This window comes from Burkholderia sp. 4NA327C6, from assembly GCF_005502655.1.
Taxonomy (GTDB): domain Bacteria; phylum Pseudomonadota; class Gammaproteobacteria; order Burkholderiales; family Burkholderiaceae; genus Burkholderia; species Burkholderia contaminans.
On the sequence record NZ_SCNZ01000024.1, the window covers coordinates 1 to 56,760 of the forward strand.

Annotated in this window: 52 protein-coding genes and 1 riboswitch (1 of these 53 only partly in view); of the genes, 30 read left to right on the forward strand and 22 right to left on the reverse strand. The window is 67.7% G+C overall.

Annotated elements, in window-relative coordinates; all coding sequences use genetic code 11:
- Together FFS49_RS23235 and FFS49_RS23240 are read right to left on the reverse strand one after the other, a co-directional pair.
- On the reverse strand, positions 1–877 hold an 877-nt coding region (locus FFS49_RS23235), incomplete at its 3' end, for a LysR family transcriptional regulator (RefSeq protein WP_137951020.1).
- A 180-nt stretch (positions 878–1,057) separates the two neighbouring features.
- Positions 1,058–2,029, reverse strand: a complete 972-nt coding sequence (locus tag FFS49_RS23240) for a GlxA family transcriptional regulator (protein ID WP_071335031.1) — start codon at positions 2,027–2,029, stop codon at positions 1,058–1,060.
- 117 nt (positions 2,030–2,146) lie between these two features.
- On the opposite strand from FFS49_RS23240, the gene FFS49_RS23245 reads away from it, so the two are divergent.
- Positions 2,147–2,830, forward strand: a complete 684-nt coding sequence (locus FFS49_RS23245; protein ID WP_105819013.1) for a DJ-1/PfpI family protein — start codon at positions 2,147–2,149, stop codon at positions 2,828–2,830.
- Between the two features lie 76 nt (positions 2,831–2,906).
- Positions 2,907–3,218, forward strand: coding sequence for a cupin domain-containing protein (locus FFS49_RS23250; RefSeq protein WP_046544491.1), 312 nt, complete (start codon positions 2,907–2,909; stop codon positions 3,216–3,218).
- A 58-nt stretch (positions 3,219–3,276) separates the two neighbouring features.
- Here FFS49_RS23250 and FFS49_RS23255 read toward each other — a convergent pair whose 3' ends face one another.
- The 4 genes from FFS49_RS23255 to FFS49_RS23270 form a co-directional block, all read right to left on the reverse strand.
- The gene (locus FFS49_RS23255; protein ID WP_039359956.1) at positions 3,277–3,561 is read right to left on the reverse strand and encodes a PAAR domain-containing protein; all 285 of its coding nucleotides are present in this window, start codon (positions 3,559–3,561) and stop codon (positions 3,277–3,279) included.
- Positions 3,562–3,686: 125 nt separating this feature from the next.
- Positions 3,687–4,889, reverse strand: a complete 1,203-nt coding sequence (locus FFS49_RS23260; protein WP_105819014.1) for a porin — start codon at positions 4,887–4,889, stop codon at positions 3,687–3,689.
- Between the two features lie 117 nt (positions 4,890–5,006).
- Positions 5,007–6,491, reverse strand: a complete 1,485-nt coding sequence (locus FFS49_RS23265; protein ID WP_224755816.1) for an amidase — start codon at positions 6,489–6,491, stop codon at positions 5,007–5,009.
- Positions 6,492–6,542: 51 nt separating this feature from the next.
- On the reverse strand, positions 6,543–7,859 hold the full coding sequence (locus tag FFS49_RS23270; RefSeq protein ID WP_105819015.1) for an MFS transporter: 1,317 nt from the start codon (positions 7,857–7,859) through the stop codon (positions 6,543–6,545).
- 199 nt (positions 7,860–8,058) lie between these two features.
- Here FFS49_RS23270 and FFS49_RS23275 point away from each other — a divergent pair, with 199 nt between their 5' ends.
- Entirely contained in the window at positions 8,059–8,976 is a 918-nt protein-coding gene (locus FFS49_RS23275; RefSeq protein WP_039359964.1) for a LysR substrate-binding domain-containing protein, read from the forward strand.
- A 28-nt stretch (positions 8,977–9,004) separates the two neighbouring features.
- Here FFS49_RS23275 and FFS49_RS23280 read toward each other — a convergent pair whose 3' ends face one another.
- On the reverse strand, positions 9,005–9,397 hold the full coding sequence (locus tag FFS49_RS23280) for an MAPEG family protein (RefSeq protein WP_071335036.1): 393 nt from the start codon (positions 9,395–9,397) through the stop codon (positions 9,005–9,007).
- 420 nt (positions 9,398–9,817) lie between these two features.
- Between FFS49_RS23280 and FFS49_RS23285 the strand changes: the two genes are divergently transcribed.
- Positions 9,818–12,919: a transglycosylase domain-containing protein gene (locus FFS49_RS23285; RefSeq protein WP_105819016.1), complete on the forward strand. Its 3,102-nt coding sequence runs from the start codon at positions 9,818–9,820 to the stop codon at positions 12,917–12,919.
- Between the two features lie 33 nt (positions 12,920–12,952).
- On the opposite strand, the gene FFS49_RS23290 is transcribed toward FFS49_RS23285, so the two are convergent.
- Positions 12,953–13,300 carry a GFA family protein gene (locus FFS49_RS23290; protein ID WP_105819017.1) on the reverse strand — a complete coding sequence of 116 codons (348 nt, stop codon included), beginning with the start codon at positions 13,298–13,300 and terminating at the stop codon, positions 12,953–12,955.
- Positions 13,301–13,455: 155 nt separating this feature from the next.
- Between FFS49_RS23290 and FFS49_RS23295 the strand changes: the two genes are divergently transcribed.
- Complete coding sequence (locus FFS49_RS23295; RefSeq protein ID WP_039359973.1) at positions 13,456–13,701, forward strand: DUF1272 domain-containing protein; 246 nt, start codon at positions 13,456–13,458, stop codon at positions 13,699–13,701.
- A gap of 27 nt (positions 13,702–13,728) precedes the next feature.
- Here FFS49_RS23295 and FFS49_RS23300 read toward each other — a convergent pair whose 3' ends face one another.
- Positions 13,729–14,412, reverse strand: a complete 684-nt coding sequence (locus tag FFS49_RS23300; protein ID WP_083417777.1) for an FCD domain-containing protein — start codon at positions 14,410–14,412, stop codon at positions 13,729–13,731.
- A 163-nt stretch (positions 14,413–14,575) separates the two neighbouring features.
- On the opposite strand from FFS49_RS23300, the gene dgoD reads away from it, so the two are divergent.
- Positions 14,576–15,724: a galactonate dehydratase gene (gene dgoD, locus FFS49_RS23305; RefSeq protein ID WP_039359979.1), complete on the forward strand. Its 1,149-nt coding sequence runs from the start codon at positions 14,576–14,578 to the stop codon at positions 15,722–15,724.
- 154 nt (positions 15,725–15,878) lie between these two features.
- Here the strand turns inward: dgoD and FFS49_RS23310 are convergent, their stop codons facing one another.
- On the reverse strand, positions 15,879–16,811 hold the full coding sequence (locus FFS49_RS23310; RefSeq protein WP_039359982.1) for a CopD family protein: 933 nt from the start codon (positions 16,809–16,811) through the stop codon (positions 15,879–15,881).
- Between the two features lie 379 nt (positions 16,812–17,190).
- On the opposite strand from FFS49_RS23310, the gene FFS49_RS23315 reads away from it, so the two are divergent.
- From FFS49_RS23315 to FFS49_RS23325, 3 genes are all read left to right on the forward strand, one after another.
- Positions 17,191–17,955: a c-type cytochrome gene (locus tag FFS49_RS23315; protein WP_039359984.1), complete on the forward strand. Its 765-nt coding sequence runs from the start codon at positions 17,191–17,193 to the stop codon at positions 17,953–17,955.
- 19 nt (positions 17,956–17,974) lie between these two features.
- Positions 17,975–19,273, forward strand: a complete 1,299-nt coding sequence (locus FFS49_RS23320) for a cytochrome c (protein ID WP_039359987.1) — start codon at positions 17,975–17,977, stop codon at positions 19,271–19,273.
- Between the two features lie 134 nt (positions 19,274–19,407).
- Positions 19,408–20,868 carry a DEAD/DEAH box helicase gene (locus tag FFS49_RS23325; protein WP_105819018.1) on the forward strand — a complete coding sequence of 487 codons (1,461 nt, stop codon included), beginning with the start codon at positions 19,408–19,410 and terminating at the stop codon, positions 20,866–20,868.
- Here FFS49_RS23325 and FFS49_RS23330 read toward each other — a convergent pair.
- From FFS49_RS23330 to FFS49_RS23340, 3 genes are all read right to left on the reverse strand, one after another.
- Positions 20,862–21,368, reverse strand: a complete 507-nt coding sequence (locus tag FFS49_RS23330; RefSeq protein WP_105819019.1) for a hypothetical protein — start codon at positions 21,366–21,368, stop codon at positions 20,862–20,864. The two genes, FFS49_RS23325 and FFS49_RS23330, sit on opposite strands and share 7 nt — an antisense overlap.
- Positions 21,369–21,438: 70 nt before the next feature.
- Positions 21,439–22,266 (reverse strand): ferritin-like domain-containing protein, encoded by an 828-nt coding sequence (locus FFS49_RS23335; RefSeq protein WP_039360322.1) that lies wholly within the window; start codon positions 22,264–22,266, stop codon positions 21,439–21,441.
- Between the two features lie 327 nt (positions 22,267–22,593).
- Positions 22,594–24,234: a gamma-glutamyltransferase family protein gene (locus tag FFS49_RS23340; RefSeq protein WP_105819020.1), complete on the reverse strand. Its 1,641-nt coding sequence runs from the start codon at positions 24,232–24,234 to the stop codon at positions 22,594–22,596.
- Between the two features lie 222 nt (positions 24,235–24,456).
- On the opposite strand from FFS49_RS23340, the gene FFS49_RS23345 reads away from it, so the two are divergent.
- Both FFS49_RS23345 and FFS49_RS23355 read left to right on the forward strand, forming a co-directional pair.
- A complete protein-coding gene (locus tag FFS49_RS23345) occupies positions 24,457–25,236 on the forward strand; it encodes a DeoR/GlpR family DNA-binding transcription regulator (protein WP_006493999.1) in 780 nt (259 codons plus the stop codon).
- A gap of 304 nt (positions 25,237–25,540) precedes the next feature.
- Entirely contained in the window at positions 25,541–25,738 is a 198-nt protein-coding gene (locus tag FFS49_RS23355) for a hypothetical protein (protein WP_006751304.1), read from the forward strand.
- Positions 25,739–25,828: 90 nt separating this feature from the next.
- Here the strand turns inward: FFS49_RS23355 and FFS49_RS23360 are convergent, their stop codons facing one another.
- On the reverse strand, positions 25,829–26,197 hold the full coding sequence (locus tag FFS49_RS23360; RefSeq protein WP_039360001.1) for a hypothetical protein: 369 nt from the start codon (positions 26,195–26,197) through the stop codon (positions 25,829–25,831).
- Positions 26,198–26,359: 162 nt separating this feature from the next.
- Between FFS49_RS23360 and glpD the strand changes: the two genes are divergently transcribed.
- From glpD to FFS49_RS23380, 4 genes are all read left to right on the forward strand, one after another.
- Positions 26,360–27,883, forward strand: a complete 1,524-nt coding sequence (gene glpD / locus FFS49_RS23365) for a glycerol-3-phosphate dehydrogenase (protein WP_105819021.1) — start codon at positions 26,360–26,362, stop codon at positions 27,881–27,883.
- A 106-nt stretch (positions 27,884–27,989) separates the two neighbouring features.
- Positions 27,990–29,492, forward strand: coding sequence for a glycerol kinase GlpK (gene glpK / locus FFS49_RS23370; protein ID WP_039360007.1), 1,503 nt, complete (start codon positions 27,990–27,992; stop codon positions 29,490–29,492).
- A gap of 81 nt (positions 29,493–29,573) precedes the next feature.
- Positions 29,574–30,290 (forward strand): MIP/aquaporin family protein, encoded by a 717-nt coding sequence (locus FFS49_RS23375; RefSeq protein WP_039360010.1) that lies wholly within the window; start codon positions 29,574–29,576, stop codon positions 30,288–30,290.
- A 388-nt stretch (positions 30,291–30,678) separates the two neighbouring features.
- Positions 30,679–31,365 (forward strand): HAD-IA family hydrolase, encoded by a 687-nt coding sequence (locus tag FFS49_RS23380; protein WP_105819022.1) that lies wholly within the window; start codon positions 30,679–30,681, stop codon positions 31,363–31,365.
- A gap of 109 nt (positions 31,366–31,474) precedes the next feature.
- Here FFS49_RS23380 and ribB read toward each other — a convergent pair whose 3' ends face one another.
- From ribB to FFS49_RS23395, 3 genes are all read right to left on the reverse strand, one after another.
- Positions 31,475–32,185, reverse strand: a complete 711-nt coding sequence (gene ribB / locus FFS49_RS23385) for a 3,4-dihydroxy-2-butanone-4-phosphate synthase (RefSeq protein WP_039360016.1) — start codon at positions 32,183–32,185, stop codon at positions 31,475–31,477.
- A gap of 118 nt (positions 32,186–32,303) precedes the next feature.
- Positions 32,304–32,452, reverse strand: a riboswitch (FMN riboswitch).
- A 194-nt stretch (positions 32,453–32,646) separates the two neighbouring features.
- Positions 32,647–33,339, reverse strand: a complete 693-nt coding sequence (locus FFS49_RS23390; protein WP_039360019.1) for an XRE family transcriptional regulator — start codon at positions 33,337–33,339, stop codon at positions 32,647–32,649.
- Between the two features lie 216 nt (positions 33,340–33,555).
- Positions 33,556–34,731, reverse strand: coding sequence for an MFS transporter (locus FFS49_RS23395; RefSeq protein WP_105819023.1), 1,176 nt, complete (start codon positions 34,729–34,731; stop codon positions 33,556–33,558).
- 144 nt (positions 34,732–34,875) lie between these two features.
- Here FFS49_RS23395 and FFS49_RS23400 point away from each other — a divergent pair, with 144 nt between their 5' ends.
- The 8 genes from FFS49_RS23400 (at position 34,876) to lnt (ending at position 43,202) form a co-directional block, all read left to right on the forward strand.
- Positions 34,876–35,808 (forward strand): LysR family transcriptional regulator, encoded by a 933-nt coding sequence (locus FFS49_RS23400; RefSeq protein WP_105819024.1) that lies wholly within the window; start codon positions 34,876–34,878, stop codon positions 35,806–35,808.
- A 216-nt stretch (positions 35,809–36,024) separates the two neighbouring features.
- Positions 36,025–37,398: a tRNA (N6-isopentenyl adenosine(37)-C2)-methylthiotransferase MiaB gene (gene miaB / locus FFS49_RS23405; protein WP_039360028.1), complete on the forward strand. Its 1,374-nt coding sequence runs from the start codon at positions 36,025–36,027 to the stop codon at positions 37,396–37,398.
- A gap of 29 nt (positions 37,399–37,427) precedes the next feature.
- Positions 37,428–38,474: a PhoH family protein gene (locus FFS49_RS23410; RefSeq protein ID WP_039360031.1), complete on the forward strand. Its 1,047-nt coding sequence runs from the start codon at positions 37,428–37,430 to the stop codon at positions 38,472–38,474.
- 148 nt (positions 38,475–38,622) lie between these two features.
- On the forward strand, positions 38,623–39,399 hold the full coding sequence (gene ybeY / locus FFS49_RS23415; RefSeq protein ID WP_039360036.1) for an rRNA maturation RNase YbeY: 777 nt from the start codon (positions 38,623–38,625) through the stop codon (positions 39,397–39,399).
- Between the two features lie 12 nt (positions 39,400–39,411).
- Positions 39,412–40,044 (forward strand): gamma-glutamylcyclotransferase, encoded by a 633-nt coding sequence (locus FFS49_RS23420; RefSeq protein ID WP_039360039.1) that lies wholly within the window; start codon positions 39,412–39,414, stop codon positions 40,042–40,044.
- A 70-nt stretch (positions 40,045–40,114) separates the two neighbouring features.
- Positions 40,115–40,264 (forward strand): hypothetical protein, encoded by a 150-nt coding sequence (locus tag FFS49_RS42085; protein WP_171026821.1) that lies wholly within the window; start codon positions 40,115–40,117, stop codon positions 40,262–40,264.
- Between the two features lie 309 nt (positions 40,265–40,573).
- Positions 40,574–41,461 carry a transporter associated domain-containing protein gene (locus tag FFS49_RS23425; RefSeq protein ID WP_039360042.1) on the forward strand — a complete coding sequence of 296 codons (888 nt, stop codon included), beginning with the start codon at positions 40,574–40,576 and terminating at the stop codon, positions 41,459–41,461.
- 52 nt (positions 41,462–41,513) lie between these two features.
- Complete coding sequence (gene lnt, locus FFS49_RS23430; RefSeq protein WP_105815033.1) at positions 41,514–43,202, forward strand: apolipoprotein N-acyltransferase; 1,689 nt, start codon at positions 41,514–41,516, stop codon at positions 43,200–43,202.
- Positions 43,203–43,339: 137 nt separating this feature from the next.
- Here lnt and FFS49_RS23435 read toward each other — a convergent pair whose 3' ends face one another.
- The gene (locus tag FFS49_RS23435) at positions 43,340–44,968 is read right to left on the reverse strand and encodes a hypothetical protein (protein WP_105815034.1); all 1,629 of its coding nucleotides are present in this window, start codon (positions 44,966–44,968) and stop codon (positions 43,340–43,342) included.
- A gap of 320 nt (positions 44,969–45,288) precedes the next feature.
- On the opposite strand from FFS49_RS23435, the gene glyQ reads away from it, so the two are divergent.
- From glyQ to FFS49_RS23460, 5 genes are read left to right on the forward strand one after another with little or no spacing between them, the layout of a single operon-like run.
- A complete protein-coding gene (gene glyQ / locus FFS49_RS23440; protein ID WP_011885965.1) occupies positions 45,289–46,293 on the forward strand; it encodes a glycine--tRNA ligase subunit alpha in 1,005 nt (334 codons plus the stop codon).
- 22 nt (positions 46,294–46,315) lie between these two features.
- The gene (gene glyS / locus FFS49_RS23445) at positions 46,316–48,415 is read left to right on the forward strand and encodes a glycine--tRNA ligase subunit beta (protein WP_039360049.1); all 2,100 of its coding nucleotides are present in this window, start codon (positions 46,316–46,318) and stop codon (positions 48,413–48,415) included.
- A 10-nt stretch (positions 48,416–48,425) separates the two neighbouring features.
- On the forward strand, positions 48,426–48,989 hold the full coding sequence (gmhB, locus tag FFS49_RS23450; RefSeq protein ID WP_105815035.1) for a D-glycero-beta-D-manno-heptose 1,7-bisphosphate 7-phosphatase: 564 nt from the start codon (positions 48,426–48,428) through the stop codon (positions 48,987–48,989).
- A 43-nt stretch (positions 48,990–49,032) separates the two neighbouring features.
- Positions 49,033–49,797 carry a lysophospholipid acyltransferase family protein gene (locus tag FFS49_RS23455; RefSeq protein ID WP_039360052.1) on the forward strand — a complete coding sequence of 255 codons (765 nt, stop codon included), beginning with the start codon at positions 49,033–49,035 and terminating at the stop codon, positions 49,795–49,797.
- 46 nt (positions 49,798–49,843) lie between these two features.
- A complete protein-coding gene (locus FFS49_RS23460; RefSeq protein WP_039360059.1) occupies positions 49,844–50,731 on the forward strand; it encodes a SprT family zinc-dependent metalloprotease in 888 nt (295 codons plus the stop codon).
- Between the two features lie 116 nt (positions 50,732–50,847).
- Here the strand turns inward: FFS49_RS23460 and FFS49_RS23465 are convergent, their stop codons facing one another.
- On the reverse strand, positions 50,848–51,900 hold the full coding sequence (locus tag FFS49_RS23465) for an RNA-guided endonuclease TnpB family protein (protein ID WP_071335292.1): 1,053 nt from the start codon (positions 51,898–51,900) through the stop codon (positions 50,848–50,850).
- 247 nt (positions 51,901–52,147) lie between these two features.
- On the opposite strand from FFS49_RS23465, the gene gloA reads away from it, so the two are divergent.
- The gene (gene gloA, locus FFS49_RS23470; protein ID WP_071335051.1) at positions 52,148–52,543 is read left to right on the forward strand and encodes a lactoylglutathione lyase; all 396 of its coding nucleotides are present in this window, start codon (positions 52,148–52,150) and stop codon (positions 52,541–52,543) included.
- A 253-nt stretch (positions 52,544–52,796) separates the two neighbouring features.
- Positions 52,797–53,732, forward strand: coding sequence for a DMT family transporter (locus FFS49_RS23475; protein ID WP_105815036.1), 936 nt, complete (start codon positions 52,797–52,799; stop codon positions 53,730–53,732).
- A gap of 89 nt (positions 53,733–53,821) precedes the next feature.
- Here the strand turns inward: FFS49_RS23475 and rsmA are convergent, their stop codons facing one another.
- The 3 genes in view from rsmA to FFS49_RS23490 are tightly spaced (at most 49 nt apart) and all read right to left on the reverse strand, a layout consistent with a single transcriptional unit that may run on beyond the window.
- Positions 53,822–54,649: a 16S rRNA (adenine(1518)-N(6)/adenine(1519)-N(6))-dimethyltransferase RsmA gene (gene rsmA, locus FFS49_RS23480; protein WP_105815037.1), complete on the reverse strand. Its 828-nt coding sequence runs from the start codon at positions 54,647–54,649 to the stop codon at positions 53,822–53,824.
- Between the two features lie 49 nt (positions 54,650–54,698).
- A complete protein-coding gene (pdxA, locus tag FFS49_RS23485) occupies positions 54,699–55,688 on the reverse strand; it encodes a 4-hydroxythreonine-4-phosphate dehydrogenase PdxA (RefSeq protein ID WP_105815038.1) in 990 nt (329 codons plus the stop codon).
- Positions 55,689–55,699: 11 nt separating this feature from the next.
- Positions 55,700–56,760, reverse strand: the 3' portion of a protein-coding gene (locus FFS49_RS23490) for a peptidylprolyl isomerase (RefSeq protein ID WP_039360071.1). The gene runs 298 nt beyond the window's last position; 1,061 of the gene's 1,359 nt are visible here — the last part of the coding sequence; its start codon lies beyond the right edge, outside the window — the gene reads right to left on this strand; the stop codon is at positions 55,700–55,702.

Genomic DNA, 56,760 nt, shown 5'->3' on the forward strand with positions numbered 1-56,760 from the left:
CCTCCGCGATCCAGTCGGCAAACACGCGCACCTTCTGCGACAGATGCCGGTTGTGCGGATATACGATCGAAATCGGCTTCGGCTTCGGATTGCAGTCCGGCAGCATCTCGACCAGCGAGCCGTCGAGCAGGTGCGGCAGCACCATGAACAGCGTCGGCTGGATCATCCCGAACCCTTCGAGCCCGCACGTCACGTAGGCATCCGAATCGTTGACCGTGACGCTCCCGTTCATCCGCACCTCGAACGGCTTGCCGTCGATCATGAACACCCAAGGAATCGCCCGCGCACCGTGGCTCGATCGAAAATTCACCGCGTGGTGTTCGGCGAGATCGGCAATCTCGTGCGGCTCGCCGTAACGCGCGAGGTAATCGGGCGACGCGCAGGTCACGCGCTTCAGCATCCCGATGCGCCGCGCGACCATCGACGAATCCTCCAGCGGCCCGACCCGGATCATGCAGTCGATGCCCTCCTCGACCGGATCCACGTAGCGGTCGGAGAGCCCCAGTTCGAGCGTGATGTCCGGGTAGCGCTGCCGGAAAATCGACAGCGAAGGCAGCACGATGCGCCGCCCGAGCGAACTCGGCATGTGGACGCGCAACACGCCGCTCGGCTTGCGGTTGCCGGTCTGGAAACTCGCGTCGGCCTCCGCGATCTCCGAGATGATCTTCATGCAATGCTCGTAGTACGCCGCACCTTCCGGCGTCAGCGACAGCCTGCGCGTCGTGCGGTGCATCAGGCGCACGCCGAGCAGCGCCTCGAGGTTCTGGATGATGGTCGTCACCGACGCGCGCGGCATCGCGAGCGTGTCGGCGGCGCGCGTAAAGCTGTTCGCGTCGACCACGCGGGTAAAAACTTCCATTGCCTGGATTCGGTCCATGCTGCTCCCCCTTCGAATCGCCAACGGGACAGAATAGTGCGCGCGACCGGCGCGGCACAAGCCCCCACCTATTGTTCTCCGATCCTGAATAGTTTCGGCGTTTCGGACTGGAAAGCGATGGATTTCCGTTCAGTCAAAACGGCAATCGTTCCGGCCCCGATCATGGCCGCACGCGGTGCGTTACCGCACGAATCGTTCGCGATACCCCTGCGGCGACACGCCCAGCACGCGCACGAAGCAGCGCCGCAGCGTCTCCTCCGAGCCGAAGCCGCAGCGCGCGGCGATCCGCTTGACGGGCCATGCCGTTTCGCCGAGCAGGCGCTGCGCGGCCTCGACGCGGATCTGCTCGACCGCGCGCGCGGGCGTGCGGCCGGTTTCGGCGCGGTAGTGGCGCACGAAGCTGCGCTCGCTCATGCGCACACGCTCGGCCAGCGCCGGCACCGACAGGTCGGCCGCCAGGTGCTCGGCCATCCACGCATGCAGTTCGCCGAATCGATCGTCGGTGCGCTGCATCGACAGCATCGTGCTGAACTGCGCCTGTCCGCCCGGACGCTTCAGGAACACGACGAGCTCGCGCGCGACGTCGAGGGCGGTCGCCCGCCCGAGATCCTCCTCGACCAGCGCGAGCGCGAGATCGATGCCGGCCGTCACGCCGGCCGAGGTCCACAATGCGCCTTCACGGATGAAGATCGGATCGGATTCGACGCGCACGTTCGGATAGCGCGCCGCGAATTCGTCGCAGCGCGCCCAGTGCGTGACCGCACGCCGCCCGTCGAGCAGGCCGGCCTCGGCAAGCAGGAACGCGCCGGTGCAGACCGATGCCACGCGCCGTGTGCGTGCCGCCTGCTGCCGCACCCAGCGCACCAGCCGCGCATCCTTCGACGCCGCGTGCACGCCCTTGCCGCCGGCGACGATCAGCGTGTCGGGATGGCGCGCGGCCGAGCGCAGCGATTCCGCCATCACGACCAGGCCCGACGACGTCTCGACGGGGCCCGCCTCGGCCGCGATGACGCGCGGCGCATAGGGCGCAGGCTGGCCGCGCTCCAGCGCGAGTTCGTTGACGGACGCAAACACCTGCAGCGGCCCCGACACGTCGAGCAGTTGGGCACGAGGGAACGCGAGCACCAGGATCGAACGCGGGGCGGCGGGCATGGCGATTGGCTGAAAACGTGGGTGATATGGCAATTTCGCCAAACACTACGCGCCTAGAATCGATCTGTCCATCCCGTGCCGGCAACGGTACGTTCCCCTTCCAACCGGAGTCCTCGCATGTCCCTGCATATCGGCTTTCTCGTGTTTCCGGGCGTCCAGCAACTCGATCTCACCGGCCCGCACGACGTGCTCGCGTCGCTGCCCGACGCAACCGTCCATCTGGCCTGGAAGTCGCGCGACATTGTCGCGTCGAGCAGCGGGCTCGCGCTCGCGCCGACCTGCACGTTCGACGACTGCCCGCCGCTCGACGTGATCTGCATTCCGGGCGGGATCGGGATCAACGCGCTGCTGCTCGATGCGGAAACGATCGCGTTCGTGCAGCAGCGCGCGGCTGCGGCGCGCTACGTGACGTCGGTCTGCACGGGTGCGCTGCTGCTGGGCGTGGCCGGCCTGCTGCGCGGGCGGCGCGCGACGACGCACTGGGCGTTCCACTCGCTGCTCGAACCGCTCGGCGCGGTGCCGGTACGCGAGCGCGTGGTGCGCGACGGCAACCTGATCACGGGCGGCGGCGTCACGGCCGGCATCGACTTCGCACTGACGATCGCCGCGGAACTGGCTGGCGAAGAAGAAGCGCAGGCGATCCAGCTGCAACTCGAATACGCGCCCGCGCCGCCGTTCGACGCCGGTTCGCCCGATACCGCGCCGGCAGCGGTCGTGAAGCGCGTCACCGAACGTTCGGCGGCCGGCTTCGCGACGCGCAAGGCGACGATCGAACAGGCGCTGCGCGCGATGTCGCACTGACCGCGGACGCCGGGATATTCATGTGAAGACTGGAAGACAGGAAGACGGACGCGCATCCGCGCCGGAGAACCCATCGATGAACATCATCCGCAGCGCCACGTTCACCGCGGACCGCGCGTGGGGCGCGCTCGACATCGCGAACCTGAACGGCATCACGGTCCGCCTGCACTGGACCGACCAGCCGTATCGGTGGCACGTGAACGACGGCGAGGAAGTGTTCGCAGTGCTCGACGGTCGCGTCGAGATGCGCTATCGCGAAGCAGGCGTCGAGCGCGCGACGGTGCTTGAAACGGGTGACGTGTTCCACGCATCGGCCGGCACCGAGCACGTCGCGCATCCGCTCGGGGAAGCACGCATCCTCGTGATCGAAACCGAAGGCAGCGCCTGACGGCCGGCGGCCGGGTGTCGATGCCGCGCGGATGGCAGCCGCCTCCGCGCGGCGGGGTTTATCCGGTGATCGTCCCGGTAGCCTGCGACGCGATCAGCTTCGGCTGCGGCGTGCACAGGCACTGGCACAGGTCGTGTTCGAGCGCGACGACCTTTCCCATCACGGTCATCGTCCGCTCGCCGCCGTCGGACACGATCACGCCCGGCGACTTGCAGGCGGCGCAGAACACCGCTGCGCCGAGATACGCGAGTTCGCGTCCGTCGAACGACGAATTGGCGATCCCTTCGAGCACGACGCCGCCGTGGTCGGTCGTGTCGCCCTTCAGAATGAATTTGCGGCTCATGTTGTCGGTTCTTCCCTCGGAGATGCCGCGCAACGCGGCAGCATGGCCGCGCACGGGCAATCGGAATCCGCCCGTCGGTCGCGGGCGTTCCGCGAGCATATCACCGCTCGTCGCGGCCGCCTCCGTCAGAACTTGTGCCGCAGACCCACGCGCGCCTGGAACTGCCGGTCGTTCGCCGATGCGCCGGGGCCGTTGATCGCGGCGACTGCCGGGCGTCCGGTCGAGTCGGTACCCGACGCACGCTGGTAGACGGCGCTCAGGTACACGTCGGTGCGCTTCGACAGGAAGTAGTCGAGCCCCGCCGCGACCTGATGGTACGTCGCGCCGTCGCGGCCGTTCACACCGCCGCCGCGCGTGTAGTCGTACGCGACGCCGCCGAACAGGTAGGGCATGAACGTGTAGCGCAGGCTGGCCTCGACGTTGTTGAACACCGCATTGCCGGACACACCGCCGGGATTCGGCCCGGACGACAGGTCGCCGAGCCGGCGGAACGACGTGTTCGTATACATCGCGCCGAGCGTGACCGCGCCGATCGCATAGGTGCCGCCCGCCGCCGCGACCTGCAGCGTATGCGCAGATGCATAGCCTGAATACACCGGCGACAGCATGTTGTTGCCCGGCACGCCGCCCGTGACCGGTGCCGGGCTGCCCGTCGTGCCGAAGAACGACACGTTCGGGTTGCGCGCGTTCAGGTAGCCGGCCGCGACGACGAGCGGCCCGCGCGTATAGCCGGCCGTCGCCGACCACACCTGGTTGCGCGTCGCCGCGCCCGCGATGCCGCCCACGCCGACCATCGCCGCGAAGCGGAACCCGCCGTAGTCGTTGCTCGTGAACTTGATCGCGTTGTTGGTCGAGTTCGCGTTGTTCACGTTGTCGAGGTCGCCGGGGTGCGCAACCATGTAGCCGCCGAACAGCGCGGCTGCCTCGAGCGGCCCGAGGAAGTCGACGTTGGTGTCGTACTGGCGCCCGAGCGTGACGGTGCCGAACGGCCCGGACAGTCCGACGAACGCCTTCTTGCCGAAGATCAGCCCACCCTGCCCGAGCTTGCCCGTGCTCGGGTCGAAGCCGTTCTCCAGCGTGAAGACGGCCGTCATCCCGCCGCCGAGGTCCTCGACGCCGCGCAGCCCCCAGCGGCTCGCCTGCTGCACGCCGCCCAGCATCCGCCACGCTCGCTTGCCGCTCACCGTGCCGTTCGGGCCGGCCACCGCGAGGTTGCTCGTGTAGGTCAGCCCCTCGTCGATAATGCCGTACAGCGTCACGCTGCTCTGTGCGTGCGCCGCACCCGCGATCAGCGCGACGCCCGCGCCTGCCAACAGCCGTTGTTTCATCGGAAGGTCTCCATTGCGCGGGTCGAATGGCAAAACGCAGGCGTGCGCGTCCCCCGCAGGCGCGCGGCCTGCTCCGGTGCGAACCGGAACCAGTTGGATGTCAGGTGGGAAAGGCGGTCAGCGCATCGCGTCGGCGACGACGGCTGGCGGCACCCAGCGGCGGCCGGCCGCGACTTCGTATGCGTGGCCGAACTGCAGCACGCCCCAGTCGTCGCGGTAGCGGCCGACGATCTGCATGCCGATCGGCAGGCCGGCTGCACCGAAGCCGCACGGCACCGACAGGATCGGCGCCTCGGTCGACGACAGGTACCAGCACACACGCATCCAGTCGATGTACGAGGTGCTGGCGGCACCCGGCACGTGCGCGGGCGAGCGCAGGTCGACGTCGAACGGCATCACCTGCGTGGTCGGCAGCACGTAGAACGCGTAGCGCTGCATGAACGCGCGCATCCGCTCGAACAGGCGCGTCTTTCGCACGAACATGCGGCCGAGATCGGCGGCCGTCAGCGAGCGATGCAGCCGGTATTCGTCGTGAATCTCGGGCTTCAGCACCGCGCGCTGCGCGTCGTCCAGCCCGTCGACCAGCGTGCCGATCATCCACGCACGTTCGATGCGGAACACGTCCTCGGCTTCCGACAGATCGGGATCGTCGAATTCGACTTCGCAGCCGAGCGCCGCGAACACGCGCGCCTGCGCGTCCACCGCACGCGCGATCTCCGGATCGATCGGCACCCCGGGCAGGCCGCGCGACATCGCGATGCGCGTGCCGCGGAAGTCGCGTTCGAGCGGCTGCGCGAAGCGTGCGCCCGGTTCAGCGAGTTCGGTCGCGGTCTCGCCGCTCGGCCCGGCGATCGCGGACAACAGCAGCGCAGTGTCGGCCACGTCGCGCGCCATCGGCCCGTCGACACCGAGTGTCGTCCAGCCATTCAGGTCCGGCGCGCGCGGCACGCGCCCCGGCGACGGCCGCAATCCGACGACGTTGTTCCATGCGGCCGGATTGCGCAGCGAGCCGCCCATGTCGCTGCCGCACGCAAGCGGGTTCATCCCGCACGCGAGCGCGGCGGCCGCACCGCCGCTGCTGCCGCCCGCGGAACGTGTCGGGTCCCACGGGTTGCGCGTCGCGCCGAACACGTCGTTGAACGTATGCGACCCGGCGCCGAACTCGGGCGTGTTCGACTTGCCGATCATCAGCGCACCGGCGCTCGCGCAACGGCGCACGACGAGCGCGTCGTGCTGCGGCACGTGATCGGCGAACGAACGCGAGCCGTACGTGGTGCGCACGCCGCGTGTCGCGGTCAGATCCTTCTGCGACACCGGCAGCCCGTGCAACGGCCCCTGCCATTCACCGCGCATCCAGCGTGCATCGATGTCGCGCGCACGGGCGCGCAGCAGGTCGGGATCGACGACGGTCACGAGCGCGTTCACGCGCGGGTTGACCGTCGCGATCCGCGCGAGATGCGCGTCGAGCAGGTCGCATGCGCCGATCTCCCGCTTCTTCAGCAGGTCAAGCATCGTGCAGGCGGACAAGTCGCACAGGTCGCCGGCCATCACGTCGACGGACTGGGACGAAAACGAACGCGAAAGCGAAGCGGTGGCAGTCATACGGTTCCGGAAGCAAGCAGAAAGAGAGGACGCGGTATCGGGCGCAGTCGGTCACGCATCGCGATCGCTGCGATCCGACGCGAACGCAAGCGCGACGAGCGACAGCACGCCGCAGACGATCACGTACCACGCGGGCGCGGCCGGATTGCCGGTCGCGCCGATCATCCACGTGACGATGAACTGCGCGAAGCCGCCGAAGATCGACACGCCGCCCGCATACGCGATCGACAACGCAGTCGCACGCGTGCTCTTCGGAAACAGCTCGGCGAGGATCACACCGTTCGCGCCGGCGTTGATCGAGTGCAGCGCGGCGAGCAGCATCACGACCGCATACATCGTCGCGATCGATGGCACCGCGCGCATCAGCCAGAAGCCCGGCAGGATCAGCACGGTCAGCGCAATGCGCGACCACAGCGCGACACGCTTGCTGCCGGTGCGGTCCGACAGACGCCCGCCGATCGGCGCGGCGACGAACATCACGGCGCCGGACAGGATCCCGCACCACAGCGCGGTATCCATCGGCAGGTGCAGCACCTTGATCGCATACGTCGACATGTAATACAGCACGATGAAGTGCGCGGCCGTGCCGCCGATCACGAGGCCGAGCGCGGTCAGCACGGCCGCGCCGTCGCGCCGCAGCACGGTGCCGAGTACGGCCGACGAACGCCGCGCGGCCGCGGCCGGCGCGTGCTGTTCGATCCCGTTGAAGCGCGCGCGCAGGTAAAGGCCGACCGGCGCGATCAGCACACCGAGCAGGAACGGTACGCGCCAGCCCCACGATTCGAGCGAGGCCGCGTCGAGGAAATGCGACAGCAGGAAGCCCACGAACGAACCGGCGAGTGCCGCGGCGCCCTGGCTCGCGAATTGCCAGCTCGTGTAGTAGCCGCGCTCGCCGGCCGGCGCGCGCTCGGCGAGCAGCGACGTCGATACGCCCACCTCGCCGCCGGCCGAAAAGCCCTGCAGCAGCCGCGCGACGACCACCAGCACGGGGGCCATCATGCCGATCTGCGCATAGGTCGGCATCACGCCGATCATTCCGGTGCCGATCGCCATCGTGACGAGCGTGAGGTTCATCGCGGGCACGCGACCGAAGCGGTCGGCAACGAGCCCGATCACGACGCCGCCAACCGGCCGCGCGATGAAGCCGACACCGAAGGTCGCGACCGACATCAGCAATTGCTGCTGCGCGGATACCGCCGGAAAGAACAGTTTGCCGAGCAGCACCGCGAAGAAGCTGAACACGGTGAGATCGAAGAATTCAAGACCGTTGCCGATCGTGATCGCGACAATCAACTGACGATTGGACGGGGATGCGGCAACGTTGCCGACATGCCCGCAGACCATGCTGTCCGCTCGGGGCGCCTTCATGAAGGTTTGTCTCCGTACTGGTTGTGCGTATCGTGTGCGCGGCCCGTTCGACGGCCTGCGCATGCAGTCTAGGCATTCAAAAACTGCAGCCCGGAGCGACATTTTTCGATCGTGATAACGCATGGTTATCGCGCGCTTTGAATGCGGCGGCGCGGTGTAGGATGGGAATGTCGCCACTGCCGCCGCGCCCCGCCACGCCGTGAAACACCACCAGCTCCGGGCGCTCGCCGCCATCGCCGAACACGGCAGCCTGCGCGCGGCCGCACGCGCGATCCACCTGTCGCAGCCCGCACTGACGAAGGCGATCCGCGAACTCGAACTCGATCTCGGCGTGCCGCTCGTCACCCGCAATGCACGCGGAGCGCAACTCACGCGTTTCGGGCAGGCCGTCCATGCGCGGGCGCGGCTGATCCTCGCGGAGATGCAGCACGCGCGCGACGACGTGATCCAGTTGTCGGGAGGCAAGGAAGGCGCGCTCGCCTGCGCGCTGACGCCGCTGATGTCGCTCGGTTTCCTGCCGGCCGCGCTCGACGCATTCCGGCAGCGGATGCCGACGATCCGCCTCGACGTACGCGAAGGCTTTCTCGACACCGCGCTGCCGCGCCTGCGCGACGGCTCCCTCGACTTCGTGATCGCGATCGTCGACGCGACGCGGCTATCGCCGGAATTCGCGTTCCGGCCGCTGCTTGAATCGGAATTGATCCTGATGACGCGCGCGAGCAATCCGCTGCGTCACTGCACCTCGCTCGCGCAGTTGCAGGACGCGCAATGGGTGCTCAACACGTCGCCGGAAAGCATCGGCCGGCTGCTGCAGGACGTGTTCGTCGCGCACGGCTATCCGGCGCCGCAGCCGATCGTCGAATGCACGTCGTTCAGCGCGGCGTTTTCGCTGTCGGTGCATACCGACACCGTGTCCTGCGTGCCGCAGAGCTTCCTGGAGGTCGACTGGATTCGCGAGCGGATGGTCGCGATCGACATCGAGGAGACGATTCCGGCCGTGTCGGTCGGTGTGCTCACGCGCCGCGATGCGCTGAACACGCTTGCATGCGATTACCTGATCCACTGTTTCGTCGAGGCCGTACGCCGGCACGATCGCGCGACGCTGCTGTGGCGATAGCGGCGCGGCACGCGAGATGCAGCGCCGCTCAGACGAACAGCGCGATACACAGCGCGGCGCCGCACAGATACGTGCCGAGCGCGCCGACGAAACGCACGGGATTCGGATTGGCCATCGTCGGCCACGCAAGCAGGCCGATCACGATCAGGCAGCGGCACGCAGTCGCCGCGACGATCAGCGCCAGGATCGCGCGCGATGGCGCGTGTGTGCCGAAATAGAGAAACAGCACCGCGAGAAACGGCGCGTATTCCGCCGTGTTGCCGTGCGCGCGCACGATCTTGTGCAACCCGTTCGCCGGATCGGGCGCGCACCCGGAGCTGGTGGTGCACCGGAAGCGCGCGACGGACACGACGAGCCCGAGCCCGAACAGCAACAGCCCGAGAATGGCCGTGCAAACGAGCGCGACGGGATGGATCGGCATGGGACTCCCGGCAAAAGCGGAAATGCGCCGCATAGCCAATGATCGTACCCGTGACCGACACGCGCGACCATCACGGAAACCCGCAGCATCGCCGTGCGCCGGACACAATTTTACGGTCGGGTTCCGATCCCAATTGCCGCTCCGCCGCACCGCACGGAACCGGTGCATTGCCCGCCTGCCCTGCCGCCCGGGCCTGCCCGCCGACACGACGTGCCACGCAGCCTCTCGGCACGAAACCGGCAGACGTTACGCCGCGACGGCATGCACCACCGCAATGCAACGCGGGTGACAGCGCGTCGCAGGCACGCGCGTTGCGCCGACGCATCTCGGTAGTGAACGCCCTTGGCAGCCCGCTGCGGAGGACTACACTAATCCTTAATGGGGTGCGGCCGGAGCCCGCGCCTTCAGGGAGACGCCGCCATGAATCGGCCGCTGAATCGTATCCTGCCGCGCGTGACCGGTCCCGCATCGGTCTGGACGTGGGTCAAGTGGTCTTTGCTGGCCGCGCTGCTGATCGCCGTGGCGATCGTCGCGCGACTCGTGCAAAGCGAGATCGAAACGTCCCGGCTGCAGGCGCACTACCTGTCCGAGCTCACCCGCGATGTCGGCTACACGGTCGAGACGGGCCCGAGCGATCACATCCGCTTCCCCGCGAACGGCCCATACGACCAGCGCCTCGGCTACTCGATGATTCCGGCGTTTCAGGAGCGGCTGCTCGCGCGCGGCTTCGTCGTCAGCAAGCAGGCGCGCGATTCGCAGCGGATGCTGTCGCTCGGCGATCGCGGGCTGTTCCTCCCGTTCGACGAGAAAGACCAGGCGGGCCTGATGCTGTTCGACTCGACCGGCGCGCCGCTGTTCGCGACCGTGTTCCCGCAGCGCGTCTACGCGGACTTCGACCGGGTACCGCGCGTGGTGGTCGATTCGCTGCTGTTCATCGAGGATCGCTACCTGCTCGACGCGAACGAACCGAACCGCAACCCGGCGATCGACTGGGGGCGCTTCAGCCGCGCAGTCGCCGACCAGGCGCTGCACGTCGTCAACCGCCATCAGGCGCGCCCGGGCGGCAGCACGCTCGCGACGCAGATCGAGAAGTTCCGCCACTCGCCCGAGGGCCGCACCGCGACACCGCCCGAGAAGCTGCGGCAGATCGCGTCGGCGTCGGTGCGCGCGTACCTGAACGGCCCGCAGACGATGCTCGCGCGCCGCACCCTCGTCGTGCGCTACCTGAACTCGGTGCCGCTCGCCGCGCGGCCGCACATCGGCGAAATCACCGGTATCGGCGACGGTCTGGCCGCGTGGTACGGCCGCGACTTCAACGACGTGAACCGGATCCTGTCCGCGCCGACGACCGGCGACAACGTCGACGAACAGGGCAAGACGTTCCGCGAAGTGCTGTCGCTGATCATCGCGCAGCGCGCACCGTCGTACTTCCTCAACCGCGGCTACCCGGCGCTGCAGAAGCTGACCGACAGCTACCTGCGGCTGCTGTCGAACGGCGGCGTGATCTCGCCCGCGCTGCGCGACGCCGCGCTGAACGCGCAGATCGAACGCAGCGCGCCGCCGGCCGCGGCGCACGTGCAGTCGTTCGTGTCGCGCAAGGCGGTGACGTCCGCGCGCGCGTCGCTGTTGTCGGCGCTCGGCATCAGCGACCTGTACCAGCTCGACCAGTTCGACCTGCAGGCGACCAGCACGCTCGACAACGGCGTGCAGCAGGCCGTCGCCGAACGGCTCGCCCAGGCGTCGACGCGCGACGGGGCGCAGAAGGCCGGCCTGTACGGTTTCGAGATGCTCGCGCCGAAGGACGACCCGTCGCACCTCACGTACAGCTTCACGCTGTACGAACACCGCAACGGCGCGAACCTGCTGCGCGTGCAGACCGACAGCGTGAACGAGCCGTTCGACGTGAATCGCGGCGGCCGCATCAACCTCGGCTCGACCGCGAAACTGCGTACGCTGATCACCTACCTGCAGATCGTGTCCGACCTGCATGCGCGCTACGCGAACCTGTCGAACGCGGAGCTGGCGCGCGTGAAGCCCGACCCGATCGACGGGCTGTCGCACTGGGCGCTCGACTACCTGTCGCATACGCGCGACCGCTCGCTGCAGGCGATGCTCGACGCGGCCGTCGAACGCAAGTATTCGGCGAGCCCCGACGTGTTCTACACGGGCGGCGGCGCGCAGGTGTTCTCGAACTTCGAGAAGTCGGACAACGGCCGCATCCTGACGCTGCACACGGCGTTCGAGCATTCGGTCAACCTCGTGTTCGTGCGGCTGATGCGCGACATCGTCCACTACGAGACGCTGCAGGCGGCCGGCCCGTCATCGTCATGGCTCGGCGACCCCGAGCAGCGCCGGCATTACCTGCAGCAGTTCGTCGACGGCGAAAGCCAGGTCTACGTGAAGCGCTACTACACGCGCTATGCGGGCAAGGCGCCCGACGACGCGCTCGCGCTGATGCTGAAGGACGTGCGCAAATCGCCGCCGAAAATCGCGACGGTGTTGCGCAGCGTCGCGCCGAACGAATCGCTCGCGTGGTTCGACGCGCAGATGCGCATGCAACTGAAGGGCACGCCGGCCGCAACGCTGTCCGACGACGATCTCGCCAGGCTCTATGCGAAATACGCGATCGACCGCTTCAACCTCAACGATCGCGGCTACATCGCGAGTGTGCATCCGCTCGCGCTGTGGACGCTCAACTACCTGCGCGCGCATCCGGCGGCGTCGCTCGCCGACGTCCAGCGCGACAGCCGCGACGCACGTTTCTACACGTACTCGTGGCTGTACAAGACGCGCTACCACGCGACCCAGGACCGCCGCATCCGCCGCATGGTCGAGCTGCGCGCGTACGCGGAAATCACGAAGTCGTGGCGCGCGCTCGGCTACCCGTTCGCGGAAGTCACGCCGTCGTACGCGGCCGCGATCGGCGCATCGGGCGACCAGCCCGACGCACTCGCGAAGCTGATCGGCCTGATTGCGAACGGCGGCCGGAAGGCGCCGACCGAGACGATCACGCGGCTCGACTTCGCGAAAGGAACGCCGTACGAAACGCACTTCGAGCGCGCGGTCGCCCGGCCGCAGCCGATGCTGTCGCCGGAGATCGTCAACGTGGCGCACACGCTGCTGCGCGACGTCGTGCTCAACGGCACCGCGCGCCGCCTCGCGGGCGGCTTCACGCTGCCCGACGGCAAGACGCTCGACGTGTACGGCAAGACGGGCACGGGCGACCAGCGCTTCAACGTCTATGCGCGCGGCGCGCGGCTGATCGAGTCGCGCAAGGTGAACCGCAGTGGCACCTTCGTGTTCGTGCTCGGCGACCGGTTCTTCGGGGTCCTGACCGCAACGGCGCACGAGCCGTATGCGGCGCGCTACGACTTCACGAGCGCGATGGCCGTGCAGTTGCTGAAGTCGATGGCGCCGGCGCTCGCGCCGCTGATCGAGCGCCCGGCCGGCACGCGCGCCGCAGGCCCCGCCCCGCAGGCGGAAACGCCCGCGCCGGGCGCCGCGATCGCGCAACCGTCCTGACGGCCGCGCGCCGGTTCAGCGCCGGCGCACCGCTCAGTGCGAGCGGCCGTCGTAGTGCGTGACCGGCAGCGCATCGATATCGACATCCTCGAGACAGCGCACGTTGATCGCGGCCATCGCGGTGCCGTTCGGGTGGACGCCCTCGCCGAACGTGTGAATCCCGCAGCGCTTGCAGAAGCGGTGCTGGATCACGTGCTTGTTGAACATGTAGGTGGCGAGATGTTCGTCGGGCGTGAGGAGCGTCATGTGGTCGCGCGGCACGAACCACATCAGCGCGCCCTTGCGCCGGCAGATCGAGCAGTTGCACGCCATCACGCCCTGCAGGTCGCCTTCCGCCTCGAACTTCACGTCGCCGCAGTGACAGCTTCCGCGATAAAGCATGGTCGTCTCCCGGTGCGGCCCGTGCGCATCGACGGCGCCCCGGCGGAACACCGTTGGCCGGGCCGATCCAAGCGGGTACAGTAGCGCCCACATGCGCCGCACGCAATGTCCGTGCGGCGCCCGTCCCGACCCTGTCCAACCCAAGGAAAACCGTCATGCTCGAACTGCGCCCCGGCTGCGAATGCTGCGACAAGGACCTGCCGCCCGATTCGGCCGATGCACGCATCTGTACGTTCGAATGCACGTTCTGCGCGACCTGTGCCGACGACGTGCTGAAGGGCCGCTGCCCGAACTGCGGCGGCGACCTGGTCGCGCGCCCGCGGCGGCCGGCGAGCCTGCTCGCGAAGTACCCGGCGTCCACCGAACGCATCCACAAGCCGGGCGGCTGCGCGAACGCCTGACGGCGCCGCACGGCCCCGCCCCTCCCGTCACGACATCTCGATCCGTGCGCGCGTCACCGCGAGCAGCGCGGCCATCGCGCGGCGCGCACCGTCCTCGTCGCGCACGCGGATCGCATCGCTGACGGCCGTATGCTCGGCGAGCGACGCGTTGTACACGTCCGCACGGCGCGCATTCAGATGCAGTTGCGCTTCGAGCGTCCGATCGATCAACGTGCCGAGCGGCACCAGCAGTTCGTTGCCGCCGGCCTCGAGCACGCTCAGGTGAAAGCGCAGGTCGGCGCGCACCCATTCGTCGACGTTGCGCGCGGCGGCCATCGCGCGCGCCGCGCCGTCGATCGCGTCGAACGTCTCCGGCGTATGCATGCGTGCGGCAAGCGCGGCCGCGTACGGCTCGACCATCTCGCGCATTTCCTGCAGCTTCAGCGCAAACGCGACCGGCGGCGCGACCCGCGCGTACCAGTCGAGCAGGTCGGCGTCGAGCAGGTTCCATACGCCGCGCGGCCGCACGCGCGTGCCGATCTTCGGCCGCGACTCGACGAGCCCCTTCGACGTGAGCGTACGCAGCGCCTCGCGCATCACCGTGCGGCTCACGCCGTACATCACCATCAGGTCGGGCTCCCTCGGCAACAGCGACTCGGGCGGGTAGTCGCCGCGCAGGATCGCCGTGGCGAGCCGGAAGGCCGTCTGTCCATGCAGGTCGCGTCGAATGATCGTTCTCCGTTATGCCGGTACCCGGGCGTGCCGGCTGCCCACTATCTGCACAATAGTGCTATTAATACTATTTTTTATCGGGCTGCGCTAGGATAACCGCGAAAACATGCGACCGCGCGCCGCGCCCGACTGTCCGCGCCGGTCAACCCTGGAGACTCGCACCGTGAAAATCACCCGCCTCGAAACCTTCGTCGTCCCGCCGCGCTGGCTGTTCCTCAAGATCGAAACCGACGAAGGGATCGTCGGCTGGGGCGAACCGGTCGTCGAGGGTCGCGCGCACACGGTCGAGGCGGCCGTGCACGAACTCGCCGACTATCTGGTCGGCCGCGATCCGCTGCTGATCGAGGATCACTGGCAGGTGATGTACCGCGCCGGCTTCTACCGCGGCGGCCCGATCACGATGAGCGCGATCGCGGGCGTCGACCAGGCGTTGTGGGACATCAAGGGCAAGCATCACGGCGTGCCCGTGCACGCGCTGCTCGGCGGCCAGGTGCGCGACCGCATCAAGGTGTATTCGTGGATCGGCGGCGACCGCCCGAGCGACGTCGCGAACAATGCGCGCGCGGTGGTCGAGCGCGGCTTCAAGGCCGTGAAGATGAACGGCTCCGAGGAGCTGCAGATCGTCGACACCTACGACAAGGTCGAGCAGGTGATCGCGAACGTCGCGGCGGTGCGCGACGCGGTCGGCCCGCACGTCGGGATCGGCGTCGACTTCCACGGCCGCGTGCACAAGCCGATGGCGAAGGTGCTCGCGAAGGAGCTCGACCCGTACAAGCTGATGTTCATCGAGGAGCCGGTGCTGTCGGAGAATGCCGAGGCGCTGCGCGACATCGTCAACCAGACCAATACGCCGATCGCGCTCGGCGAGCGGCTCTACTCGCGCTGGGATTTCAAGCACATCCTCGCGGGCGGCTACGTCGACATCATCCAGCCGGACGCGTCGCACGCGGGCGGCATCACCGAGTGCCGCAAGATCGCGACGCTCGCGGAGAGCTACGACGTCGCGCTCGCGCTGCACTGTCCGCTTGGGCCGATCGCGCTCGCCGCGTGCCTGCAGCTCGACGCGGTCAGCTACAACGCGTTCATCCAGGAGCAGAGCCTCGGCATCCACTACAACCAGGGCAACGACCTGCTCGACTACCTGCGCAACCCCGAGGTGTTCCGCTACGAGGACGGCTTCGTCGCAATCCCGCAGGGCCCGGGGCTCGGCATCGACGTGAACGAGGAGAAAGTGCGCGAGATGGCGAAGACGGGGCACCGCTGGCGCAACCCGGTGTGGCGTCACGAGGACGGCAGCGTCGCCGAGTGGTGAGCGCGATGCACGGCGTGCGGCTTCGGCCCGCGCAGTAGGTATCGATTCGAAAACGGCTGCCCGACAGGCAGCCGTTTTTGCATGCGCGGTGCGACACCGGGCATGTGCCGGGTGCGCGACGGCGGCCTTGCACCGCGCCGCGCGAGCGCTGCCGTCAGCCGAGTGCCGCGAACCCCGGCACGCTGAACGACAGCACGGCGGCTGCGACGAACACGCCGATCATCGTCAGCGCTTCGAGATGCAGGATGTTGCGGAACGTGTACGCATCCTCGGTCGATGCGGTGCGGCGCAGGCGCGGCAGCGCCGCGAAGCGGTTCAGGCCGCCGAGCACGAGCGCGAGCGCGACGAGCAGCAGCTTCAGCAGCAACACGCGCCCCCACGTGCTGCCGTCGAGCGGTGCGAGCGAACCGCCGAGCCCGCGGATCGCATTGAGCGCGCCGGTGCCGAGCACGAAGACGAGCGCGATGATCGACGTGCGCGAAAGATGCTGGCCGATGCGGATCAGCGCACCACGCGCGACCGACGAACCAAGCGCCGGCAGCACCGCGAGCCCGCCCGCGAGCACGAGGCCGCCCCACACGGCCGTCGCGAGCAGATGCAGCGTCTGCACGCCGACCGCCGCGGACAGCGCGCCCGTATCGGCCGCATGGCCGAGCGACGCCTTGCCGGCCGCGACCACGATCACCGCGAGCCAAAGCACCGCGTGTGCGACCGGGCCCTCCGGCTTCGCCAGCGCGACGATCGCGAGCACCACGGCGCCGGCGAACGCGACGCTCCATGCGAAGCCCGTATGCGTCTGCGTCAGCATCACCGGAATGGCGGCGAACGCGCCGCCGAGCCCCGCCCCGCTCATCGTCGCGGCCTCGTAGACGAGCCAGCCGAGATCCGCGAGCACCAGCGCCAGCGCCGCCGCGACCAGCGAATGTTGCGCGCGCAGCCACGCGGGATGCGACGGCGCGATGACCGGACGCGCACCGTCCTTGCCGAGCCATGCCTTGAGCAGCGCCGAGCCGACCGCCATCGCGAACGCCGCGTCCATCAGCGCCGCGAGCGCAACCTGACCGATCCACAAGCTGTCGAACTTCATCGCGCACACCCTCCCGAAAGCGGCAGGCCGACGAAGTGGCGGCAACGGGATGGACAGCGTGAGGAAGGCAACGGCACGGTAGAAAACGTCATCGATGAATCCGGAAACGGGAGAAATGACTGGACCTGCGGCGGAGGCGGCGCCGCGCGACCCGCGAGTGTACGGTCTTCGATGGTGAAAACGCACGCCGGTTCACACCGACGCGTCGCAATGCGCGTCAAATTGTCGCAAGTCGCAAACGGACAGGAACCGATGTCGTTCTGTCAAATAGCCGTCATTACCCATCGATGATAGAATGCCGCGTCGCAGCAGCCCGGCTGCCCTGCCGTCATGCGCCGAGCCGATCGTAGCCCGGACAACAGGTCCCCGTCGAATAAACATGGAGTCTCGTGTGTCTTCAAGACGCCTCTTCCGTCCGCTGCTCGCCGTTCTGATGTTCGGCGGCGCGGGCCTTATGAGCGCTGCCCAAGCGCAGACCAAGCCCACGGAGCAAGCGCACGCCCAGCAGGCGCCGCTCAAGGCACCCGATACCATGGCCGAGCGCGTGCGCGGCTGTACGGCTTGCCATGGCGTCCATGGCCAGGGCACGGACAACGACTACTTCCCGCGTCTTGCCGGCAAGCCGGCCGAGTACCTGTACAACCAGCTCGTCAACTTCCGTGACGGCCGGCGCAAGTACCCGCCGATGAACTACCTGCTGACGTACCTGAACGACGACTACCTGCGTGAAATGGCCGAGCACTTCTCGGCCGAACGCCCGCCGTACCCGGCGCCGGCGAAGCCGACGCTGCCGGCCGCGACGCTCGCGCGCGGCAAGCAGCTCGTCACGCAGGGCGACCCGTCCCGCAAGCTGCCGGCCTGCGTGGCCTGCCACGGCGCGACGCTGACCGGCATGCAGCCGGCGATCCCGGGTCTCGTCGGCCTGCACGCCGATTACCTGAGCGCGCAGATCGGTGCATGGCGTTCGGGCAACCGTCACGCGAAGGCGCCTGACTGCATGCATGACGTCGCTTCGAAGCTTTCCGACGAAGACGTGACGGCCGTGACCGCATGGCTTGCCGCGCAACCGGCGCCCGCCAACCCCGTGCCGGCTCCGGCGCGTTCGATGAAGACTCCGCTCGCCTGCGGCAGCGAACCGCAATAAGGCAAGGGAGACAGACACAATGAAACGCAAGTCCCTGTTTGCACTCTCGGCCGTCGCGATCATCGCGGCTGCCGCCCTCGTGCCGGTCCTGTGGCCGGGCAACGACACGCTGCACGGCGCCTCCGCCGTCGCGGCCACGCCGGCCGACCAGGCCGCGCTGATCAAGAAGGGCGAGTACCTCGCGCGCGTCGGCGACTGTATCGCGTGCCACACCGTGCGCGGCGGCAAGTCGTTCGCGGGCGGCCTGCCGATGGCGACGCCGTTCGGCACGATGTACACGCCGAACATCACGCCGGACGACAAGGACGGCATCGGCAAGTGGACGTCGGACGACTTCTACCGCGCGATGCACACCGGTCGTTCGAAGGACGGCAGCCTGCTCTATCCGGGCTTCCCGTTCGCGAGCTACACGAAGGTCACGCGTGCGGATTCGGACGCGATCTACGCGTACCTGCGCTCGGTCGCGCCGGTGTCGGTGCCGAGCCGTCCGCATGAACTGAAGTTCCCGTTCAACAACCGCAACCTGCTGATCGGCTGGCGCACGCTGTTCTTCAAGGAAGGCGAATACAAGCCGGATCCGACCAAGTCGGTCGAATGGAACCGCGGCGCGTACCTCGTCGAAGGCCTCGGCCACTGCTCGATGTGCCACACGTCGATCAACATGATGGGCGGCCCGGTGACCTCGTCGGCGTTCGCAGGCGGCCTGATCCCGCTGCAGAACTGGTATGCGCCGTCGCTGACGAACGACAAGGAACTCGGCCTCGGCGACTGGCACGTGCAGGAGCTGTCCGACCTGCTGCAGGCCGGCGTGTCGCAGAAGGGTGCGGTATTCGGCCCGATGGCGGACGTGGTCCACAACAGCCTGCAGTACATGACCGACGAAGATACGCGCGCGATGTCGACGTACCTGAAGTCGATCCCGCAGAAGGCTGAAGCGCCGAAGAACATGCAGTACGAGCCGTCGAAGCAGTTCGGCAACGCGCTGTTCGAGCAGGGCAAGAAGATCTACGCGGACAACTGCGCGACCTGCCACGCCGAAAACGGCGCAGGCAAGCCGCCGGCGTATCCGCCGCTCGCGGGCAACCACTCGATCATGATGGAATCGGCAGTCAACCCGATCCGCATGGTGCTGAACGGTGGCTATCCGCCGAGCACGTTCAAGAATCCGCGTCCGTACGGGATGCCGCCGTTCGCACAGTCGCTGTCGAACCAGGAGGTTGCGGCGGTCGTCACGTATATCCGGGTGTCGTGGGGTAACAACGGTACGCCGATCTCACCGCAACAGGTGAGCGACCTGCGTTCCGCGCCGCTCGACTAAGAAGCGGCTGACACACACGGGGCGCGGCTGCGGGAAACCGCGGCCGCGCCCTTTTGCATTTTGCATTTTGCGATGTCACCTCCCGCGCGGGCCGCGCGAGACGTCGCTGATCATAAAACTGAAGAGTGGTATCTATGTCTTTCGAATCTCTCGGCTTGGCCGAACCGCTGGTCAAGGCGGTCAACGAACTCGGCTACACGTCGCCGACCCCGATCCAGCAACAGGCGATCCCGGCCGTCCTCGGTGGCGGCGACCTGCTCGCCGGCGCGCAGACGGGCACCGGCAAGACCGCCGGCTTCACGCTGCCGATCCTGCAACGCCTGCATACGTTCTACGCGGAACATCGCGGCGCGAAGCGCGCCGTGCGCGCGCTGATCCTCACGCCGACTCGCGAACTCGCCGCCCAGGTCGAGGAAAGCGTCCGTGCGTACAGCAAGTACGTGAAGCTGCGCTCGACCGTGATGTTCGGCGGCGTCAGCATCAATCCGCAGATCGATGCGCTCAAGCGCGGTGTCGACATCGTCGTCGCGACGCCGGGCCGCCTGCTCGATCACATGCAGCAGAAGACGATCGACCTGTCGGACCTCGACATCCTCGTGCTCGACGAAGCCGACCGGATGCTCGACATGGGTTTCATCCACGACATCAAGCGCGTGCTCGCGAAGCTGCCGCCGCAGCGCCAGAACCTGCTGTTCTCGGCCACGTTCTCCGACGAGATCAAGGCGCTCGCCGACAGCCTGCTCGACTCGCCCGCGCTGATCGAGGTCGCACGCCGCAACACGACCGCCGAAAGCGTCGCGCAGAAGATCCACCCGGTCGACCGCGACCGCAAGCGCGAACTGCTCACGCACCTGATCCGCGAACACAACTGGTTCCAGGTGCTCGTGTTCACGCGCACGAAGCACGGCGCGAACCGGCTCGCCGAGCAACTGACGAAGGACGGCATCAGCGCGATGGCGATCCACGGCAACAAGAGCCAGTCGGCCCGCACGCGCGCGCTGGCGGAGTTCAAGAACAGCACGCTGCAGGTGCTCGTCGCGACCGATATCGCCGCGCGCGGGATCGACATCGACCAGCTGCCGCACGTCGTCAACTTCGACCTGCCGAACGTGCCGGAAGACTACGTGCACCGGATCGGCCGCACGGGCCGCGCGGGTGCGACCGGCGAAGCCGTGTCGCTCGTGTGCGTCGACGAGAAGCAGCTGCTGCGCGACATCGAGCGGCTGATCAAGCGCGAGATTCCGCAGGAAGTGATCGCGGGCTTCGAACCTGATCCGAACGCGAAGCCGGAGCCGATCCAGCAGCGTCGCGGGCAGCAGCAGCCGCGCGGCGGTGGCGGTGGCGGTGGCGGTGGTGGCGGCAATCGCCAGCCGCGCGCAGGCGGCTCAGGCCAGCCGGCCGCGAAACGCGACGGCAATGCGCAACCGAAGGCCTCCCAGCAGAAGGCTGCGAAGCCGCGCACGCAAGGCCAAGGCGGCGCCGGCGGCAACGGCGGGCGTCCGGCCGGTGGCGGCAACAGCGCACGCCCGGCAAACGGCAATGCCGCGCACGCGAACCGCAACCGCTCGTCGCGCAGCGGCCAGCGCGGTCACTGAAGCCGTGCGGCTGCGCGCCGCAGGTGCTCGACCTGGCGTTGCCAGCGCGCGAGCACCTCGGTGCGCTCCCCTTCCAGCGTGAACGTGACGCCTGTCGCGAGACGCGCATAGCCGACCCGCTGCGCATCGCCGTGCGCGATCGTCGCAGCGAATCCGGCCAGTCCGCCGAAGTCTCCCTCGAGCGGCTCCATCCTCAATTGCGCCTGAAAGAACGCGCCGTCCGCGACGAGCGTCAACGCGGCCGACCGCCGTTGCGCGATCGCGCGCGCCGCACGCGATTGCGGCCAGAGCGCCAGCAGCAGCGTGCGCGCATCGTGTGCATAGATTTCGCCGACGCCGAGCAGCGTCGTGCGCAATTGACCATCGTCGGTCGCGACGATCAGCGAGGCGGCGATGTCGGCATGATGCTCGAGCGCGGTACCGTCGAACAACGAGACGACGGCCGGCGGCCACGCGTCGAACGTCCATTGTTCGAGCGCGTGGCGATGGGTGTCGGTCATGATGGCGTGGCCCCGGTAGATGAGCGGATGAAGAGCCGCAGCATACGCGCGTCGGGCCGCGCTGCGGCGATCAGCGCAGGAACACGTGCCGCGTGATCTTCGTGAGCGGATAGTGGACGCCCGGCTGGATCTTCGCGGGCAGGTCGAGCGGCTTGAGCAGCATCTTCACGCACATGTCGGCCGACAGGTTGCGCCGCACGAGCGTGCTGATGCGCGCGGCGCGTTCGCGGTTGTACTGGCTGTCGCCGACTCGATCCGGATAACGCACCGCGAACACATGGCGCAGCGCGATCTCCGAATCCTCGTTCTTGATTTCCATCACGCGGCGCGCCAGTGCGCCCAGTACCGCAAGGCGGCCATTGCCTTCGACCTGGTTGTACTTCTTGAAGAACTTGAAGAAGTGCTTGTAGTGGCGCACTTCGTCGGTGCGGATGTTGTCCGTGATTTCCTTCAGCACGGGCTCGTCCGAGCACTCGTTGATCGCGCGATAGAGCGTGGCCGTGCCCGTCTCGACGACGCAGCGCGCGACCATCTCGAGCGCGCGGGTCTTCTCGAACGCCTCGACCTTGCAGGTCTGCGAATACTCGGCGAAGAAGTTCGCGAACGCGGTATCCCAGTCGAACTCCGGCCACACGTGCGCGATGTACGCCTTCAGCGCGCGCCCGTGCTGCAATTCTTCGTGCTCCCATGCATTGTTGAGCCATGCGGAGACTTCCGGATCGTCGTTGAAGAACTGGCTCAGATTGCTCGTGTAGAGATCCGAGCCGCTTTCGATGAACGACGACGCGCACAGCAGCAGCAGCAGATCCTCGTTCGCGGCGGCACGTTGACGATCGATCCGGTTCAGGTCGATGTCCTCGATTCGCCACGGCATCACATGCGTCGTTTTGGTGTCCATGGTGGTGCGCTCCCAGTCGTCGCGCGGGGGCCGGCCCATGCCTTCGGCACAGGCGCCGACCTTCCCGCAGGCGGCGTTTTACTTGCGTTTATAGTGGATTGGTCCGGCCGAACCATGCTGGCATCTTAGCCGGACTTTGATGTTCGTGCTCCAAAGCACTGACCATGCCCGACAAGCGCAGTTCCACGGCGTCTGTTGCCGTTCGTTAGACGAGTCCTTCAAACCGCTTGCGCCCGCCCGGCGATACGGGCGACCGCAAACGAAACGGGCGGCCGCTCGGCCGCCCGCAAAACGCACGACATGCCGGCGAAAGCCGGCGGCAATCCGTCAGAAACCGGCCGCCAGGCCGTCGCGGCGGCTGTCGCTCGCGGCCACGTAGCCGCGCTCGCGATCGTCACGGTCGAGACGCCAGATGAACTGCCCCGAACCAAAATCCATGTAAGGATCGTCGATCGACTTGATCGTATGGCCGCGTGCGGCCAGCGCGTCGACAGTCGCCCGATTCATCGTTGCCTCGACGTCGAGCGTGAAGTCGCGGTTGACCTTCCAGCGCGGCGCATCGCAGGCCGCCTGCGGTTGCTGCCCATAGCCGAGCATCCGCACGACGGTCTGCAGGTGCCCTTGCGGCTGCATGTCGCCGCCCATCACGCCGAAGCTCATCACGGCCTCGGTTCGACCATCGACCTCCTCGGTGACGAACGCCGGGATGATCGTGTGGAACGGCCGCTTGCCGCCCGCGACGACATTCGGCGAAGCCGGGTCCATCGAGAAGCCGTGCCCGCGATTCTGCAGCGCGATGCCAGTGCCGGGCACGACGAGCCCCGAGCCGAAGCCCATGTAGTTCGACTGGATGAAGCTCACCATCATCCCGCGTTCGTCGGCCGCCGACAGGTAGATCGTGCCGCCCGAATGCGGCCGGCCGGCGGCGAAGTGCGTCGCGCGCGCGGGATCGATCAGCTTCGCGCGTTCGGCGAGATACGCGTCGTCGAGCATCTGTTCGGGTGTGAGCTCCATCGCGCGCGGATCGGCGACGTAGCGATAGACATCGGCGAACGCGAGCTTCATCGCCTCGATCTGCAGATGCTGCGAGTCGGCCGAATCGACTGGCCATTCGGTCACGCCCGCATGCTGGGCGATCCCGAGCGCGATCAGCGCCGCGATGCCCTGCCCGTTCGGCGGAATCTCGTGGATCGTGTGACGGCCGAAGCGCTTGCCGATCGGCTCGACCCATTCGGGCCGGTAAGCCTGCAGGTCGGCTGCGGTCAGCGCGCCGCCGCCTTCGCGGGAGAACGCGGCGATGCGCTCGGCGAGCGCCCCCTCGTAGAACGCGCGCGCACCTTCCTTCTGCAGCGTGCGCAACGTCTGCGCATGGCCCGGCAGGCACACGCGCTCGCCCACTTGCGGTGCGCGGCCGTGCGGCATGAAGGTGCCGGCGAAACCCGGCAGCCCCTTGAGTTCCGGCACCGCGGCCGCCCACTTGTGCGCGACGATCGGCGGCACCGCATAGCCGCGCTCCGCGATCTCGATCGCCGGTTCGAGCAGTTCCGCGAACGGCAGCGAACCGAACTTCGCATGCAGCGCTTCCCAGCCCGCGATCACGCCCGGCACGGTGACGGTATCCCAGCCGCGCGTCGGCTTGTTCGCGATGCCGTTGCCCGCCTCGCCGTGGCGCTTGCGGAAATAGTCGACGTTCCATGCGGCCGGCGCGACGCCCGACGCATTCAGCCCGGACAGCCGCTCGCCGTCCCACACGAGCGCGAACGCGTCGCCGCCGAGCCCGCACGACACGGGCTCGACGACCGTGATCGCGGCCGCGGCGGCGAGCGCCGCGTCGACCGCGTTGCCGCCCTTCCACAGCATCCGCAGCCCGGCCTGCGCGGCAAGCGGGTGCGACGTCGACACGACGTTGCGCGCGAACACCGGGATGCGGGTCGTCGGATACGGGTTGTGCCAGTTGAAGCCAGTCATCGGTTCCACCTCGTCGAAAGCTGAATGATCGCGCCGGACGCGCCCCCGCGGACGCGGGCAATCCGCCATTGCAGCGCGATCCGCGTAATCGCACAAATTCATTTGTCACATGAATCCATGCAATTTCTACATGAATATCGGGCAAGCATGCGGGCCGGGCCGGCCTAACGCCGTTGCCGCCCTTACAATACCCGCTCCGTCTCACGACACGACCACCGAGCCATGACCCGAGATCCCCGCCTCACCCTCAACGCGCGCCAGCAGGAATTGCTCGAATGGGTGCAGCGCGACGGCTTCGTGACCGTCGACGATCTCGCCGCTCACTTCGCGGTGACGCCGCAGACGATTCGCCGCGACGTGAACTGGCTGGCCGACCTGAACCTGCTGCGCCGCTACCACGGCGGCGCGAGCCTGCCGACCAGCTCGGAAAACGTGTCGTACACCGCGCGCCAGCGAATGTTCCACGACGAGAAGCGCCGCATCGCGGCGCTCGCGGCGTCGCACATTCCCGACCAGGCTTCGCTGTTCATCAACCTCGGCACGACCACCGAGGAAGTCGCACGCGCGCTGAACCGCCACCACGGGCTGCACGTGATCACGAACAACCTGAACGTCGCGTCGATGATGAGCGGCTACCCCGATTGCGAGGTGCTGATCACGGGCGGCATCGTGCGGCCGTGGGACAAGGGGATCGTCGGCGAACTCGCAATCGACTTCATCCGCCAGTTCAAGGTCGACTACGCGATCATCGGCACGTCGGCGATCGAGGCCGACGGCACGCTGCGCGACTTCGACACGCGTGAGGTGCGCGTGGCCGAGGCGATCATGCAGCATGCGCGCACCGTCTATCTCGTGACCGACCATTCGAAGGTCGGCCGTCCCGCGCTGGTGCGCCAGGGCCACCTGAGCCAGGTGCACGCACTCTTCACCGACAAGCCGCTGCCGCCCGAGATGGCCGACACCGTGGCGGCCGCCGGCACCCAGGTGTACGTCGCCGAGTGACGGCTCCGATGCTGCACCGCACCCGAAACTTCAAGTGAAATCAAGAAGTTGGCGTCGCGAGCAAACCGCTTGCGCACGGCCCGGCTGTCAAAGGGAAAATTAACGGGGACTGATTTGTCGTTTGCCTGCGCGCTCGACTAGACTCCAGTTCCCCGGCCTATTTCGACCGTTCCGCCTGTGCCAGGGCGCGGACGAATGGCATGGCCGGCGAATACAGCTTTCCCCCCAAGCCATACCCCGATGGGTATCGCGCGTCGGCCCGTGCGCCGGCCGCGCGGGCTGACTGGTCGCCATGGAGAGAACGATGCTGAGTCCGCATGAATTCGCCACGCTATTGCTTGTGAAGGATGCTCCCGATCAAACCAACATGGATCGGGACGAAATCGACGCACTGCTCGAACAGCAGCTCGTCCGTCTGGAAGGACTCGGTTCGGGGCGCAAATACTGCGTGACCGAAACCGGCGATGCCGCGCTGCGATCCATCAAGTACCGCTATTCGTAAAACCACACCATTCCTGACCTGACCGCGCCGCCCGGATGCCGGGCCGCGCGGCCATAGCCGCTTCCATCTCGCCACCCCGCCGCATCTGCTTCAGCCGCCGCGCAGCGTCGGATCGACCGCCGCCCGCCAGCTGATGGCCTGCGCGCGCGCACCGTTGAAATACGCGATCCAGCCGGCACGCGCCGCCGCATCGGGCGCCGCATAGTGCGCCGAAAGTTCGTTTACGAACGCACAATAGTTCGCTTCCGTCAGCCCACGGTACCGTTTCGCCACGTACGCGTCATACAGCGTCGAATAGACCGGCTGCGCGTCCGCGCCCCAGTCCCGTGCCGTGCCGCCGCACGACGTCTGCAGGTCGGCGAACGACGGCGTGCGCCAGTTGCCGACGAGCGGCGGCATCCCCGCAGTGCACCCCGCCAGAAGGACGGCGCACACGCCGGCCCACATCCCAATACGCATGATTCACCTCGTGAAACGGTCGATTCCGCCAGTATCGTCCGGGATCTCGATGCGCGCTACTGGCCCCGCTTTATCGAACTTTACTTTTTCGATTTCGTTCGTTAAATTTCGAATTCGAACATTTTCTGTTCACCCATTTCCCTCAGACGATAAGGACAGCAGGTGACCCAACCGAATCGCTACGATCTGCTCGTTGTCGGCGGCGGCATCAACGGCGCGGGCATCGCGCGCGATGCGGCCGGCCGCGGCCTGTCGGTCATGCTCTGCGAGCAGGACGATCTCGCGTCGCACACGTCGTCGTCCAGCACGAAGCTGATTCACGGCGGCCTGCGCTACCTCGAGTACAACGAGTTCGGGCTCGTGCGCAAGGCGCTGCAGGAACGCGAGACGCTGCTGCGCGCGGCGCCGCACATCATGTGGCCGCTGCGCTTCGTGATGCCGCACATGCCGAACCTGCGTCCGGCCTGGCTGATCCGCATCGGCCTGTTCCTCTACGATCACCTCGCGAAACGCGAGCTGCTGCCCGGCTCGCGCGGCATCGACATGCGCCGCCATGCGGCCGGCGCGCCGCTGATCGATTCGATCAAGCGCGGCTTCGTCTATTCGGACGGCTGGGTCGACGACGCGCGCCTCGTCGTGCTGAACGCGATGGATGCGAAGGAGCGCGGCGCCGACATCCTGACGCGCACGAAGCTGGTGTCCGCCGAACGCCGCGGCGACGAATGGGAAGCGCGGCTGCAGCACGCCGACGGCTCGATCCGCGTCGTGCATGCGCGCGCGATCGCGAACGCGGCGGGCCCGTGGGTCGGCGAAGTGCTGAAAGGCGCGCTCGGCCGCGGCGCGCACCACAGCGTGCGGCTCGTGAAGGGTAGCCACATCATCACGCGCCGCCTGTTCGATCACGACCACGCGTACATCTTCCAGAACCCGGACAAGCGGATCATCTTCGCGATTCCGTACGAACACGATTTCACGCTGATCGGCACGACCGACGTCGAATACACGAACGATCCCGCGAAGGTCGCGATCGATCGCGACGAGACGCAGTACCTGTGCGATTCGATCAACCGCTACTTCAAGCGCAAGATCTCGCCGGCCGACGTGCACTGGACCTACTCGGGCGTGCGCCCGCTGCTGGAAGACGAGAACGCCGCGAACGCGTCGGCCGTCACGCGCGACTACCGCCTCGAGCTGGACGACGGCGCGGGCGCCCCGCTGCTGTCGGTGTTCGGCGGCAAGATCACGACGTTCCGCAAGCTCGCGGAAGAAGCCGGCGACATGCTGTGCAACGCGCTCGGCCGCGACGCGAAGACCTGGACGGCCGGTGTCGCACTGCCGGGCGGCGACATCGCGAACGCAAAGTTCGACGCATTCGCCGATACGTTCGCCAAACGCCATGCGTGGCTGCCCGCCGCGCTCGCCCGCCGCTATGCGCGTGCATACGGCACGCGCGCGGAGCGCCTGATCGACGGCGCGAAGTCGCTCGCCGATCTCGGCACCGAAATCGCACCGGGCATCTACGACGCCGAACTGCGCTACCTGCGCGACGCCGAATGGGCAACCTGCGCGCAGGACGTGCTGTGGCGCCGCTCGAAGCTCGGCCTGCACGTCGCGCCCGGCACGCTCGACGCGGTGACCGCCGCGGTCGACGCGTGGTTCGCCGCCGCGCACGCGCCGCACGCCTGACCGGAATGCAGTTGCAGTTGCCGTACCGACGTTGACTCACCGACGCGCCGCCCCACATGCGGCGCGCATCACAACTAAGCCAAATCCACGGATGGAGATGAGAGACATGCAGGATCAGTACATCCTCGCGCTTGACCAGGGCACCACGAGTTCCCGCGCGATGCTGTTCGATCGCCAGGGCAATATCGTATCGATCGCCCAGAAGGAATTCGAGCAGATCTACCCGCAACCCGGCTGGGTCGAGCACGACCCGCAGGAAATCTGGTCGACGCAAGCCGGCGTCGCCGCCGAAGCCGTCACGCGCACGGGCCTGAACGGCACGTCGATCGCCGCGATCGGCATCACCAACCAGCGTGAAACCACGATCGTCTGGGATCGCGAAACGGGCCAGCCCGTCTACAACGCGATCGTCTGGCAGGATCGCCGCACGGCCGACTTCTGCGATTCGCTGAAGGCACAGGGCTTCGAGGCGAAGGTGCGCGCGAAGACCGGCCTGCCGATCGATTCGTACTTCTCGGGAACCAAGATCCGCTGGATTCTCGACAACGTGCCGGGCGCACGCGAGAAAGCCAAGCAGGGCAAGCTCGCGTTCGGCACCGTCGACAGCTGGCTCGTGTGGAACTTCACGAAGCACGAACTGCACGTGACCGACGTGACGAACGCATCGCGCACGATGCTGTTCAACATCCACACGCGCGAGTGGGACAACGAACTGCTCGACATGCTCGACATCCCGCGCAGCATGCTGCCGGAAGTGAAGGCATCGTCGGAAATCTATGGCCACACGAAAACCACCGTGTTCGCGTCGAAGATCCCGCTCGCGGGTATCGCAGGCGACCAGCAGGCGGCGCTGTTCGGCCAGATGTGCACGCAGTCCGGCATGGTGAAGAACACCTACGGCACCGGCTGCTTCCTGATGATGAACACCGGCGACAAGCCGATCGAATCGAAGAACAACCTCGTCACGACGATCGCCTGGCAGATCGGCGACAACGTGCAGTACGCGCTGGAAGGCAGCATCTTCATCGCGGGCGCGGTGGTGCAGTGGCTGCGCGACGGCGTGGGCATCATCAAGTCGGCCGCTGAAATCGAAGCGCTCGCCGCGAGCGTGCCGCACACCGACGGCGTCTACCTGGTCCCTGCGTTCGCCGGCCTCGGCGCGCCGCACTGGAACGCACGGGCGCGCGGCTCGGTATTCGGCGTCACGCGCGGCACGACCTCCGCGCACCTCGCACGCGCGGCGCTCGATTCGATCGCATACCAGTCGCTCGACGTGCTGGCCGCGATGGAAGCCGACTCGGGCATCAGCATCGGCGAGCTGCGTGTGGACGGCGGCGCGAGCGCGAACAACCTGCTGATGCAGTTCCAGGCGGACCTGCTCGGCGTCGACGCGGTGCGTCCGCAGATCACCGAGACGACCGCCCTCGGCGCGGCCTACCTCGCGGGCCTCGCGATCGGCTACTGGAAGAACCTCGACGAAGTGCGCAGCCAGTGGCAGCTCGATCGCCGCTTCTCGCCGTCGATGCCGAAGGAGCAGGTCGAACGCTGCATGTCGGGCTGGCAGCGCGCGGTGCGTGCCGCCAAGGCATGGGCCGACGACGCGCAGTAACCGTCAGGCATCCAGACGAAATACAACAACACCGGCGGACCGCGCAATGCGCGAGTCCGCCGTGACTCAAGAGAGACAACAATGTCACCTTATATTGCAGAATTCATCGGCACGGCGATCCTCGTGCTGCTCGGCAACGGCGCGGTCGCAAACGTGCTGCTTGCAAAGACCAAGGGCAAAGGCGCGGACCTGATCGTGATCGTGATGGGCTGGGCGATGGCCGTATTCGTCGCCGTCTACGTGACCGCGTCGTTCAGCGGCGCGCACCTGAACCCGATCGTCACCATCAGTCTCGCGCTCGCGGGCAAGTTCGCGTGGTCGAAAGTCGGCGGCTACGTCCTCGCGCAGATGCTCGGCGGGATGGCGGGCGCGCTGCTCGTGTGGCTCGCCTATCGCCAGCACTTCGCGAAGGAAGCCGATGCGGACCTGAAGCTCGCGGTGTTCTGCACGGCGCCCGCGATCCGCAGCGTCACGCACAACGTGCTGACCGAAGCGATCTGCACGTTCGTGCTGATCCTCGGCGTGCTGTACCTCGCATCGCCGCAAGTCGGCCTCGGCGCGCTCGACGCACTGCCCGTCGGCCTGCTCGTGCTCGGCATCGGCATCTCGCTCGGCGGCCCGACCGGCTATGCGATGAGCCCCGCGCGCGACCTGTCGCCGCGCATCATGCACGCGCTGCTGCCGATCCCCGGCAAGCGCGACAGCGACTGGCGCTATGCATGGGTGCCCGTCGTCGGCCCGCTGCTCGGCGGCGCCGCGGCGGCCGGACTGTACCTGCACCTGCACGCGATGGCCTGAACGCGGGCCTGTGAAGAAGCGCGCGGCCATCGACCAACGCGCGCTTCGGGAACCGGCTCGTTCGCCTGACCGCCGGCACGCCGGCATAGCGGCGCGGGTATCGCACCCGTGCCGCTTCTCCCCGCCTTCGTACTCGTTCCCTTGCCGTGGCTCGCGCCGGTTGCGCATTGCGCATCGCTTCGCTACGTGCCGCCGCAATCGCCTCCGGCGCTGTACGCCCGAGCAGGCGCGACGCCGCATCGAGCACCGTCACGCGGCACCCGCGCAGTCGCGCCGACGCCGCGACTTCGAGTCGGGAAAATTTGCCGGAGCGTCGCGCGGCGTGTGCGTGAATGCACGTATGATGGCGAATTGATCCGTGTCGCCGACATCCCGCTTTTTCACCACCATGCTCGATCACCTCATCTGCGACTGCGACGGCGTGCTCGTCGACAGCGAAATCATCGCCGACCGCGTCCTGCTCGACACGCTGTCGGCCACGTTCCCGAATCTCGATTTCGAAGCCGCCGCCAAGTCGGCGTTCGGCCAGCAGACGTCGCGCTTCCTGGCGGGAATCGAATCCCGCTTCGGGATCGAGATGCCGGCCAACTTCATCGAGACCATCGAGCACAACATCGAGAGCGCGCTGGCGCAATCGCTCGCGCCGATCTCCGGCGTGCGCGACGCGCTGCTGAAGGTGAGCCTGCCGGCGGCCGTCGTGTCGAACAGCCGGCTCGCGCGCGTGCGCAGCTCGCTGAAGCGCGCGGCGCTCACCGAGATCTTCGGCGATCGCGTGTTCAGCTCCGAGCAGGTGGCGCGGCCGAAGCCCTACCCCGACGTCTACCTGCATGCGGCGCACACGCTCGGCGTCGCGCCGGAGCGCTGCGTCGTCGTCGAGGACAGCGTGTCGGGGCTGAATGCCGCGCGCGCGGCGGGCATGAAGACGATCGCATTCGTCGGCGCGAGCCACATCCCCGACAACTACGCGGACGCACTGCGCGCGATGGGCATCACGCGGATCATGCGCGAGATGGACGAGCTGCCGGCGTTCGTCGAAGCCGGCGTTCGCGGCGAATTCGGGGACGTACAGTCCTGATGGTCCTGCCAGCCCGATCAGGCTGATCGGGCCGATCCGGCGTGCACCGGTTCACCACGCACGCCGGGCCGCGGGCGCACGAACGCGCCCGCCTTCCCCTTCCCCGCACTCAGGCCGGTTCGCAGCAGCGCTCGCGCGCGGCGGCCAGCGCTTCGCGGAACTCGACGAGTTCGGCGATCGTCAGCATCGGCAGGCCGTGCTGTTGCGCGAAACGCTCGACATCGTCGCCGCGCGTCATCGTGCCGTCCGGATTCATCAGCTCGCACAGCACGCCGGCCGGCTTCAGGCCGGCGAGGATCGACAGGTCGACCGTGCCTTCGGTATGACCGCGGCGCGCCAGCACGCCGCCCGGTTGCGCACGCAGCGGAAACACGTGGCCGGGGCGCACGATGTCGTGCGGCTTCGCCCCTTCCGCGATCGCCGCGCGGATCGTCGTCACGCGATCGGCCGCCGATACGCCCGTATGCACGCCTTCGCGCGCCTCGATCGACACGGTGAACGCGGTGCCGTTGCGGCTCTCGTTGGTCTGCACCATCGGCGGCAGCTCGAGCGCACGCACGGTGTCGTCGGTCAGGCACAGACACACGATGCCGCTGCATTCGCGGATCAGCAGCGCCATCGTCTCGGGCGTGATGCGCTCGGCGGCAACGATCAGGTCGGCTTCGTTCTCGCGGTCGTGGTCGTCCTGCAGCACCACGGCGCGGCCTGCGCGCATCGCTTCGAGCGCGGCGGCGATGCGCGGCGGCACCGGTTCGGAATCCAGCAACGGGAGATCGGCAAAGGCGTCGGCGGGTGCCGACGAAACGGACATCAAGGACATGTGAAACGCTCCTCGCAAATACGATTTGGGCGAAAAACGTTCCAGGGCATTGCAAACAGACAGAACGACAACCCGCTTCGCACACATGGCGAAGCGGCCCTGACGGACATGACTATCTGCACATCTTCTCTCATCCGGACTGTGACCGTCGGCTCTGGCATTCGACCAGATCTGCTGACCCCGCGCGGATGCGCGGGCGCTCGCGGGCTCGCCGGCTTACGCCAGCCTACCGCCGGTGGGGAATTTCACCCCGCCCTGAAGACGCACTGATTGCCGGATGGGCCAACCCCATCGACGGCGGGCCAAGCATACAACAGCTGCGCGCGCGGCGCAGCGAACACTGCCTAAAACCTTACTGACGACCCCGTCTAACGGCATCGTCCAGACGGCCGACGGACGACCCGCGGTCTCGCCGAACGACGAGCACGCGGCCCGCTTCCGTGCAGCCTTGCGTTGCGCGGTCAGCCGGCCGCGTGCGCCGTATGTGCCGCATCGGGCACGAGCCAGCGCGGCGGCACCTCGGGGCTCACCGTCACGCGGAATGCGCGCGCCTCGCTGTCGCCCGGGTTGCGCAGGCTGTATGGCTGGTCGGCATCGAACACGATCGCGTCGCCGGTCGCGAGCAACTGGCGGCGGTCATGCACGCTGACTTCGAGCGTGCCTTCGCTGACGACGAGATTGACCGTCGTGCCGGGCGCGCGGCGGGCGCCGGGCTCCGTATGCAGCGGCGCGATCCGCAGTTCGTGGAACTCGGCCGCGGCCGGCTCGCCTTCCGGGTACAGCGCACGCGCCGAGAAGCGGCCGTTCGAGCTGACGACCCGCGACGCGCGCTCGGCCGCCAGGTGCTCGAAGCCGTTCACGGCATGGCGGCGCAGGAAGGCGGCGACCGATACCTTCAGCGCCGCGGCGATCTTGCAGAGCACCTTGATCGACGGCACGCTGCGCGCCGACTCGATCTGCGCGAGCATCGCGCGCGACACGCCGGACAGCCGCGCGAGCGCATCGAGCGACAGTTGCCGCTCGGCGCGCAACCGCGCGAGGTTCACACCGACGACCTGTTCCAGAACGTCGAGCGACGCGGACGCCCGCGCATCGGCGGCATTGCCGGACTCGAAGGAAGACACGTCGCGCACGAGCGCAAGGGGTGAAGACATAGCATTGCCTCCGGGCCGCTGTGCAGCCCTGCATATGGGGTAAGCCGGGATCGGAATCGGGTTGCGCCAGCAACGGCGCGTATCGAGACGCTATCACCCGGTCTTGCACCGGCAAACGAAGTTATCTTCACACCGTTATCAGCATCGCGGAGGAATGCGTTCGTCGCGAACCTTTTCCCGCCGCTATCGCGTCGCGCAGGCGCCGCGTTGCACGGCTCATTGCGCCGCCGGCGCCGTGCCGCGCGCCGGCCCGCGCGCGTCGAGCCGCATCGCAAACCACGTGACGACGAGCGCCGCGAACGTCACCGCAACGGCCACCCAGGGCAGCGCATCGAGCGCCAGGCCATGTTCCAGCGCAAGGCCGCCGAGCCACGCGCCAAGCGCATTGCCGACGTTGAACGCGCCGATGTTCAGCGTCGATGCGAGATGCGGCGCGCTCGCGGCCTTCTCGACCACGTGCGCCTGGAGCGGCGGCACCGTCGCAAATGCGGCGATCCCCCATACGAACACGGTGACGGCCGCCGCGACCGGATGGTGGCTCGTCTTGGCGAACACGACCATCACGGCCATCAGCGCAACGAGGATCGCGATCAACGACGGCATCAGCGCGCGGTCCGCGAGCTTGCCGCCGAGCGTGTTGCCGATCGTCAGCCCCGCGCCGAACAGGACGAGGATCAGCGCGACCGCGCGCGGCGAATAGCCCGACACGGACTGGAGAATCGGCGCGATGTACGTGAACACGACGAACACGCCGCCGAAGCCGAGCACGGTCATCAGCAGCGCGAGCCACACCTGCGGCTCCTTCAGCACGCGCACTTCGTGGCCGAGGCCGACCGGCCCGCTGTCGTGGCGGTTCGGCACCAGCGCGGCGACGCCGCCGAGCGACAGCACGCCGAGCGCGGCGACGATCCAGAACGACGCGCGCCAGCCGAGCAACTGGCCGACGAAGGTGCCGAACGGCACGCCCAGCACGTTCGACAGCGTGAGCCCCGTGAACATCAGCGCGATCGCGCTCGCACGCTTGTCGGCCGGCACGAGCGACGCGGCGACCACTGCACCGATCCCGAAGAACGACCCGTGCGCGAACGACGTGACGACCCGCGCGACCATCAGCATCGCGTAGCCGGACGCAGTCGCGCACAGCACGTTGCCGACGATGAAGATCGCCATCAGCAACTGCAGCGCGGCCTTGCGCGGCATGCGGCTCGTCAGCACCGCGAGCAGCGGCGCGCCGGCCGCGACACCGAGCGCGTAACCCGTGACCAGCAGGCCGGCAGACGGCAGCGACACGGCCAGGTCGCGCGCGACCTCGGGCAACAGGCCCATGATGATGAACTCGGTGGTACCGATGGCGAAGGCGCTGATCGCAAGCGCCAGTAACGGAATGGGCATGGGGTTCTCCGGAAGGCGGCGGACGCGGCGCCCGGTCGGTGCCGCACCGCACAAAAGGCAGGATGTGCGCATTGTCCCGAAGATGCCGATATTTGATAATTGGCTTGGCGTTTGAACCATTTTCAAATATTTCTGGAAAATCGCATGGATCGACTGGGCGATATCCGGCTGTTCGTCGAGGCGGCCGAGCTGGGTAGCCTGTCCGCCGCGGGGCGCAAGCTGAACCTCACGCCGGCCGCCGCGAGCGCGCGCCTCGCGAAGCTCGAGGCGGCGGTCGCCACCCGGCTGTTCGACCGCTCGACCCGGCAGTTGCGGCTCACCGACGAGGGCCGCCTGTACCTGAACGGCTGCCGGCAGGCGTTGCAGGCGCTCGACGACGCGAACGCGCTGTTGCAGGCCGGCCGCAACGTCGTCGGCGGCCGGGTACGGCTGTCGGCGACGTCCGATTTCGGCCGCCGCCGGCTGCTCGACTGGCTCGACGAATTCACCGCGCGCTACCCGAACGTGACGTTCTCGCTGACGGCGTCCGACTCGACGGCGAACCTGTGGCAGGACGAGATCGACCTCGCGATCCGCTTCGCGGCGCCGCCCGATGGCGCGCTGGTCGCCCGCCGGCTCGCCGCGGACCGGCGCGTGCCGTGCGCGGCGCCGTCGTTCATCGAACGCCACGGCGTGCCGAGTGATCCGGAAGATCTGGCCCGCTTTCCGTGCAACGTGATCACGGTGGCGTCCGGCCCGATGAACACGTGGCGCTTCACGCGCGGCGACGACACACAAACCTGCACGGTACCGCTCGCCACCGCGTTCGAGACCAACGACGGCGGCCTCGCCCGCGAGTGGGCGCTGCGCGGCCGCGGCATCGTGCTGAACTCGATCTGGGATGTCGCCGACGACATCCGCGCCGGGCGGCTCAAGGTCCTGCTGCCGGACTGGCGGCACCAGAGCGCAGCGCTGCACGCGATCTATCCGGGCAAGCGCTACATGGCGCCGCGCGTGCGCGTGCTGCTCGACTTTCTCGCCGAACGCTTCGCGCGCGAGGAAGCCGCGCACGAAGACCTGCTGAACGCGTGCCGCTGACGGTCGGCGCACCGCCGCCAAGGGGTCGGAACCTGGAGCCCGGCGTCGCGCGGCCGCAACCCGCCTCCCGTCCCGGCCGGCACGAAAAGCTATAATGAAAGGCTTTCCCGACGGCTTCTCATGCTGGCTGCGCGCCATCCGCGTGCAGCGCACGGCCGTCCCGATTCACCCTCTAGACGACGCCCCCAGGTCAACCACTGCGAACGGCGACCCCCCATGACCAAGAAAGTTTACGTAAAGACCTTCGGCTGCCAGATGAACGAGTACGACTCGGACAAGATGGTGGACGTGCTGAATGCGGCCGAAGGCCTCGAAAAGACCGATACGCCGGAAGACGCGGACATCATCCTGTTCAACACGTGCTCGGTGCGTGAAAAGGCGCAGGAGAAGGTGTTCTCCGATCTCGGCCGCGTGCGCGAGCTGAAGGAAGCGAAGCCCGGCCTGCTGATCGGCGTCGGCGGCTGTGTCGCGAGCCAGGAAGGCGCATCGATCGTGTCGCGCGCGCCGTACGTCGACCTCGTGTTCGGCCCGCAAACCCTGCACCGCCTGCCGCAGATGATCGACGCGCGCCGCGAGAGCGGCCGTGCGCAGGTCGACATCTCGTTCCCCGAAATCGAGAAGTTCGACCACCTGCCGCCCGCGCGCGTCGAGGGGCCGAGCGCGTTCGTGTCGATCATGGAAGGCTGCTCGAAGTACTGCAGCTACTGCGTGGTGCCGTACACGCGCGGCGATGAAGTGTCGCGCCCGCTCGACGACGTGCTGACCGAAGTGGCCGGCCTCGCCGACCAGGGCGTGCGCGAAGTCACGCTGCTCGGCCAGAACGTGAACGCGTATCGCGGCGCGCTGGCGGCCGGCTCGTCCGAAATCGCCGATTTCGCGACGCTGATCGAATACGTCGCCGACATCCCCGGCATCGAGCGGATCCGCTACACGACGTCGCACCCGAAGGAATTCACGCAGCGCCTGATCGACACCTACGCAAAGGTGCCGAAGCTCGTGAGCCACCTGCACCTGCCCGTCCAGCACGGCTCCGACCGCATCCTGATGGCGATGAAGCGCGGCTACACGGTGCTCGAATACAAGTCGGTGATCCGCAAGCTGCGCGCGATCCGCCCCGACCTGTCGCTGTCGACCGACATGATCGTCGGCTTCCCCGGCGAGACCGAGGACGATTTCGACAAGATGATGGCGCTCGTGCACGAGATGAGCTACGACACCAGCTTCTCGTTCATCTACAGCCCGCGCCCCGGCACGCCGGCCGCGAACCTGCACGACGACACGCCGCGCGAAGTGAAGCTCAAACGCCTGCAACATCTGCAGGCGACCATCGAGGAAAACGTCGCGCGCATCAGCCAGTCGATGGTCGGGAAGGTCGAGCGGATCCTCGTCGAGGGCCCGTCGCGCAAGGACCCGAACGAACTCGCGGGCCGCACCGAGAACAACCGGGTCGTGAATTTCCCGGCGCCGCTCGCGTCGCACCCGCGCCTGATCGGCCAGATGATCGACGTGAAGATCAACCATGCGTACCCGCATTCGCTGCGCGGCGAGCTCGTGCTCGTGAGCGACGACGCGAGCGCGGCCACCCACTGACTGACGCTCAACAGGAGCCCGACGCCACTTTGAAGCCGACCCAAGCACTGGAATTCGTCGCGCCGCGCGACGACAACGCGCGCCTCGCCAACCTCTGCGGCCCGCTCGACGAGAACCTGCGGCAGATCGAACAGGCGCTCGACGTCACGCTCGCGCGACGCGGCCACCGGATCGCGATCCGCGGGCGCGGCGCCAAGCTCGCGCTCACCGCGCTCGAGAACTTCTACAACCGTGCGCGCGATGCGCTGTCGGTCGACGACATCCAGCTCGCGCTGGTCGAAGTGCGCCACACGTCCGGCAACGGCCGCCAGGACACGCTCGACGTGCGCTTTCGCGGCGACCCCGACCATCCGTTCGACGAGCCCGTCGTCCAACTCGACGCCAGCGAGCCGGACGAGGAGCCCGCGCCGAAGCTCTACACGCGGCGCGCCGACCTGCGCGGCCGCACGCCGGCGCAGCGCGAGTACCTGAAGCAGATCCTGCAGCACGACGTGACGTTCGGCATCGGGCCGGCCGGCACCGGCAAGACCTACCTCGCGGTCGCGTGCGCGGTCGACGCGCTCGAGCGCGACCAGGTCAAGCGGATCGTGCTGACGCGCCCGGCCGTCGAGGCCGGCGAGCGGCTCGGCTTCCTGCCGGGCGATCTCGCGCAGAAGGTCGACCCGTACCTGCGTCCGCTGTACGACGCGCTGTACGACCTGCTCGGCTTCGACAAGACGGCGAAGATGTTCGAGCGCCAGATGATCGAGATCGCGCCGCTCGCGTACATGCGCGGCCGCACGCTGAACCACGCGTTCATCATCCTCGACGAGGCGCAGAACACGACGCCCGAGCAGATGAAGATGTTCCTCACGCGGATCGGCTTCGGCTCGAAGGCAGTCGTGACCGGCGACACGAGCCAGGTCGACCTGCCGCGCGGCCACAAGAGCGGCCTCGTCGAGGCGCAGCAGGTGCTCGGCGGCGTGCGCGGCATCGCGCTCACGCGCTTCACGAGCGCCGACGTCGTGCGCCATCCGCTCGTCGCACGCATCGTCGAGGCGTACGACGAATTCCACGCCCAGCACCAGGACGGCTGACCGGCCGGCGGCACCTGTACGCCGCCCCGGCCTGACAGCCCGGCCCGGCCCGCCAGACGGCGCGCCGGGCTTTTTTTTCGCCGGTGCCAATTCGGGTGCGATCGGCCGTTTGGTGTATCCTCAACGCGTTCTAATCGCCGCACGCGTCATGAAATCCTCCCGTTCCCGCAAGTCCGGGCGCGCTCAGTCCGCCGCGCCCGCCTCCCCCCGCCTTTCGCTGTTCGATGCGAAGGGCAAGGCCCGGACCGTCAACGCACAAGGGCTGCGAATCGACTTCCCGGATGGCCGCAGCCTGATGTTCGACCTGTCGGGCAGTTCGGGAGAAGCCGCCGTCGCGATCGTCGCGCAGCACAACGATCCGGCCATGCGCGCAAAGCTCGCGCTGCAGCCCGAGCACTACGACAGCGTGACGCTGCACGTGGGCGCCGAGCCCGCCCCGCGCGAAGACGACACCGAAGACGCGCTGCGCGAGCCGGAGCTCGACCTGTCCGTGCAATACGGTGACGAAATCACGAGCGACGTGCGCAAGACGCTACCGAAGCGCAAGCTGATCGCCGAGTGGATCGAGCCGGCGCTGTTCGCCAGCGCGCAGCTCACCGTGCGCTTCGTCGGCGAGGAAGAAGGCCGCACGCTGAACGCCGGCTACCGCCACAAGGACTACCCGACCAACGTGCTGACCTTCGCGTACGACGCGGCGCCAGACGGAACCGTGATCGGCGACCTCGTGCTGTGCTGCCCGGTCGTCGAGAAGGAAGCGCACGACCAGGGCAAGCCGCTCACGGCCCACTACGCACACCTGCTGGTGCACGGCGCGCTGCATGCGCAGGGCTACGACCACGAGACGAGCGACGAGGACGCAGCCGAAATGGAAGCGCTCGAAGTCGACATCCTCGCGAAGCTGGGCTTCCCGAACCCGTACCAGTAAGCCCTCCGCACGATGCGCAACGTCGCGACGATCCCGCCCGCCTACCCGCCGTCGATCGGCGACGGGCGCCTGCTGACGGAAGACGAGCTCGCGGCTTCGCTCGCGCACACGATGCGCGACTGGGACGGCCAGCAGGATCTGTGGCTGTTCGGCTATGGCTCGCTGATCTGGAACCCGGGGTTGCCGACCGTCGCCGCCGTGCGCGGCAAGGTGCACGGCTATCACCGCGGGCTCTACCTGTGGTCGCGCGTGAACCGCGGCACGCCCGAACGCCCGGGCCTCGTGCTCGCGCTCGATCGCGGCGGCTCCTGCTCGGGCATCGCGTTCCGGCTCGCCGGCCCGACCGCGCAACCGCACCTCGAAACGCTGTGGAAGCGCGAAATGCCGATGGGTTCATACCGGCCCGCGTGGCTGCCATGCTCGCTGGAAACCGGCGAACGCGTGAACGCGCTCGCGTTCGTGATGCGCCGCGACGCGCCCACCTACACGGGCAAGCTGACCGATCCCGTCGTGAAGGAAGTGTTCGGCTGCGCGGCCGGCCGCTACGGCACGACGCTCGACTACGTGAGCCGCACCGTCGATGCGCTGCGCGCGAGCGGCATCCCCGATCGCGCACTCGAAGGGCTGCTCGCGCGATGCCGGTGACGCGGCACGGCGCCCGGCTTGCCGCTACGCGCTGCCGCGCCGCATGCGCATTCGAACAAGGACACGCTCGATGAAACCGTCACGCTGGTCGCATTGCAAGATTGCCGCGCTGATCGTCGCCGCGAGCGTCGCGCTGTCCGGCTGCGGAATCCTGGGCTGCGGCGGCGCCGCGACCAACGGCGCGGCCGCCGGCGGCTGCTCGGCCGGCATGCGGTTCTGAACCGCGGCGCGGCGGCAAAACCCGCGTGCGTCAGAATGCCGCCACGGGCCGCCTCCGCAGGACCTTTTCGCGCATCACGGCGCCCCGCCCCTTCCGCACCCGATTTTTGCCGCCGCTGCCTCGCCGCGCCTTTCTGAGATAGGATGGAACCGAGGACGGCGTCGCACCCGGCGCGGCCGTCCGCGAGCGGGGCCTGCGCAAGCTGCCCACCCTGGCCGAGCGGCCGGTGTGACACGGTCGCGTCGTGCCCTTGGTGTATCCTTGCCTACTCCGTGACCGCGCGCTCCGGCATGACCCGGGCGCACCACCATGAACGATTCGTATCCCAGTCGTAAGCTAACCGACAAACCGCAAGAAAAGCGCTCGCTCCTCGAGCGCCTGACCGACTTCATCTCGCCCGAGCCCGAATCCCGCGGCGAGCTGCTGGAAATCCTCCAGGACGCCCACGAGCGCAACCTGATCGACGCCGATTCGCTGTCGATGATCGAAGGCGTGTTCCAGGTATCCGACCTGTGCGCACGCGACATCATGGTGCCGCGCGCCCAGATGGACGCGATCAACATCGCCGACAAGCCCGAAGATTTCATCCCGTTCGTGCTCGAGAAGGCGCACTCGCGCTACCCCGTGTACGAGGAGAACCGCGACAACGTCATCGGCGTGCTGCTCGCGAAGGATCTGCTGCGTTTCTATGCCGAAGAGGAATTCGACGTGCGCGGGATGCTGCGCCCGGCCGTGTTCATTCCCGAATCGAAGCGCCTGAACGTGCTGCTGCACGACTTCCGCGTGAACCGCAACCACCTCGCGATCGTCGTCGACGAATACGGCGGCGTCGCGGGCCTGATCACGATCGAGGACGTGCTCGAGCAGATCGTCGGCGACATCGAGGACGAATACGACTTCGACGAGGAAGCCGGCAACATCATCTCGGGGCCCGACGGCCGCTACCGCGTGCGCGCGCTCACCGAGATCGAACAGTTCAACGAGACGTTCGGCACCGATTTCCCCGACGACGAAGTCGATACGATCGGCGGGCTGATCACGCATCATTTCGGTCGCGTCCCGCATCGCGGCGAGAAGCTGCAACTCGGCAACCTCGTGTTCGAGATCCAGCGCGGCGATGCTCGCCAGGTCCACGTACTGCTGGTACGCCGCAATCCGCTCGCCAGCCGTCGCGCCGAAGCCTCGCACGAGGACTGACCGTCGCGCGCCAGCCGCGCGTTCCACAACCGCTCGCCCACTTCCGCTTTACATGGACGATCCGATCCTGTCCCGCCCGGCTGGCGGCCTTCTCGCGCCGACACCCGGCCGCGCGCTGCCGCGCTGGCACTACCCGGCCGCGCTGCTCGCCGGCGCAGCCAATACGCTCAGCTTCGCACCGACGCCGCATGGCGGCTGGCTGCAACTCGTCGTATTCGTCTGGTTTTTCGCGCAGCTCACGCGCACCGCAAGCTGGCGCAGCGCCGCGCTCACCGGCGGCGCGTTCGGCTTCGGCAACTTCATCACCGGCGTCTGGTGGCTCTACATCAGCATGCACGTGTACGGCGAGATGGCCGCGCCGCTCGCGGGCGGCGCGCTCGTGCTGTTCTCGCTGTACCTGTCGCTGTACCCGGCGTTCTCCGCCGGGCTGTGGTCGTTCTGCGCGGGCCATGCGTGGCATCGCCGCACGCCCGACCCGCGGCCGTTCTCGCCGACCTGGCACGGCGCATTCGCATTCGCGAGCGCATGGGCACTCGGCGAATGGCTGCGCGGCACCGTCCTCACCGGCTTCCCGTGGCTTGCAAGCGGCTATACGCAGGTCGACGGCCCGTTCGCGGGTTTCGCGCCGGTTGCCGGCGTGTACGGGATCGCGTGGGTGCTCGCGCTGTTCGCCGCGCTGGTCGTGCAGGCGCTCGCCGCCGCCCGGCCGTCGCCGCTTGCCGAACCCCGCGCCGGCGATGCGCGCGTGCGTATCGCCGCGCCGGCCGGCATCGCGGTCGCGCTGATCGCGGCCGGTCTCGGCCTGTCGCAGGTCACGTGGACCGTGCCCGCGAACAAGCCGCTCACGGTGCGGCTGCTGCAGGGCAACGTGAAGCAGGACATCAAGTTCGAGGAAGCGGGCATCGACGCGGCGATCAAGATGTACACGCAGATGATCATCGAGAAGCCGGCCGACCTGATCGTCACGCCGGAAACCGCGATCGCGGTGATGATCCAGGAGCTGCCCGAGCCGTTCGCCATCGCGGTCCGCAAGTTCAGCGACACGACGGGCTCGGCCGTGCTGTTCGGCGCGGTCGGCGCATCGGTGACCGAGGACGGCCGCTACGTCGACTATACGAACAGCCTGTACGGCGTGACGCCGAATTCGCGCGACATCTATCACTACGACAAGCACCACCTCGTGCCCTTCGGCGAATTCATCCCGTGGGGCTTCCGGTGGTTCGTCGACCTGATGAAGATGCCGCTCGGCGACTTCGCGCGCGGCGCGCCCGTGCAGAAGCCGTTCCTCGTGCACAACCAGCCCGTGATGGCCGACATCTGCTACGAGGACTTGTTCGGCGAGGAAATCGCCGCGACGATCCGCGACAACCCGCAGCCGCCGGGCGTGCTCGTCAACGTGACGAACCTCGCGTGGTTCGGCGACACGATCGCGCTCGACCAGCACCTGCAGATCGCGCGGATGCGCTCGCTCGAGACGGGCCGGCCGATGCTGCGCTCGACCAACACGGGGATGACGGCCGCGATCGATGCGCGCGGCCGCGTGCTCGGGCAACTGAAGCCGTTCACGATCGGCTCGCTCGACGTGCGGATCGAAGGCACCAGCGGCTTCACGCCCTACGTGACGAGCGGCAACAACATCGTGCTCGCGGTGTCGCTCGTACTGCTCGCGTTCGGCTTCACGTTCGGCCCCGGGCTGCGCCGGCGCAACGGCCAGAAGAACGGCGACGGCCAGCCGGAATGACGACGGGCGGCCGCTGCGCAGTGCGTGGCGGCCACCGAATGCAACATGCAGCAGCGGCCCATAGCCGCTGACCGGCCGGCCGCTCAGGCCCGCCGGGCCGACTCTGCCGACTCTGCCGATTGAGCCGATTGAGCCTGTCAGCCCGGCTGCGCGGCCAGGCGCCGCAGGTCGCGGCTCACCTCGTCCATCACCGGCGCCCACGCGCCGAACACCGGTTGCCGGTACAGCGTCGCGGTCGGGTACCACGGGCTGTCCTTGCGTTCGAGCAGCCACGGCCAGTGCGGATTCACGTCGAGCAGCACCCAGGTGCGCGCGCCGAGCGCACCCGCCAGATGCGCGACCGACGTGCACACGGTGATCACGAGATCCAGCGCACCGATGAACGCGGCCGTATCGTCGAAGCTCGTCAGTTCCGCCGTGACATCCTCGATCGCGAAGTCGGCCGCGCGCGCCGCCTCGACATCCGCGTTCGCGCCCGGCTGCAGCGAATGGAACGCGACGCCGTCGATTCCGCGGAACGCGTCGGCATAGCGCTCGAGCCCGACCCGCCGGAACGGATTGCGCTGATGCCCCGCGCTGCCCGTCCACACGAGCCCGACCTTCAGCCGGGAGTCGCCCGCGAGCCGCGCGCGCCACGCATCGCGTGCATGCGGATCGGCACGCAGATACGGCACCGACGACGCGAGCGTCGACGCTTCCATGCCGAGCATCAGCGGCAGGCCGATCAGCGGGACTTCGTAATCGAAGGCCGGCAGCGATTCGATGCCGCCGCCCGCGCTGAATGCGTCTGCATGCGCGCCGAGGCTGCGCTGCATCAGCGTGCCCACCAGCGGGAACGTATTCCAGATGAGCCGGCCGCCCTCGCGATGCACGCGCTCGGCGAGCGGCGCGACGAAGCGGCAGAACTGCAGTACGTCGCCGAGCCCCTGCTCGCCCCACACGAGCAGCGTCTTGCCGGCGAGCGGCTCGCCCCGCCAGCGCGGGCCCGGCAGCACCGGCCGGCGGCCGCGCAACTCGCCCGCGCCGTCCCAGCGCGCCTCGTGGCCGCGCCAGCCGGCCGCGTAGTTGCCGCGCACGAGCTGGACGATCGCCAGGTTGAAGCGGTACGACGCATCGTCGGGCGCCAGTTCGCACGCGCGCGCCGCGTAGCGCTCGGCGTCGGCCCAGCGCTGCGCCTCCTTCATCGCCAGTGCGACGTTGTTCATCGCGAGCGCGTTGTCGGGCGCGAGCTCGACGAGCCGCTCCGCGCACGCAAGCGCGGCGTCCAGGTCGTGCGTCGCGAGCCGCGCGACGACGAGATTGATCCACGCCTGCACGTCGCGCGGATCGAAGCGCACCGCCGCTTCGAGCAGCGCGATCTCCTCCGCGCGGCCGCCACCCGACATCCGCAGCGCGATCGCGAGGTTGTTGCGCAGCGATGGACGGTCGGCGTCGAGCGCCAGCGCCGCGCGATACGGCGCCACGGCGTCCGCGTGCCGGCCCGCCATCTGGAGCGCGTAGCCGTGATTGAAGTGCGCGGTCGCGCCCGGCTGCACGCGCGCCGCGCATTCGGCGAGCGCGATCGCATCGGCCGTGCGCTGCTGCGAGACGAGCGCGCCGGTGAGTTGCGTGAGCGCATCGGCGTCGACCGCATGCAGATGCCCGGCGGCGGCGAGCCACAGATCGCGTGCGGCGTGCTCGCCGCGCGCCTGCGCATCGGCGGCCTGCCCGAGCAGCGCGAGGAAGGGGGGAAGCAGCGGGATGAGGATATCGGTCGGATCGTCCATGCAGTCGGAGTCGGCTAGCGGTGGCGCGGCACGCGTCGCGCGCACCGCAATACGCGCATCTTAACGCCCGCGCAAAGCCGCGCGGCACCTGCGTCGCAACGTGCCGCGCGATCACCCGGCACGCGCCGGTCACGCCCCGCGCAGGCCGCTCGCACGGGGCCGACGGCGTGCTCACCCGCGTTCCGGCCGCATCCGCTCGCCGATCCGGTAAAATTACGCGTTTCAGCACACTAACAAGCCGCGCCGCCGCGCGAGCCGACCCTCCGGGCCCCGCCCGGAGCGCCGCCCGCAACGGAGCGCCAGCGCCACGAAGGCTCTTCATGCTTACGTTTCAGCAAATCATCCTGACGCTGCAGTCCTACTGGGACAAGCAGGGTTGCGCCCTGCTCCAGCCCATCGACATGGAAGTCGGCGCGGGCACGTCGCACGTCCACACGTTCCTGCGCGCGGTCGGCCCCGAGCCGTGGCGCGCCGCCTACGTGCAGCCGTCGCGCCGCCCGAAGGACGGCCGTTACGGCGAGAACCCGAACCGCCTGCAGCACTACTACCAGTACCAGGTCGTGCTCAAGCCGGCGCCGGAAAACATCCTCGACCTGTACCTCGGCTCGCTCGAGGCGCTCGGCTTCGACCTGCAGCAGAACGACGTGCGTTTCGTCGAGGACGACTGGGAAAACCCGACGCTCGGCGCGTGGGGCCTCGGCTGGGAAGTGTGGCTGAACGGGATGGAAGTCACGCAGTTCACGTATTTCCAGCAGGTCGGCGGCCTCGACTGCAAGCCGGTGCTCGGCGAGATCACGTACGGCCTCGAGCGCCTCGCGATGTACCTGCAGAAGGTCGAGAACGTGTACGACCTCGTGTGGACCGAGTGGGAAGAGCAAGGTCCGAACGGCCCCGAGCTGCGCCGCCTGTCGTACGGCGACGTCTACCACCAGAACGAGGTCGAGCAATCGACCTACAACTTCGAGCACGCGAACGTCGACCTGCTGTTCACGTTCTTCAACAGCTACGAAGCGGAAGCGAAGAAGATGATCGACGCGCAGCTCGCGCTGCCCGCGTACGAGCTCGTGCTGAAGGCCGGCCACACGTTCAACCTGCTCGATGCGCGCGGCGCGATCTCGGTCACCGAGCGCGCGGCGTACATCGGCCGCATCCGCGCGCTGTCGCGTCTCGTCGCGCAGGCTTACTACGACTCGCGCGAGAAGCTCGGCTTCCCGATGCTCGGCAACCCGCCGGGCGTGCCGGGCCTCACCACCGACGCCCAGGACGCCGCACAGCCGGCGTGGGCGCCGCCGCTCAAGGTCGAACGCAAGATCGATCAGGACTGACGAGACGAGATTCATTCCAATCATGACGCACAATCATCCCGCCCCCCTGCTCGTCGAACTGTTGACCGAAGAGCTGCCGCCGAAGGCCCTCGCGCGCCTCGGCGACGCATTCGCCGAAGGTCTCGCGCAACGCCTCGCGGCGCGCGACCTCATCGACGGCGAACTCGTGTTCGAACGCTACGCCACGCCGCGCCGCCTCGCCGTCGTCGTGCAGAACGTGCGCGCCGTCGCCCCTGAAAAGCAGGTCCGCGAAAAAGTCCTGCCCGTGTCGGTCGCACTCGACGCCGAAGGCAAGCCGACGGCTCCGCTCGCGAAGAAGCTCGCGGCGCTCGGCCACCCGAACCTGTCGATCGCCGATCTCGAGCGCGCGCAGGACGGCAAGGCCGAAGCGTTCTTCCTCAACTATTCGGCCGCCGGCGCGACGCTCGCCGACGGCCTGCAGGCCGCGCTCGACGAGACGCTCGAGAAGCTGCCGATCCCGAAGGTGATGACCTACCAGCGCCCGGACGGCTCCGACGTGAAGTTCGTGCGCCCGGTGCATCGCCTGACGGTGCTGCACGACGATCGCGTCGTGCCCGTCACCGCGTTCGGCGTCGACGCCGGCGACACGACGCTCGGCCACCGCTTCCTGTCCGACGGCCTCGTCGCGATCCAGCATGCGCGCGCCTACGCCGACACGCTGCGCGACAAGGGCCGCGTGATCGCGCACTTCGCCGATCGCCGCGAAACGATCCGCACGCAGCTGAACGAACACGCGAACGGCGATACCGTCGTGATGCCCGAGTCGCTGCTCGACGAAGTGACATCGCTGGTCGAATGGCCGGTCGTCTACCCGTGCCGCTTCGAGGACGAATTCCTGCAGGTCCCGCAGGAATGCCTGATCCTCACGATGCAGACCAACCAGAAGTATTTCGCGCTGACCGACGTCGCCGGCAAGCTGCGCTCGCGCTTCCTGATCGTGTCGAACATCGAGACGAAGACGCCGGGCGAGATCATCGAAGGCAACGAGCGCGTCGTGCGCCCGCGCCTCGCCGATGCAAAGTTCTTCTTCGAGCAGGACAAGAAGAAACCGCTCGCCGACCGCGTGCCGCAGCTCGCGAACGTCGTGTATCACAACAAGCTCGGTTCGGCGCTCGCACGCGTCGAGCGCCTCGAGGCGCTGGCCGGCGAGATCGCACCCGCGATCGGCGCCGACGCCACGCACGCGAAGCGCGCCGCGCGTCTCGCGAAGGCCGACCTGCTGACCGACATGGTCGGCGAGTTCCCGGAACTGCAGGGCACGATGGGCACGTACTACGCGCGCCACGACGGCGAAGCCGACGACGTCGCGCTCGCCTGCGCCGAGCACTACCAGCCGCGCTTCTCCGGCGACGCACTGCCGACCACGCCCGTGTCGACCGCCGTCGCGCTCGCCGACAAGCTCGAGACGATCGTCGGCATCTGGGGCATCGGCCTCGCGCCGACCGGCGAAAAGGATCCGTTCGCGCTGCGCCGCCACGCGCTCGGCGTGCTGCGCCTGCTGCTCGAGAAGCAGCTGCCGCTCGATCTCGTGTCGCTGCTGCGCACGGCCCATGCACGCTTCGAAGGCGTGCCGGGCGTGGCCGAATCGACCGATGCGATCCTCGCGTTCTTCATGGATCGCCTGCGCGGCCTGCTGCGCGAGCGCGGCTATTCGGCCGGCGAAGTCGACGCGGTGCTGAGCCTGAACCCGACGCGCGTCGACGATCTCGTCGCGCGCCTCGACGCGGTGCGCGAATTCACGCGCCTCGCGGAAGCCGAAGCGCTCGCGGCCGCGAACAAGCGGATCTCGAACATCCTGAAGAAGTCGGAAGGCGGCGCGAACGGCACGGTGCAACCGACGCTGCTCGTCGAGGCCGCCGAGAAGGCGCTGCACGAACAGCTCGCGGCCGTGACGCCGCACGTGCAGTCGCAGCTCGAGGCGCGTGCGTACACGGGCGCGCTGTCGGCGCTCGCCGCGCTGCGCGCACCGGTCGACACGTTCTTCAACGACGTGATGGTCAACGCGGAAGATCCGGCACTGCGCGCGAACCGTCTCGCGCTGCTGTCCGCGCTGCACCAGCAGATGAACTGCGTCGCCGACATCTCGAAGCTCGCCGCATAAGGGCCGCACGATGCCGACCAGCCCCAACCGAAAGCTCGTCGTCCTCGACCGGGACGGCGTGATCAACGTCGATTCGGATGCGTTCATCAAGACGCCCGACGAATGGATCGCGCTGCCCGGCGCCCTCGAGGCGATCGCCCGGCTCAACCACGCGGGTTATCGCGTGGTCGTCGCGACCAACCAGTCCGGCATCGGTCGCGGGCTGTTCGACATGGCCGCGCTCAACGAGATGCATCTGAAGATGCATCGCGCGGCGGCAGCGGTCGGCGCACGTATCGACGCGGTGTTCTTCTGCCCGCACACGGCCGAGGATCACTGCGACTGCCGCAAGCCGAAACCCGGCATGATGCAGATGATCGCCGAGCGCTTCGAGATCGATCCCGGTCACATGCCGGTCGTCGGCGATTCGCTGCGCGACCTGCAGGCCGGCGTCGCGGTCGGCTTCCAGCCGCACCTCGTGCTCACCGGCAAGGGCAAGAAGACGCTCGCCGCCTGCAACCTGCCGCCCGGCACGAAGGTCCACGACGACCTGCGTGCGTTCGCGCTCGATTTCCTTTCACACGAACACGAGTGATGCAGCCGCCGCGCGCATCCTCCCTAACGCCAGACTTACGCCGATGCGCTTCGTCCGCTCCCTGCTGCTGCTGATCTACTTCGTCCTGTACACGGTGCCGTACGCCACCGCGTGCTTCATCGCCTTTCCGTTCATGCGCTCCGACGCGCGCTACTGGATGGCGGCCGGCTGGTGCAAGTCGACGCTGTGGGTCGTGCGCTGGCTGAACGGCATCCGCTACCGGATCGAAGGGTACGAGAACCTGCCCGACGGCCCGGCGGTGCTGCTGTCCAAGCACCAGTCCGCGTGGGAGACGCTCGCGTTTCCGGCGCTGATGCCGAGGCCGCTTTGCTACGTGTTCAAGCGCGAGCTGCTGTACGTGCCGTTCTTCGGCTGGGCGCTCGGGATGCTGCACATGGTCAACATCAACCGCAAGGAAGGCAAGAACGCGTTCACGTCGGTGATCCGCCAGGGCAAGAAGCGGCTGTCGGAAGGCGCATGGATGATCATGTTCCCGGAAGGCACGCGCACGCCGGTCGGCAAGCAGGGCAAGTACAAGACGGGCGGCGCGCGCTTCGCGATCGAAACCGGCGCACCTGTCGTGCCGATCGCGCACAATGCAGGTCGGGTGTGGCCGCGCAACTCGTTCACGAAATTCCCGGGCGTCGTCACCGTGTCGATCGGCAAGCCGATCCCCAGCGAGGGGCTGACGCCCGATGCATTGAACTCGCAGGTCGAAGCATGGATCGAAGCGGAAATGCGCCGGATCGATCCGGATTCGTATCGCCAGGCGGGTAATGCCGGCACGCGCGATGCAGCGCGTGTCTGACGCCGCCAGGTTGCAGCCGTTGCGTACGACAAAAAGAAGCGAACTGATGAAACAGCGTCCGCGGCCACGGCCTGCCGTCGTGGCCCTCGATCATCGCCAGATGGACCTGCCGCTCTTCGACGGGCCGGCCGCCGCACCGTCGGCGCCCGCCACGCCGCCGGCACCGCCCGAAGCGGCACCCGCGGCGCCCCTCGATCCGGGCCCGGCGCCCGACCGCTCGCGCGTGCGCACGTTCGCACTCGACAGCCGCGTGCTCGAATACCGCCTGAAGCGCTCCGCGCGCCGCACGATCGGCTTCACGATCGACGGCAGCGGGCTGTCGATCACCGCGCCGCGCTGGGTCACGCTCGCCGACATCGAAGCCGCGATCTCCGAGAAACAGCGCTGGATCTTCGCGAAGCTCGCGGAGTGGAAGACACGCACCGAACAGCGCGCGCTGCCGCAGATCGACTGGCGCGACGGCGCTGAGCTTCCCTATCTCGGCAAGACGGTGACGATCGCGCTCGGCGCAGGTGCCGTCGCGTTCGATGCCGATGCGCTGCGGCTCTCGCTGCCGCTGCCCGTGCAGGCCGACATGCAGCAGATCAAGGATCGCGTGCAGGGCTGGCTGCAGGGCGAAGCCAAGCGGATCTTCGGCGAACGCCTCGCCGTCTATGCGGAGAAACTCGGCGTCACGTATTCGATGTACGCGCTGTCGTCGGCCGCGACGCGCTGGGGCAGCTGCTCGAGCGACGGCAAGATCCGGCTGAACTGGCGGCTGATCCATTTCCCGATGTCGATCATCGACTACGTCGTCGCGCACGAGCTGTCGCACCTGCGCGAAATGAACCACAGCCCGGCCTTCTGGCAGACCGTCGAATCGATCTTCCCCGAGTTCCGCGAAGCGCGGCATACGCTCAAGCATCACCCGCCCGAGTTGCTGCCGTCGCTGTGACGCAATGGGTAGTGTGCCGAGATGCTCGCCCTGCCCGCTTGCACAGCGATCGCATACGTCGCAGGACGTTCATCCGGCACTCAGTACGCCTTCTTCTGATTGACGTCCTCCACTGCTTAAAGGCAGCGGATTCCCACACCTGGCGATGCACGTCCGCATCGGAGAATGTTCAACGCAGCGTTGACATCGCGATCATGCGCGACACCACAGTCACTGCAGGTCCACGCTCTTATTCGCAGCCCCGCGATACCTTTCGGCCGCGTCGTGCTGTCTTTCGACCCACACGCCGAACAGGACTGGGTCGAACCGCTTTCGTCGACTTCCTCGAACGTGGCTCCGTGCGCGATCGCTTTGTAGCGGAGCTTGTTTCGGAAGGACGACCAGGACGCGTCGTAGACGCTCTTCGCCATCCTGGTTCTGGCGAGCTTCGCGGCCGACACGTTGCCGACCGCGAGGTAATCGAACCGCCGCACCAGATCGAGTGCGAGCTTGTGCTGGAAATCGGCTCGAGCATTCGCGACCTTGGCGTGCAACTTCGCAATATGTCGCTTGTGCTTTCGCGCTTGCTGAGCCTTTGCCAGCTTCTCGGCCGCTTGCCGGCCGAACCGGTCGTTCGGCAGCTTCTCGCCGGTCGAAAGTGTGGCGAAGTCTTTCAGGCCGAGATCAATGCCGACACCGGAACGAATCGGTCGGGCGTGAACATCGGGCATTTCGATCACGATATTCAGAAACCAATTGCCGCGCGCGTCTTGCGCAAAGCTGGTTCCGTCCTTGATCTTGCCTTCGGGAAGCAGGCGGCTGTTGAACACGCGAAAGGTGTTGCCGGCAAAACGAAACGCATCGCCCTCGCGTTTCAGGTCACGGCCCTTCAGCGGCACCCAGCCCAGCGATTTCCTGCCGCGGTAGCGAAGGTAGGGCCGACGGTGCTGACTGCGCGACTTCGCATATTGCTCGCACGTCGCGTTGATCGTGCCGGAGTGGATGCCGAGCGCCTTGCTGCTCCCGGTCGTCAGCACGTTCAAATCGAAACCCGTCGGCCACTTCTTGTTCCACTTGAGCGCGTGCTTCTGCGTGTCGTTGCAGAAGTTCCAGACGTAGTTCACCGCACGGCTCTGCTTGTTGAGCAGCCCGTTAAGCGACTTCACCCGGTAGCGGTAGACAAGGATCATGCCGGCCATCCTAGTCTGCGCGCGAAGCTGCCTGTCAAGGGCGTTTTTCATTTCTGCCGTTAACGGAGACGCCACGCACGGCGCCTGATGAACGCGGTAGCTGTTTGCGGCGGCGTGGCCCGCTCCCCGTGTTTAGTACGGCGAACCCTGTAAAGTCCGTTCCAGGAGCGAAAAGCAGGCCAGGGTCATATCCACTACAATTGCAACCTCCCAATGCGTCTATCGACGCACCATCAAAGGACTACTCATGCGAATCCTGCATACTATGCTTCGAGTGGGCGATTTGGACGCGTCCATCCGCTTCTACACCGAGGTCCTCGGCATGCGTCTGCTTCGAAAGCACGACTACCCTGATGGAAAATTCACGCTGGCATTTGTCGGTTACGAAGACGAGTCCGAAGCCGCAGCTATCGAATTGACCTACAACTGGGGCACCGACAAGTACGACTTGGGAACTGGGTACGGTCATATCGCACTGGAAGTGGAAGACGCATATGCTGCGTGTGAAGAAGTAAAAAAGCGCGGTGGCGTAGTTACGCGCGAAGCCGGCCCTATGAAGCACGGTACAACCGTGATTGCCTTTGTTGCGGATCCTGATGGTTATAAAGTTGAACTGATCCAGAAAAAAGGTCGAGTCGACTAAACTTCATGAAGCGTCAAGCCCGCACCCCTCATCGCACAGAGGAGCATAGGCAGCGCTTACTTTGACCTTCAAATGTTCGCGCACCGTAAGCCCGCTTCAAGGCTGCGAGGTCTATGTTTAGATTCTCGCTCTCGACTCCAAGACGATCTCGCGCCTCGTTAAAAACTCTCGTGCGAAACCGCCGATTCGAGCACACCGGACGCGCCGCTCGCTCAACCCTGTCGCCCCACCGGCATGGCATCGGAGGCCGTCGATGACCACACTCGCCGCCGCCCCCGTGCGCCGCGCGCTCGACACGCGCGCCGTCGGCCTGATGCTGCTGCTGTGCGCGATCTGGGGCTTCCAGCAGGTCGCGATCAAGAGCACGAACGCCGCGATTGCACCGATGTTCCAGGCCGGGCTGCGCTCGGTGATCGCGGCGGTGCTGCTTTGGGGCTGGGCCCGCTCGCACGGTACGCCGCTGTTCCAGGCGGACGGTACGTTCTGCGCGGGCCTCGCGGCCGGGGCGCTGTTCGCCGGCGAATTCATCTGCGTGTTCTTCGGACTGACGCTGACGAGTGCATCGCACATGGCGATCTTCCTGTACACGGCGCCATGCTTCACCGCGCTCGGCCTGCATCTGTTTGCACCGGGCGAGCGGCTGCAGCGCACGCAGTGGGCCGGTGTCGGCCTGGCGTTCGCCGGCATCGCGCTCGCATTCGCGGACGGCTTCCTGAAGCCGCGCGCCCCCGGCGCATCGGTCCTGGCCGGGCTCGCCGGCGACGCGCTCGGGATCCTCGGCGGCGCGATGTGGGCTGCGACGACGGTCGTCGTGCGCTCGACGGCGCTCGCGCGGGCGAGCGCGAGCAAGACGCTGTTCTATCAGCTTGCGGTATCGGCGGTCGTGCTGGTCGCGCTCGCCGCGCTGTTCGGGCAAGTGTCGTTCGCGCAGGTGACACCGATCGCCGTGGCGAGCCTCGCGTATCAATCGGTGATCGTCGCGTTCGTCAGCTACCTGTCGTGGTTCTGGCTGCTGACGCGCTACAGCGCGTCACGATTGTCGGTCTTCACGTTCCTGTCGCCGCTGTTCGGCGTCGCGTTCGGCGTGCTGCTGCTCGGCGAATCGGTCGGCTGGCGCTTCATGTCCGCGGCCGCGTTCGTGCTGACCGGCATCGCGCTCGTCAACGCGCCGCCGCGCAGGCGGGCATGACGATCAGACGCAACCCGCACGCGCAATAAAAAAGGCTGCCTCACAGGGCAGCCTCTTCTTCCCATCCGGTCCAGCTCGCGCGAGCGGCCTCAACCGGCCTTGCGCACCGCCGCGAGCGCCTGCGCGACGCCGACGTATTCCGCCACGCTCACATCCTCCGCACGGCGCGCGAGATCGAAGCCGAGCGTGTCGAAATCGATCGTCTCGCGGTAGTCGCCGAGCGTATTGCGCAGCATCTTGCGGCGCTGCGAGAACGCAGCGGTGACGATTTCGCCGAGCAACACCGGATCGACGTCCGGCAGTTCGTGCGGCTCGTACGGAATCATCCGAACGATCGCCGAATCGACCTTCGGCGGCGGCTGGAACGATTCCGGCGGCACGTCGAGCATCTTCTCCATCACGTAGCGGTATTGCAGCATCACCGACAGCCGCGAAAACGCCTTCGTGCCCGGCTCCGCGACCATCCGTTCGACGACTTCGTTCTGCAGCATGAAATGCTGGTCGATGACCACATCGGCGAACGTCATCAGGTGGAACAGCAGCGGGCTGGAAATGTTGTACGGCAGGTTGCCGACGATCCGCAGCGACGGCTTGTCGCCGGGCGCCGCGAGCGACCGGAAGTCGAATGCGAGCGCGTCGCCCGCGTGCAGTTCGAGCAGCGCGCCGAAGCGTTGCTGCAGGCGCCCGATCAGGTCGCGGTCGAGCTCGACCGCATGCAGCGGCGACTCGGGCGTCGCGAGGCGCTCGATCAGCGGCTCGGTCAGCGCGCCGAGCCCGGGGCCGATCTCGACCATGCGCTGGCCGCGCGCGGGGCCGATCGTCGAGACGATCGAGTCGATCACGCCGTGATCGACGAGGAAGTTCTGCCCGAAGCGCTTGCGCGCGAAATGGCCTTGGTGCTGTCTGCTGTTCGACATCGACTGAGTAAAACGAAAAATACGACGAATGAGGTAAAGCCGGCCCGCGTCAGGCCGTACGGCGATGGCGCGCCATCGTGACGGCCGTGTCGAGGGCGGCGATCATGCTGCCCGGATCCGCGCGGCCCGTGCCGGCCAGATCGAGTGCCGTGCCGTGATCGACCGACGTGCGGATGATCGGCAGCCCGAGCGTCACGTTGATGCCCTCGCCGAACGTCGCATACTTCAGCACGGGCAGACCCTGGTCATGGAACATCGCGAGCACGCAATCGGCGTCCGCGAGATGGCGCGGCTGGAACAGCGTGTCGGCCGGATACGGGCCGCGCGCGTCGATGCCCTGCGCGTTCGCGCGGGCCAGCGCCGGCGCGATCACGTCGATCTCCTCGCGGCCGAGATAACCGTTCTCGCCTGCGTGCGGGTTCAGGCCCGTCACGAGGATGCGCGGCGCGGCAAGACCGAAGTCGCGCCGCAGGTCGCGATCGATGATCGCGAGTGTCTCGACGAGCCCGTCGATCGTGAGTGCGGCCGATACGTCCTTCAGCGGCAGGTGCGTGGTCGCGAGCGCGACGCGCAGCGGCTTGTGGCCGGTACCGGCCAGCATCATCACGACACGCGGCGTATGCGTGCGCTCCGCCAGGTATTCGGTATGGCCGGTGAACGGCACGCCCGCATCGTTGATGGTGCTCTTCTGCAGCGGCGCGGTGACGATCGCGTCGTACCGGCCTGCCAGCGCTCCGTCGATTGCGGCGTCAAGCAACCCGAGCACGTACGAGCCGTTCGCGGCGTCCAGCTTGCCCGCCTGCACGGGCACGGCGAGCGCGTGATGCGCGACCGACACCGGCCCGCTGCCGGCCAGCGTGGCCCGGTCGGCGCCGACGGCCGCCGCACGCGCGTCGAGCAGCGTCGCATCGCCGAGCACGGTGAAATGCGCATCGGGCCAGCGCTGCGCGGCATCACGCAGCGCCTGCACGGTCAGCTCCGGGCCGACCCCCGCGGGTTCGCCAGTCGTGATCGCGATCTGCAGCGCGGGTGTGGTCATCCGAAGCTCGCTCAGTTCGCCGGGCCGACGCCGCCGATCTTGTACTGCACGTACGACGAATCGCGCAGCTCGCGCAGCCAGTCGGCATACGCCTGCTCGGCCTTGCGCTGGCCGATCGCCTGACGCGCGATATCCATCTGCTGCTGCACCGAGCCTTCCGCTTCGCGGCGGCTCAGCACCTGGATCAGGTGATAGCCGTACTCGGTACGGATCGGCTGGCTGATCTGGCCGTCCTGCAGGTTGTTCATCGCGCGCTCGAATTCCGGCACGGTCTCGCCCGGGCTGATCCAGCCGAGATCGCCGCCTTGCGACGCCGAACCGTCCTGCGAGTAGGTGCGGGCGAACTTCGCGAAATCGCCGCCGGCCTCGACCTGGTTGCGGATGTCGGCCAGTTGCTGGCGCGCCTGGCCTTCCGACTTGCCCTCGCCCACGCGCAGCAGGATGTGGCGCACGTGCGTCTGGACGATCTTCGGTGCGGCGGCAGTCGCGCCCTGGCTCTGGCGGCGATCGACGAGACGCACGATCTCGAAGCCGTCCGGCACGCGGATCAGCGTCGGGTTGACCTGGCCCGGGCGCAGCTTCGATGCGGCGTCGACGACGTCGGCCGGCAGCGCGCTCGGCGCCTTGAAGCCAAGGTCGCCGCCCTTCTTCGCGTCGTTCGCTTCCGAATTGTTCTTCGCGAGCTTCTCGAAATCGGCGCCCGACTTCGCCTGCTGCAGCAACGCGTCAGCCTTCTTCTGCGCGGCTTCGATGTCGGCCTGCGGCGCGTTGGTCGGCGCCTTGATGAAGATGTGCTGGAAGCGCAGGTCCTGCTGTTGCGCCGCATTCGGCCCGCGCTGGCTCGCGATGTAGTTCGCGACCTCGGCGTCCGACACGGTGATCTTGCCGTCGACTTCGCGCTCGCGCAGCTTCGACAGCATCAGTTCGGTACGCGCGTCGCTCGTGAAGATGCTCCAGGGCACGCCTTGCGCCTCGAGACGCGCGCGGTACTGCTCGAGCGTCATGCCGTTCGCCTGCGCGAGGCGCTGCAGCGTGGCCTGCACGGTCGCGTCGTCGATGCGGATCCCGTCGT

Coding starts and splice junctions, on each gene's coding strand:
- FFS49_RS23240 (WP_071335031.1), bottom strand. CDS start 2,029: ATGCCCGCCGCCCCGCGTTCGATCCTGGTGCTCGCGTTCCCTCGTGCC.
- FFS49_RS23245 (WP_105819013.1), top strand. CDS start 2,147: ATGTCCCTGCATATCGGCTTTCTCGTGTTTCCGGGCGTCCAGCAACTC.
- FFS49_RS23250 (WP_046544491.1), top strand. CDS start 2,907: ATGAACATCATCCGCAGCGCCACGTTCACCGCGGACCGCGCGTGGGGC.
- FFS49_RS23255 (WP_039359956.1), bottom strand. CDS start 3,561: ATGAGCCGCAAATTCATTCTGAAGGGCGACACGACCGACCACGGCGGC.
- FFS49_RS23260 (WP_105819014.1), bottom strand. CDS start 4,889: ATGAAACAACGGCTGTTGGCAGGCGCGGGCGTCGCGCTGATCGCGGGT.
- FFS49_RS23265 (WP_224755816.1), bottom strand. CDS start 6,491: ATGACTGCCACCGCTTCGCTTTCGCGTTCGTTTTCGTCCCAGTCCGTC.
- FFS49_RS23270 (WP_105819015.1), bottom strand. CDS start 7,859: ATGAAGGCGCCCCGAGCGGACAGCATGGTCTGCGGGCATGTCGGCAAC.
- FFS49_RS23280 (WP_071335036.1), bottom strand. CDS start 9,397: ATGCCGATCCATCCCGTCGCGCTCGTTTGCACGGCCATTCTCGGGCTG.
- FFS49_RS23285 (WP_105819016.1), top strand. CDS start 9,818: ATGAATCGGCCGCTGAATCGTATCCTGCCGCGCGTGACCGGTCCCGCA.
- FFS49_RS23290 (WP_105819017.1), bottom strand. CDS start 13,300: ATGCTTTATCGCGGAAGCTGTCACTGCGGCGACGTGAAGTTCGAGGCG.
- FFS49_RS23295 (WP_039359973.1), top strand. CDS start 13,456: ATGCTCGAACTGCGCCCCGGCTGCGAATGCTGCGACAAGGACCTGCCG.
- FFS49_RS23310 (WP_039359982.1), bottom strand. CDS start 16,811: ATGAAGTTCGACAGCTTGTGGATCGGTCAGGTTGCGCTCGCGGCGCTG.
- FFS49_RS23315 (WP_039359984.1), top strand. CDS start 17,191: ATGGAGTCTCGTGTGTCTTCAAGACGCCTCTTCCGTCCGCTGCTCGCC.
- FFS49_RS23320 (WP_039359987.1), top strand. CDS start 17,975: ATGAAACGCAAGTCCCTGTTTGCACTCTCGGCCGTCGCGATCATCGCG.
- FFS49_RS23325 (WP_105819018.1), top strand. CDS start 19,408: ATGTCTTTCGAATCTCTCGGCTTGGCCGAACCGCTGGTCAAGGCGGTC.
- FFS49_RS23330 (WP_105819019.1), bottom strand. CDS start 21,368: ATGACCGACACCCATCGCCACGCGCTCGAACAATGGACGTTCGACGCG.
- FFS49_RS23335 (WP_039360322.1), bottom strand. CDS start 22,266: ATGGACACCAAAACGACGCATGTGATGCCGTGGCGAATCGAGGACATC.
- FFS49_RS23340 (WP_105819020.1), bottom strand. CDS start 24,234: ATGACTGGCTTCAACTGGCACAACCCGTATCCGACGACCCGCATCCCG.
- FFS49_RS23345 (WP_006493999.1), top strand. CDS start 24,457: ATGACCCGAGATCCCCGCCTCACCCTCAACGCGCGCCAGCAGGAATTG.
- FFS49_RS23355 (WP_006751304.1), top strand. CDS start 25,541: ATGCTGAGTCCGCATGAATTCGCCACGCTATTGCTTGTGAAGGATGCT.
- FFS49_RS23360 (WP_039360001.1), bottom strand. CDS start 26,197: ATGCGTATTGGGATGTGGGCCGGCGTGTGCGCCGTCCTTCTGGCGGGG.
- glpK (WP_039360007.1), top strand. CDS start 27,990: ATGCAGGATCAGTACATCCTCGCGCTTGACCAGGGCACCACGAGTTCC.
- FFS49_RS23375 (WP_039360010.1), top strand. CDS start 29,574: ATGTCACCTTATATTGCAGAATTCATCGGCACGGCGATCCTCGTGCTG.
- FFS49_RS23380 (WP_105819022.1), top strand. CDS start 30,679: ATGCTCGATCACCTCATCTGCGACTGCGACGGCGTGCTCGTCGACAGC.
- ribB (WP_039360016.1), bottom strand. CDS start 32,185: ATGTCCTTGATGTCCGTTTCGTCGGCACCCGCCGACGCCTTTGCCGAT.
- FFS49_RS23390 (WP_039360019.1), bottom strand. CDS start 33,339: ATGTCTTCACCCCTTGCGCTCGTGCGCGACGTGTCTTCCTTCGAGTCC.
- FFS49_RS23395 (WP_105819023.1), bottom strand. CDS start 34,731: ATGCCCATTCCGTTACTGGCGCTTGCGATCAGCGCCTTCGCCATCGGT.
- FFS49_RS23400 (WP_105819024.1), top strand. CDS start 34,876: ATGGATCGACTGGGCGATATCCGGCTGTTCGTCGAGGCGGCCGAGCTG.
- miaB (WP_039360028.1), top strand. CDS start 36,025: ATGACCAAGAAAGTTTACGTAAAGACCTTCGGCTGCCAGATGAACGAG.
- ybeY (WP_039360036.1), top strand. CDS start 38,623: ATGAAATCCTCCCGTTCCCGCAAGTCCGGGCGCGCTCAGTCCGCCGCG.
- FFS49_RS23420 (WP_039360039.1), top strand. CDS start 39,412: ATGCGCAACGTCGCGACGATCCCGCCCGCCTACCCGCCGTCGATCGGC.
- FFS49_RS42085 (WP_171026821.1), top strand. CDS start 40,115: ATGAAACCGTCACGCTGGTCGCATTGCAAGATTGCCGCGCTGATCGTC.
- FFS49_RS23425 (WP_039360042.1), top strand. CDS start 40,574: ATGAACGATTCGTATCCCAGTCGTAAGCTAACCGACAAACCGCAAGAA.
- lnt (WP_105815033.1), top strand. CDS start 41,514: ATGGACGATCCGATCCTGTCCCGCCCGGCTGGCGGCCTTCTCGCGCCG.
- FFS49_RS23435 (WP_105815034.1), bottom strand. CDS start 44,968: ATGGACGATCCGACCGATATCCTCATCCCGCTGCTTCCCCCCTTCCTC.
- glyQ (WP_011885965.1), top strand. CDS start 45,289: ATGCTTACGTTTCAGCAAATCATCCTGACGCTGCAGTCCTACTGGGAC.
- glyS (WP_039360049.1), top strand. CDS start 46,316: ATGACGCACAATCATCCCGCCCCCCTGCTCGTCGAACTGTTGACCGAA.
- gmhB (WP_105815035.1), top strand. CDS start 48,426: ATGCCGACCAGCCCCAACCGAAAGCTCGTCGTCCTCGACCGGGACGGC.
- FFS49_RS23455 (WP_039360052.1), top strand. CDS start 49,033: ATGCGCTTCGTCCGCTCCCTGCTGCTGCTGATCTACTTCGTCCTGTAC.
- FFS49_RS23460 (WP_039360059.1), top strand. CDS start 49,844: ATGAAACAGCGTCCGCGGCCACGGCCTGCCGTCGTGGCCCTCGATCAT.
- FFS49_RS23465 (WP_071335292.1), bottom strand. CDS start 51,900: ATGATCCTTGTCTACCGCTACCGGGTGAAGTCGCTTAACGGGCTGCTC.
- gloA (WP_071335051.1), top strand. CDS start 52,148: ATGCGAATCCTGCATACTATGCTTCGAGTGGGCGATTTGGACGCGTCC.
- FFS49_RS23475 (WP_105815036.1), top strand. CDS start 52,797: ATGACCACACTCGCCGCCGCCCCCGTGCGCCGCGCGCTCGACACGCGC.
- rsmA (WP_105815037.1), bottom strand. CDS start 54,649: ATGTCGAACAGCAGACAGCACCAAGGCCATTTCGCGCGCAAGCGCTTC.
- pdxA (WP_105815038.1), bottom strand. CDS start 55,688: ATGACCACACCCGCGCTGCAGATCGCGATCACGACTGGCGAACCCGCG.